A 57,671-nucleotide genomic window follows, 5' to 3' on the forward strand; every position below is an offset into this window, starting at 1 on the left:
CTATTCAGCTATTCAGCTATTCAGCTATTCAGCTATTCAGCTATTCAGCTATTCAGGACAGCATACGCTTACCTATTTCGAAAGACCAACTGATACCCAAAACCAGCCAATCTTAAAGAAACTCAAGTGACAGATATAAAAAAGCTTTGCCGAAGCAAAGCTTTTAAATTCCGTTTTAAATGCGATAATTTAGCATTATGAAACGAACTGCAAGAATAACCAGTATAAACCGCCCGATAAAGCAATCGTTGCTGGCAAAGTAAAGATCCATGCAGAAAGAATGGTTTTCACTGTTGCGAAGTTCAAACCTGATTTATTCGCAACCATAGTACCCGCAACCGCACTATTTAATACATGTGTTGTTGATACAGGCATACCTAAGCCATCCGCTGCTGCAATGGTACTCATTGCGACAAGCTCAGCCGACATCCCCTGACCGTAAGTCATGTGGTTCTTACCAATACGCTCGCCAACAGTCACCACAATACGCTTCCAACCGACCATGGTACCAAGACCCAATGCCAATGCAACTGCGACTTTCACCCAGTTCGGAATGTATTGAAGGAATGAATCCAAGCTACTACGGTATTCTTTAACTACTTTCGCTTGGTCTTTATCCATTTCAGGTAAAGCTTCTGCTTTATCTAAACGCTTGAAGGTCGTCGTACTTAAATACATGTCGTTACGGATTTCACTGACAGCGGCTTCAGGAATCACCTTAAGATCGCCATAACCGGCAACACGGTTACCCAAGTGTGCAGTCATGCTTGCAAGTGCAGGTACAACTTCATCTGTTTGTTCTTTGGTTTGGATATATTTGGTTAATACATCACGTGCCTTTTCATCCGTCAGCTCATTTTGATTAACATTCAACACGGTTGCTGTCTGTGCAGAAAGCTGTTCAAAAGACTGTAATTGCTGGGCATCTAAATTTTTATTTAACGAATAAGCCAATGGCACCAAACCGATCAAGATCAACATGATCAGGCCCATACCTTTTTGACCATCGTTTGAACCATGGGCAAAACTTACACCCGTACAGGTGAAAATAAGGATAGCACGAATGAGTGGTGGTGGTGGCTTATTGCCTTCAGGCGGCTGAAACAGCTCCATTTGGCGTTTAAAGACTTTCTTCACCAATAAGAATAAGATGGCTGCAAATGCAAAACCAATCAATGGAGAGAATAATAGCGCCTTACCAACTTTAATCACCTGATCCATATCAATACCACTGCTGGTCGCACCAACTGAAGCATTCAAGAAATGGTTCATGATACCCACACCTAAAATCGAACCGATTAAAGTGTGTGAACTTGATGCAGGAATTCCTAAGAACCACGTACCCAGATTCCAGAGAATTGCTGCGATTAACAATGCAAAAACCATCGCGAAGCCAGCGCCGCTGCCGACATTCATGATCATTTCTACAGGAAGTAATGCAATAATACCGTACGCAACTGCGCCACTCGCTACCATAACTCCAAGGAAGTTACAGAAACCAGCCCACATCACTGCTGCTGGAGCAGGTAATGCATTGGTATAAATAACCGTCGCTACAGCGTTTGCCGTATCGTGAAAACCATTTACAAATTCAAAGCCTAAAGCAATGAAAAGTGCCGTCGATAAAAGAATAACTGAATATAAACTTAAAGGCGGTACATGTGCCAAATCAGCGCTGAGCTGAAAACCGATATAAATCAGTGTTGCAACAATAACTGTTAAGAACACCGGCATAAAAAATTTCGGTGTTGGTACATGTACATTCGTCGATTTTGCCTGAGAGCTGGCAAGCGGTGAATCCGAAACAGGAGGAAGATTAGAATTCATGTAGACGGTTAGGGGATAATAAAATCCCCTGTATTGTTTAATTAAATTATGACAATTATATGACAAAGGACTGTCACATAAAGCCAAAATTTCATGTTTTCCTCACATTTTTTTGTATTTTCTTACAATAAATACGCCCTGTATTTTATTTTAGTTAATAAAAAACAATACATTATAAAAACAAAAACACCATAAGAACTGTTTGTCTGATTTTGCAACAAATGCTACGAAATATGACATCGAATTGTCACATTTCGAACAACCTGTTTTCTTTTTAAGCATTATCCAATTCAATTATGACAACTTCGTGAAGCTTTTATGACATTTTATGAATGAACTAATGGAATCATCTTGCTGACTGCTGAAAATACGCGCTTTGGCGTAGCTTCTGTTACAATGCCCCTGCTTTTTATTTTCATCAGCTCCTGGGGTTCCTGAATGTCCACGCTTACCACCCTACAATCACTTCTTGCCCAACGTATCCTGATTATTGATGGCGCAATGGGAACCATGATTCAACGCCATAAATTAGAAGAAGAAGATTATCGTGGTGAACGTTTTGCAGATTGGGCATCAGACCTAAAAGGCAATAACGACTTATTGGTATTAACCCAGCCAAAAATTATTCAAGGCATCCACGAAGCCTACTTGGATGCAGGTGCGGACATTATTGAAACCAACAGCTTTAACGGCACCCGTGTTTCAATGTCGGATTATCACATGGAAGATCTTGTTCCAGAGATCAACCGTGAAGCGGCACGTTTAGCGCGTGCAGCATGTGACAAATACTCGACCCCAGAAAAACCACGTTTTGTGGCAGGTGTACTCGGCCCGACCTCACGTACCTGTTCAATCTCGCCGAATGTCAATGATCCGGCTTTCCGTAATATTACTTTTGATGAACTCAAAGAAAACTATATTGAAGCTGCCCATGCCCTGATTGAAGGCGGTGCTGACATTCTGTTGATCGAAACTGTATTTGATACTTTGAACTGTAAGGCTGCAATCTTTGCGGTGAAAGAGGTATTCAAGCAAATTGGTCATGAACTGCCATTGATGATTTCAGGCACCATTACCGATGCATCTGGCCGTACCTTAACAGGTCAAACCGCAGAAGCCTTCTGGAACTCGGTACGTCATGGCGATTTACTCTCGATTGGTTTTAACTGTGCCTTGGGTGCAGATGCCATGCGTCCACATGTGAAAACGATTTCTGATGTTGCAGATACCTTCATTTCTGCCCATCCTAATGCGGGTTTACCGAATGCCTTCGGTGAATATGATGAAACGCCTGAACAAACGGCAGCATTCATTAAAGAATTTGCTGAAAGTGGTTTGATCAATATCACGGGCGGTTGCTGTGGTACCACACCTGACCATATCCGTGCCATTTACAATGCAGTCAAAGACATTCAGCCACGTCAAGTGCCTGAAACTGTTCCTGCCTGCCGTTTAAGTGGTTTAGAACCATTTAACATTGATGAAAATTCATTATTCGTGAATGTTGGTGAACGTACCAACGTGACGGGTTCAAAAAAATTCCTACGTCTCATCCGTGAAGAGAACTTTGCCGAAGCTTTAGAAGTGGCTCAGCAACAGGTTGAAGCTGGTGCACAGATCATCGACATCAACATGGATGAAGGCATGCTCGATTCGCAAAATGCGATGGTGCACTTCCTCAACCTCGTCGCATCTGAACCAGATATCTCTCGTGTGCCGATCATGATTGACTCATCGAAATGGGAAATCATTGAAGCGGGCTTAAAGTGTGTACAAGGTAAACCAGTCGTCAACTCAATTTCCTTAAAAGAAGGTTATGACGAGTTTGTCGAAAAAGCACGTTTATGTCGTCAATACGGTGCTGCGATTATTGTCATGGCCTTTGATGAAGCAGGTCAGGCTGATACCGCTGCACGGAAGCGTGAAATCTGTAAACGTTCTTATGATGTTTTAGTCAATGATGTCGGCTTCCCTGCTGAAGATATTATTTTTGACCCGAACGTATTTGCAGTGGCAACAGGGATTGAAGAACATAACAATTACGGCGTCGACTTTATTGAGGCTACAGGTTGGATTAAACAAAACTTGCCGCATGCCATGATCTCAGGCGGTGTCTCTAACGTATCGTTCTCTTTCCGTGGTAATGAACCAGTGCGTGAAGCGATTCACTCGGTATTCCTTTACCATGCCATTAAACAAGGCATGACCATGGGGATCGTGAACGCTGGTCAAATGGCGATTTACGACGATATTCCAAAAGAACTAAAAGATGCGGTTGAAGATGTGGTTCTGAATCAGAACCAAGGTGAATCGGGTCAAAACGCGACAGAAAAACTGCTTGAAGTGGCTGAAAAATACCGTGGTCATAGTGGCGCACAACGTGAAGCTGAAAACCTTGAATGGCGCAATGAATCGGTTGAAAAACGTCTTGAATATGCTTTAGTCAAAGGTATTACCACGTATATCGATGAAGATACCGAAGAAGCTCGTTTAAAAGCTAAACGTCCACTCGATGTGATTGAAGGTGCATTGATGGATGGCATGAACGTGGTTGGTGACTTGTTTGGTTCAGGTAAAATGTTCCTACCACAAGTGGTGAAATCTGCACGTGTAATGAAACAAGCCGTGGCATGGCTGAACCCGTACATCGAAGCTGAAAAAACAGGAAGCCAGTCTAAAGGTAAAGTGTTGATGGCAACTGTAAAAGGTGACGTACACGATATTGGTAAAAATATCGTGGGCGTGGTCTTGGGTTGTAATGGTTATGACATCGTTGACCTTGGCGTGATGGTCCCTGCGGAAAAAATCCTGCAAACTGCGATTGATGAGAAATGCGACATCATCGGTTTGTCTGGTTTAATCACCCCATCTTTGGATGAAATGGTGTTTGTTGCCAAAGAAATGCAACGTAAAGGCTTTGACATTCCACTGTTGATTGGTGGTGCAACCACATCGAAAGCACATACCGCAGTCAAGATTGATCCACAGTATCAAAATGATGCAGTGATCTATGTGGCTGATGCTTCGCGTGCGGTCGGTGTAGCAACGACCCTATTATCAAAAGAAATGCGTGGCAATTTTATTGCTGAGCATCGCGCTGAATATGCCAAGATTCGTGAACGCCTAGCCAATAAGCAACCGAAAGCAGCCAAACTCAGTTATGCCGAATCGATTGAAAATGGTTTCAAAGTAGATGACAACTATGTGCCACCGATTCCAAATCGTTTAGGCACGCAAGTCATTACCAATTATCCATTGTCGACCTTGGTTGAATATTTTGACTGGACGCCATTCTTTATCTCTTGGAGTTTGGCGGGTAAATTCCCGAAAATCCTGACAGATGAAGTTGTGGGTGAAGCGGCAACTGATTTGTATAACCAAGCACAAGCGATGTTGAAAGACATTATCGAGAATCATCGTTTTGATGCACGTGCTGTATTTGGTTTATACCCTGCACAACGTACAGGCGCAGATACAGTGAGCGTGTTTGATGAATCCGGTCAGAATGTTACGCATACCTTTGAGCATATTCGTCAGCAATCTGACAAAGTCACAGGCAAACCGAATTTATCTCTCGCGGACTTTATTAGTACTTCTAAAGACAATACTGATTATCTTGGTGGTTTCACCGTGTCGATCTTTGGTGCTGAAGAATTAGCAAATGAATATAAAGCCAAAGGTGATGATTACTCAGCAATCTTGGTTCAGTCTTTGGCCGATCGTTTTGCCGAAGCCTTTGCCGAGCATTTGCATGAGCGTATCCGTAAAGAGTTCTGGGGCTATAAAGCCGATGAGACTCTGGACAATGAAGCGCTGATCAAAGAAAAGTATGTCGGCATTCGTCCTGCACCAGGTTACCCTGCTTGCCCAGAGCATTCTGAAAAAGCGGTGTTATTTGATTGGTTAGGTTCGGAAGCGAAAATTGGTACTAAATTGACTGAACACTTTGCGATGATGCCGCCTTCTTCGGTCAGTGGTTTCTATTATTCGCACCCTGAAAGTGAATATTTTAACGTGGGCAAGATTTCTCAAGATCAGCTTGAGGATTATGCCAAACGTAAAGGCTGGACACTGGATGAAGCGAAGCGTTGGTTAGCGCCGAATTTAGATGATTCGATTGGTTAATTGAATCCCCCTCTTGCGAAACGTAGTTTCTCACCTTTAGTCAAGGGGGACTTGCACGTATCTAATAAATTACGTGACAGCTCCTCCCTTTTCAAAGGGAGGTTGGGAGGGATTGAATTGATAATTGTATAAAAAATAATTTTCTGAATAGCCAAGAGAAAGAAATTTGACTGGCAAATGTATAATCTAGAAACTAAAAAGTATGAAGCAAGATTCTAATCGGCCAACCCTCCTTTAAAAAGGAGGGAACGGCGGGAATCCACGACATAGATCCAATTCACAGCAAAGCTTCCCTCTTATAAAGCAGGATTAGAAGGTTTCTAACCTTTGCCGAACCATAGAATAAATCTGCTCTACCACAGCATCCATCTCAGTCAAAATCTGATGATTAGTAAATCTTAAAGTGATCAGTCCTAATTCACTTAAAGCATGATCACGATTTTGATCAGCCTCTAACCCCAATTTGGTGTAATGCTGCCCACCATCACATTCAATGACCAAATTCACTGCTGGACTATAGAAATCCACAATAAAATTTAGAAGAGGTTTTTGTCGATAAAACTGTGATCCTAAAATCTGTTTACGTCTGATCCTTTGCCATAGCAGTTGCTCAGCATCTGTCATATTGCTTCTTAAATTTCGAGATACTTGCTTTAGATTTTTATTATAAGGCTTCATCTGATCAATTCAGCGTTAGAGTGGAATTAAGAAATAAAAGACAGCTAAATCTTTAGCTTACCAATCCTATATACTTAATCTTCCAAAATTAACAATTATCAAAGAACAACTTATATTTTAAAAGTTTTCCATTTTTAAAAACAAATTCTATTGAATCATTTCCACTTTCAGCCAGCCCACTATAAACAGCATTCTTATTTTCAGCGTCCATCCACAATTCATATTTTTTAAATTGTTGCATAAAACTCTTTTGATCTATCCCACTACCAATCTTTTGTCCATGAAACACTAGTGCATTGTTCTGACTAAAATAAACCTCTTTAATGACACCTGTATCTAAAAGTTTAAAGCTGCCATAATCATATTCATCTGGGAAATAGCCACCGTTACATTCATCAGGTTTTCCTTTAACAACGCTTTTCGGTTTACCCAATGAACGTATAGGCACCTCCCAATTATTGTACGTTTTACCCTGAATCACAGGTTGAACAAATGGAGCTGCAAACAGTGGCTGTGAAACCAGACACATCAATGCTAAACCCAATATTTTATTTTTCATTCTAGATATTCTTCAAAAACTAATCGGCTCAGTATAAATAAAATTTGAAGTAAATACGCCCCACAAGCGACAATTCATCCAACGATATTATTTAATACGATGTTTAAACCTCACATCGGAAAAACATCGCACTAATTTAGAACCTATATCACTTCAATATAGGCTCTTTGCACTTACAGCTCTTTATGCTTCTCAATCAAATCCTCTAGATTCTGATAAACATGCAACACCCGATCTTTATGCGTTCGCGCATGATCCAAACGCTGCTCAGGATCAACCAACAGCAAGCTGTGACCATCATCAATCAAACGATCAATGCCTTCCAAAAACATCCGTTTTCCGACCTCATGAATCAGTGAAATCTGAGTTAAATCAATCACAATAGAACTTTTATCGACAGGCTCACATTGCAAGGTTCGTAACAACATTTCCGCTTCAGTAAATTTCAATACACCGCGAAGCACATACACACTCAAAGATGCATCTTTTCCAGTTCGATAATGACTCTGCACAATCGTTTGTGCGGAAGGTGTCCCTTCCATCAAATGCAAGCCCATATCACGAGAGAGCCGTTCCAAGATATCAATGCCGCGTATACTATTACCGTGCTCATCGAGTCGAGGAGAAAAAGCCGCAATGCTCACCTGACCGGGTAACACGCCCAAGATTCCACCTGCGACACCACTTTTGGCAGGAATACCGACTGTGGTGAGCCAATCCCCCGCGGCATCATACATCCCACAACTCATCATCACACTCAGAACTTGGCGTACCACGGCACGATTCAATAAGCGTTTTCCAGTTTTAGGATCAACCCCGCCATTGGCAAAAACACTGCCCATCCGCACCAGATCTTTAACCGTCACCAAGATCGCACACTGGCGAATATAGCCATTCACAATTTCTTCAGGATCGGATTCCAAAATCCCTACGGTTCGCAACATATAACCGATCGAGAGATTGCGGTAAGCCGTTTTCACCTCAGATTCATATACTGCATCATCAAATTGCAGCTCACGTCCTGCCAGCTCACTCATAAATCGACGTAAAATTTCTGCGCCTGATACATCTTCTTTTGCTGGTATTAATGAATGCGTGGTGATTGCACCCGAATTAATCATCGGATTTTTAGGACGGCGGTCTTTACCCAATGAAATTTCATTAAAGGCTTCGCCTGAAGGTTCAACTCCAACTTTCTCTAATACCGCGTCTATACCAAGCTGTTGTAGCACGTAGGCATACGTAAATGGTTTAGACATCGACTGAATGGTGAATTCAATCTCATCATCCCCAACGGAATAGATTTCACCATCAACTGTAGATAAGGCCAGTGCCAGTCGATTCGGATTGGCATTGGCTAACTCAGGGATATAATCGGCCAGATGCCCACTGTTATCGATATCGCAGGCATCTATCACATGTGCCAAATAATCAGGAAGTGGAGTTTTCATGGTCATCTAGCCTTTAAATATTTCAAGTTTTAATTTAGATGAAAGTTATAATACAGATCACTGATCATATAAAAATTATAGCTTTTGTAATGATTTTATGAGCTTACAAAAACAACTAACTCAAACGCTCAACAAATAAAATACCATCCAAATGATCCACCTCATGCTGAACAATACGCGCAGGAAAACCTTCAAAAGTGGTTTCAATCACTTCACCCTGTAAGGTGTAATAACGTACTTTGACCGCTTGTGCCCGTTCTACCTGCCCACGTTCATCTGGCACACTGAGACAGCCTTCCTCACCCAAACAAGACTCTTGAGAAAACGCCAGAATCTCAGGATTGACCATCACCATGGCATCCATTTCAGGCGCATCGGGATAGCGCGGATTGGGACGCGATGCCACAATAATTAATCGTTTAGAAATATAAACTTGTGGTGCCGCAATCCCGACACCATTCCGCTCCAGCATGGTCGCATGCATGGCAGAAGCCAATTGCAATAACCATTCACTGTTAAATTCCCCGCTCGCGACCGTTGCCGCTTTAATTTTTAGAACTTCTTCACCACGTTGTGCTACAGGTAGAATTACACTCATCCCACGCCCTTATAATTGTTTTGACCAAATAGTGAATAATATCGTATTGGATATTTTATCGGGTTACCATAATTTTCATTTAAGAATCTTGTCATAATATATGCGCGATAAAAATAACCGATGGCAAACCACAATGAATGCAACCCAACTCTTTCTTGGTGTGATCTTTAGCTCAATTGGCTTAGGCTATTTTATGTATGGTAAAAAACAGAAAATGACCGTGCCCTTGGTTTGTGGTTTAGTTCTAATGCTCTTTACCTACTTTATCGATAGCAACACCGTAATTGGCATCATTGGTGTGATTCTTTCAATTATTCCCTATTTCTTGCGTTTCTAAAAACAAAAAAACTCTCCGCTTGGAGAGTTTCCTGTTGATGGAAAATTAAAGATGCTGCTTTAACTCATCAGCAACAATCTCGATTTCAAGCGTGCTGAATCTACGGATTTCGCCTTCAGCATGCTTTTCCAACATCCCGCCAATCAAGGGAACTTTGACTTTGACAGTCCACGTTAAAGCGATATGCACTTTATCACTATCCCCAGTCACGCTACGCTCGCCTTTTGCTTCCAGAGGCAGATTTGCACCAAGCTCAACCGTAGAAGTTAAATTTTTTAAATGGGTAATGTCTGCACGTTTTAGACGAAATGCATTTTTTAATAATTTTTTGGCGACCTCTGGAATATTCACATCCAGATTATATTCACGGCGTAGCGTATAAATATCGCCCTTGATATTCGATTCAATAATGTCCAAGTTTTCACCCGGAATACGTTTGCATACCGCTTCATGCAATGAAGTATCTGCCACCAGTCTTGAAAAATCTTCAATTGAAACACCATGAATTGTTTCATTCACCGTAAATTGATGTGCCATTTTTAAATGTCCATTTTGTTTTATTAGGATTTCATGATTGCGCAAAAGTATAGCACTCGGACTTAGATCTCAAAATCTGGGGGCTCAAAAATAGATGACTGTTCGGATTAGTTATTTTGATTGTAATGATGTCGTATACCTAATTTAACCGTCACCCGCTGCAAGCGACTGATATATAGATAATGGTCGCCATATTCAATTACCGCATAAAATTGTTCAGCGCCATCATCCAAACCTGTTGCTGACCATGTCGTTCCTTGCGGGAACTCATCTAACCATGCGGCTTTATAAAAGTCTGAAACGGACTCAAAGTCTAGATAAAAGGATGGATTTGCCATAATTTTGGCCGCCATCTGGTCAAATTTTTGTTGCTTAAATGCGTCTAAACTAAGTAACACGAACCTTCCTTCTCGTTTCAAATCAAGCTTAAATTTTATTGTTCAATCTAAAGTTAATCTTAAGCAAAATTACAAAAATACAGTGATTTTCTGATCGCTCTATTTTGCGCGGGAATACGCTGTTTTTCTAGATTATTTTCAGTTTTATCATACATTTTTTGCTACTGCTGATTTGCTCACGCGGACTCAATATGTTATCAACATATTATGCTTTATTATTTTTTATAACCATAAAGGAGCAATATAAAATGTCATATCAGAATATATTAGTCCCTGTTGACGATTCTCCAATTTCTTATGCAGCGGTTGAACATGCACTGTCTTTAGCAAAATTATCAGGGGCAAAAGTCACGATCTTGAGTGTCGTTGTCGTTGATCCTTTTGTGGGTGTGGATTTCTATCAGTTTGCGCCTGCGGTAACAGATTATTTTATGCAAGCCGAAGCGCATGCCAAAACCCAGCTACAAGATATTTCCCAATCCTTTATCCGTGACGGTATTGAAGTTAATACCAAGATTCATCATGGTTCAGCCAGTGAAGGGATTATTTTTGTGGCCGATGAAGTCGGTGCAGATTTGATTGTGATGGGGTCTCATGGCCGTACAGGAGTAAAACGTTTACTGCTCGGTAGCGTAGCACGTGCCGTTTTAACCGAATCACATATTCCTGTGCTGATCGTTAAGCAATAAGCGCCTGCTTTAACTGAAAAAACCCTGTGTCTCGATACGGGGTTTTTTATTGCCTGAAATCTCCCAACCAGACCGATTAGCCCCCCATGTTGATCATTTACAACCCTATGCCATGATCTAAAAAGATGCTTCACTTGTAGCTGGATATTCATTTTAAAATCAAAATAGTGTGTGGAATCAGCTCGCTATCATTCAAAAATGACTGTTCATCAAGAACACTTTTAATAATAAGACATAATATTGCAAGGATGATCAATATGAAACTCAATCCAATGGTGATTGCCCTCTGTGGGATGTGTATCACAACATTAAACCACGCTGCAGCACTGGATCAATCAGCACAATCCATTCTCCCTTTTCTGGAAAATGGCAATTATGTCGAGGTCAATGCCACTGCAGTAGATCCAAGTATTTCGGGGAAAATTCGTAATCGCCCAGAACTGGTCAATGATCCTCAGAATCTTAACTCAGGCAATATGGGCAATAGTTTTCAATATTATAGTGCCGCACTCAAATTACAGCTAACAAATCAAATCAGCTTTGGCCTGCTTTACGATCAACCGTTTGGTGCTAATATTACTTATCCTATGCAATCGAATAATACCTTTTCGGATAATGAGTTTACCCAACAAGGGACATCGGTCAATGTCGATACCGAAAGCATCAGCATGATTTTAGGTGTGAATCCTTTTCGCAATTTTCAACTCTATGGCGGTGCCGTCTATCAATCTGTCAAAGGTGATGTAGCTCTGCGTGGTAATTCATACGGCGAAGCCTTTAATGGCTATGATGCCAAATTTAAAGCCAATCATGCGGTCGGTTGGTTGGCAGGTCTAGGTTATCAAATTCCAGAGATTGCCTTAAAAGCAGCGGTGACCTATCGTTCTAAAATCGACCATGATATGCAAGCAACTGAAACCATGTTGGGTCAACCTTTGGAAGTCACCACAGCAAGTAAAACCAGAATTTCCACTCCACAATCCGTCAATATTGATTTTCAAACAGGCATATATAAAGACACGCTACTCTATACCAATCTACGTTGGGTCAACTGGAAAGATTTTCACATTCGCCCCACTCAATTTGGCGCAGTGACTGAATACCTAACAGGCTTGATCAGCGAAGGAACCTATACAGGCGGTTTTGATCTGGACAGCTACCAAAAAGATCAATGGACGGTAAATGTCGGACTTGGGCATCAGTTTACTGAAAAATGGAGTGCATCGACGGAAGTCAGTTGGGACTCAGGTACAGGCGACCCTGCATCTACCTTAAATCCAACCAAAGGCTCTTGGGGGCTTGGCTTAGGTGTTCAGTTCAACCCTGCTCAGAACTACTTTATTGCGGCTGGAGTTAAATACTTCTGGTTAGGCGATGTCGTTGCCGAAGATGGTACTTATTACATCCCAGTGCCTGGCATTAAACCGATTGCAGAACAGGCCGATTTTAACAATAACAGCGCCATCGCTTATGGTCTAAAAATTGGCTATCATTTTTAGCAAATCATTTCAATCAGCTATTCAGCCACGTAGGAACATGATCCGCTTCAAATCCTGTTCCTACTTCATGATTTCCTATGCTTGAGGAAAACAGTTAGATTAGAATCTCGGCAATATTATTCTGATAATGAACCTAATCACGAGCAAAAATCCAATGCAAAAAATGTCCTTTGTCTTTTTTATATTTAGCTTACTTTTTCCTTTCACTACTTTTGCCAATTCAACTGAACCGCAAGAAAGTATGGATATTTTTATGGGCACCTTAACCATAAAGGATAAAAAAGCCACTTTGACGCGATGTGATAGTGTAGAAAATGAATATGTGCTAAAAGATGCAGATTGGTCTAAGGAAAAGGCGGTATCAAGTTTTATCTCCAAAGCCTCAAAACTCAAACAGCCGATTTATGCAGAAGTGATTGCAGCCTATAAAAGCGAAAAAGATACCAATGTTTTACTGGTCGATTCCATTGAAAATCTGACTGAAGCGAAAAGCTGTCATTTGGCAGATTTCTTTTAAGGCTCAAAATCGTTAACAAACTTTTAGGTCGGCTATTGGCAATCGCAATGCCGTTACTCACTAAACGTTTGCCATGTCTCAAAAGCATGTGTGCGATACAGCTTTAACTTGGAAAACTGAGGAATAATTGCTTCACTTTGTGTCGGTCTTAAAAACACAAAATCATCGACTTGAATATCACAATCCTTCGGTACATTGACCAACTCCTGATTACTGCTACGACCATACAATGCATGGGTATGCGCTTGGTCAGGATAGACATAATCAGCCAGCCAATAGCCACCATAAATAAACAGCGCCTTACACTTATGTGGCAATTTATCCAACAATGACATCGATGGCAGTTGAGTAAATGGCAAGATTTTTAATACCGGTGCAGCAATCCATAAGGCGGGTTGCAAGGCCCTTAAAAAATCACTGTCAAAATCACTCGGTTTGAGCAGCATTGAACCAAAAGACAAATCATTGCAGACACTTTCAGTCGTATGAAAACTAAAGGTTGGACTGCCTCCGCCATTAAAGCAAAGCTCATGCTTCCACAGCGTTGGGAACTGCTCTTTAATTAGCTTTTGGTAATCGGCATAGGTCTGCTGCGAGCTTTGATAGGCCAATTCAGGCTTTTTAATAATGGCTGGGATCTTGCTGACATGCGCATCATAGCCCATCAAACCAGAAAGTTTTAAATACTGCGGATACTGTTGAATTAACTTTAATATTTCGACCATTTGCGCTGTCGACTGCACGCCACCACGATGTAAACCGACATCAATCTCAATATTTACATCCAAGCATAGCGAATAGAGCTGAGCAATCTCTAGGTATTGCTGTAAACGTTGCTTGCTATCAATCAGCCACTGGATATTGGCATTTGACCATTCTGGATGCTGTTCAAAGAAGTGACGTACGGCTTGAGCGGGCATCGGCTTACCCAACAAGATATCGGCTTCAGCAAAATTTTCTAAGATTAAAACGATATGTGGTTGATGAAACACCATAAAGCGCTGTGTATCAATCTGTTCAGATAACAATTTGAGTAAGTCTAGGCTCGCTAATGACTTCACCACCAAGCGCGCTTTTAAATGTGGTGCATGAGACAATCGTACTTGCACATGCTGGATATTCTGTTTTAAAGCCGCTTCATCGATGATCAGTTGCGGAGTGGCAATCCCCTGTTTTTTTAGATCGAGATTGAGTTGTTTAAAATAATGATCCAACATGGCGATACCTTTTTTATTTAATCGTGATCCTAAAAAACCATCTTATACGAGGGAATGTCATCTACAACCTGAGCAAGCCAAAGCGACCAAAGCTTTGGCAAAACGCAAGAGTTTAAATACATCTTGCGAAGCTTGAAATGCTTCTCAGGACGAAACCAAAGTAAATCTAGCCGAAAGCTTCACCCTTAATTGGATGGGAATTCGATATGATTCCGTTAAGTACTTTCAACTCATAAAAATTCGATTTAACCTAAAAACAGCTTTTCCAGATAGGGGTTTAAAAATTTGGCTTCTGGGTCAAGCTGCTGACGCAAAGCCATAAAATCATCCCACTTTGGATATAAAGCCCGAAGCTGTGTCTTGTTCATTTGATGCATTTTACCCCAATGCGGACGCCCCTTATATTTTTGCAAGATTGGCTCGACCACATCAAAAATCAAACGCGGGTCTTGCTTATGATATTGATGCACCGAGATCGAAATGGAATCCTGCTGATAAAAAGGACTGAGCCAAATATCATCGCCTTTGACAAAGCGAAATTCGAGCGGAAAAAAGGTCGCAACTTTATACGTTCTTAAGGCATGCAACACTTCATCTAGACACTCAATTCCACGATCAACAGGGATCTGATACTCCATTTCATTGAACTTGGTATTGCGCGGTGTTGGAAATATCTTGCTCGACCAATCGACATAAGTGGTTGGTTTGACAAAGATCCCTAATAGCTTCTGTAAATAAGGATTCAGCGAAGGAAAGTTTTTGGTCAGCTCTGAACAAAAGGTTAATAAAGTATCATCCGATGGGAAATTTTCCTTACGAGGCAAAACAGCTTCATCGGTCTCATCCAAGGTTTTCAACATCAACTGCTTTTCATGGGAAAACACAAAGCACTCAATATGTCGATGCTGATGTTTCCATTGCTGAATGTGTTGCATCATGTCCTCTACAGGACAAAGTTCAATGTGTTCTTTGAGTTTATAGCGTGGGCGATTTTGCATGGTGATCCGGGTCAAGATGCCTAAACTACCTAAAGAAACTCGCCCTGCGGCAAAAACTTCAGGATGTTCTGTACGACTGCATTTCAGGATTTCACCCGAAGCCGTCAACAACTCAAATGCCTCAACATAGGCCGAAATACAATGTAAATCTGCGCCTGTGCCATGTGTGCCTGTAGAGACCGCACCCGCCAGACTTTGTTGATCAATATCGCCCTGATTCATTAAAGCCTGATTGATCGATTGTTGTTGTAAATGTTGGTCTAGGTCATATAAACGTGTGCCTGCATAAATGCTGCTTTGGCAGCGTTCGAAATCGGTAGAGGCTATTCCGGCAATATGATCCAAAGACAATAAGGTTGCATCAGTACAGACCAACGGCGTAAAAGAATGCCCTGCACCCACTACCCGTATTTTTTGCTGCGCCTGAACAATAGCCTGTAGTTCTTGAATATTGGCAGGTTGCAAAATCTGTTGTGGCTTGGCTTTTTGAAAGCCAGACCAGTTCGACCAAATGCCTTGTGTTAAATCACTCATACTGCCTCTCCTTGGCTAACGGCAGTTTTTAAATTGCCATGATTAGTGCGTTTTGCGAGTTCCTGCACTGGAATATGCGGTGGTCGTGTCATTTCATTGTAATGACGTTTATCTTTTTCTAATAATAACTGTTCTGCTAATCCTTGGAACTTGCTCTGACAGGCTGCCAATGTCCATTGACCAAATAAGGTATGTCCACCTTCATACGCCTGCGCTTGGTATTCTTCATAGGTGGTGACATAGCCCATATAATCATTGCAGTACGATGCTAACCAAACGCTTTCAATTGAAGCCTGTGCGGCAAGTGTCTGTTTAACCGTATTAATCACACGCTGCCCTGCGATGGTCGTAAATTCTCCTGGGCAGCAAATCAAAGCCAATTGACCTAATCGCACAATTTGTAAGGGAACCACACTTGGGACTAAAGGACTGTGCTGAATCGCACCTGCTTTCACTTGTCGATTCATTTCGGCAATCAGCGGATCAAGCATACTCGGCGGAAAACCAATCGGTTGACCTAAAATCTTTTTGGCACCTGCTTCCAGTAAAATCTGTTTCGGCCCTTGAGATGCATACAGCTGTTGATAGTCTGCAAAGTCTGCTGCTTTGGGATGCTTGGTTTTTTGTTTGCGAAATTGATCGGCTAAAAATTGCATCCCCATGATTAAGGGTTTGGGTGCACCTAAACCATCCACAGGTGTGCCTACAAAAAATGCAGTACCATGACAAGGTTGGCTGGTCTTTGCATGCTTTTGCCCCGCTGCAAATGCATCGGGAATCTCAATATTGCTCAGATCAACATAGGACAAAACAGCATCGATCCTGCCTTCGACTTTTTCCAAAGTTTTAGCAATATTCTGCTGTAAGGTACTTAAAGCCAGTTCACTTTGATAACGCCCATTTTGTTGCGCGTATTGATACTCCTGCTCACCCTTAATTCGATTGCGAATCTTGAGCTGATCTTTGCCATGAAAATGTGGCGATACATCCCCTGCGGTTGCTTGAGCAAAAATCGTGACTGGATTTTGAATTCCTTGCTCAGTTAAAGCCTGCTCAGAAAATGCAGCCGCATAACCTTTATTATCGCCATCATAGGCGTTTAAAGAATTTCCCAAACAGGTTGCATGTACCCCAAAGAAAGAAATAAAGGACTGCAATTTTTGTTTACGATAAAAACCAAGCAATTGCATTTCACGGTTTAAGGCTAAATGCGTTTCAGCCTCAGTGCGCGGCTGAACCTCTGGGTTAAGATTATAAGCTTTGATTGAGCGGTTCCATGCCACAGCAGTATGTTCTGAAAAATGTTGCGTCCCCAAGAAAATCTCGGTGTCTTGTTCAGACCCGATTGCATTTTGAATACTCAGTACAATCGCCTCGACAATTGCACTGAGATGTTCAGGCACAAAACCAGGTGTCGGTAGATTATATAAGGCTTCATAACCACAGCCACCAGGCCCAGAGTGGGTATGGGTCGCCATTAACACCAATTGATTATCATCAAATTGTGAACCTAAGATCTGCGTGAGCTGCGCTATCGTTTGGCTGCGCATGGCATGGGTAATACAACCTAAATCAAGACAACAAAGTAGCAGTCGATGACCGGATGGATCGACGATGCTCACACTACGGGCATATAAAGCCGTAAGCTGTTCATAAGCACGATGCGACCATTGCCCATAACCAAACATGGCATAACCTTTCGGTGTAATTTTGATTTGCTGCTTGTCCCAACCCACCTGATACATCACGACTTCCTTTCAATTCTTTTTCTAACTGTGTTAAAGCCTGTTGAAAGTTAATCAAAATTATGCGATACCCAACAGGGTTAAAGACACTTTTCTGTGGGGGGCAAAACGGACTTATGCCTATACGTAGCAGCGATAAAAATGATCAACAGCAATTTATTCCACCCACCATTCTGGCGAGCCTGATCCATTATGCAGAGCAGCAACAGTGGGATTATGCTGCATGGTTTGAGAATTCAGGTTTAGACACTGCACAAATACAGCAAACCCAAGGTGTGGTTCGTTTTAGCCAACTCTGTGATGTTGTTCGTCAAGCCATGACCACCTATCAACAACCTAACCTAGGCTTAAAGCTTGGCAGTAGCGAAGGTCTGATTTCGATGGGGATTTTGGGCTTTGCCATGCAATCGTGTAAAACGGTTGCAGATGCTTTAGACATTGCGCTGCGCTACCATCGGATTTCTGGCAGTGTCTTGAATATCGACTTTTCTATCCACGCTGATCTTTGTGAATTGGAAGTCACCGAACCTTATCCCTGCAATGAACTGAAAGCCTTTTTCTATGATGAATTATTCAGCAGCATCATCACCTGTTTAAACGCCATGTTGGGCGATCATGATGATGTGATCAGTCTTGAGCTCAGCTATCTACCAAGCGAATATCAACAACAATATAGCGAACTCTTTGGCTGCCCGATCCAGTTTAACCGTGATAAAAATATCATGCGCTTTAGCAGCAGCCTATTACAACGCAGCTTAAAAAATTATAGCCCTGCCAACTACGCAACTGCTATCCAAATCTGTGAACAGTCCTTAAAAGAAATCGACCAGCTCAATCAAGTCGGCTATGTACATTTACTCGATCATTTGATTGAACAGCACTTACCTGAACGCTTTGAGATGCAGCACGCTGCTGAACATTTACGGATCAGCGAACGCCATTTAAGACGGCAATTATTAGCAGAGGGCTTGAGTTTTCAACAAATTCGGCAAAATGTGTTAGAACGCAAAGCCAAGCAATTACTGGAACAAAACCTGTCGATGAGTGAAATTAGCCTGCAATTGGGTTTTAGCGAATTACGTGAATTTCGACGTGCCTTTAAACGCTGGACGGGACAAGCGCCTTCGATCTATAAACAAGAGGCTCATTTTTAATTAAATAACACTTTGAAAATTTTGGATTAATTGATGCTATCTACCATTTTATATAGAACTGTTCTCAGGAATCACTGGTGCTACAGGTCATCCACAACCTGCGTGAGATTAATCAAACGCCATTTCTGCGATTAATTTAAAGAGATGATGGAAGTAAACAGGTTTTGTGGATGACAATGGTTTTGGTTACTTTTGCCGAAACAAAAGTAACTCCAGCTGAAGGCTTATCCAAAAATAAGATGAGATCTCTGTAAGATTCCACCGAAGCAAAAAATTAAAACTAAATTTTAACTCGCTGCTTGATAAAACGGCACATCACCGTTAATCGTGGCACGATGCATAATTCGATGTGCATCACCATAATCAAATAAAGCCTTATGCTGCGTACAACGATTATCCCAAATCGCGACATCGCCTGCCTGCCACTGCCAACGCAAATGGAACCGTTCATTGGTGGCATGCGCAAATAAATATTGCAACAATTCAGCACTTTCAGCCTCATCCAGCTCATTAATACGTGTAGTAAATCCTTCACTCACAAACAAGATGGGCTGGCCTGTTACAGGATGTGTTCTGACCACAGGATGAACAACGGGTGGATTACGCTTAAAGGTTTCTTCCAGTTTTTGACGCTCAACATCATTATGCGCAAAACGTTCAATCGGGAAAGACTGACGAATGTCATGTGTTGCGGTTAAGCCTTTTAACTTCTGCTGCAAGTCTTTATTCAAAGCAGCAAATGCCGCCGCGCCACTTGACCAGAGTGTATCACCACCGACAGGTGGAATCTTGATGGCTTGTAATACACAGCCCAATGGTGGCTTTTGGCTGAAAGTGACATCGGTATGCCAAAGTTCATTATCACGTAAGTCTTGTTTCCAACTGTCCAATACAATGATTTCAGGCACATCCACGATAGATGGATAGATCGGATGAATATGCAAAGAACCAAAACTACGTGCCAACTCAGCTTGCGCCTGAGGTGCGAGCTGCTGATTACGGAAGAAAATTACATGATGGTCCAGCAAGGCCTGTTGAATTTGTTGTGTAGTATTTTCATCAGCCGTGTTTAAGTCAACATCGTGAATAATGGCACCGATTGTTGGTTTAATAACTTCAATATTTAAGGTCATCTTTTACTACTCACACTTATAACTGTTGGCCATACCAAGGAGATAATTGCTTCTGTAACCAACGCAAAAACAATTCAAAACTAACCGCGACAATCGCAATCACAATAATGCCGAGAACCACTGTGTCGGTAATCAGGAACTGTGCTGCAGACTGCACCATAAAACCAATGCCTCGATCTGCTGCCACTAATTCCGAAGCCACCAATGTTGACCAGCCCACCCCCAAACCAATACGGATACCCGTCAAGATATGCGGTAAAGCGGTTGGTAAAATCACATGCCAAAACACTTGCGACTGGCTTGCGCCTAAAGACAATGCTGCACGCTCACGGTTGAGCTGATGGCTGAGTACGCCATGGGTACTGCTGATAATCACAGGTGCAAGGATCGAAAAGAAAATCAAAAGCACTTTAGTGGTTTCACCAATCCCGAACCAGATCACCAATAGTGGTAAATAGGCCAAAGGTGGAATCGGACGCAATAACTCAACCAATGGATCAAGCACTGCACGCACCCATTTGTTTAAACCCATCCATAAACCTAAAGGCACACCAATGGCTATCGCGGCAACTAAGGCCAATAAGACACGTGAAATACTTGCTGCCAAGTGTTGCCATAAAGTGGCTTTCATAAAACCTTGCTGGCTGACTTCAAGGAACTTCTGCCATACCGCTTGTGGACTGGGTAAAAACAGGCTTGGGACAATTTTTAATGCGGTAATCAAATACCAAATCACCAAGACACCGAGTACACTGGAAAGACTGAGTGCTAAACTACGATGACGAGTAAAGAAAGCTCCTATTGGACTCAAAAAAGAAGCAGACTGAGCTTGATTCGTCGATTGTAGTTGTTCTGTCTTACTCAGCTCATAAGCTGTATTTTTTGCTTGACCCGTCATACAGCCACCTCATGTCCTGTCTGTTTCTGCGCACGTAAACGTTCAAACAATTGCTCGCGTAATTGGATAAATTTCGGATCAGACTTAATCGCACGAATCGATTCGCCTTGCTTATAACGCGCTGCAAAATCCAGCTTTAAAGTTTCGACAATCTTGCCTGGGCGAGCAGTCATTAGCACCAGTTGATTACTCAGCAATAGTGCTTCCTCAATGTCATGAGTAATCAGGAAGAACGATTTATTTTGTTCAATCCATAAATCCAGCACCAACTGTTGCATGGTTTCACGGGTAAAGGCATCAAGCGCAGCAAAAGGCTCATCCAGTAAAATAAATGCCGCATGGCTGATCAAGGCACGTGCAATCCCAACCCGTTGTTTCATGCCACCGGACAATTCCCAGATATTGGCTTGAGCCACGTGACTTAAACCAACAATTTTTAGAATTGCATCGACTTGCTGCTGAATTTCTTGCGCTTTCAAACCCTTGAGCTGTAAAGCAAAACCGATATTTTCAGAGACATTTAACCAAGGTAACAGCGCATGATCCTGAAATACCACCGCACGGCGCGCATCAGGCGCAGTCACCACTTCACGATCCAGTTTAATCTGGCCTGAACTTGGCTGTTGAAAGCCAGCTAAGATGTTGAGTAATGTCGTTTTACCACAGCCAGACTCACCCAAAATCACAGTCAACGTACCTTCTTCAATCTTCAGATTGATATCTTGCAATACAGGTACAGTCTGCTTTGGAAAAGTTAAATGAAGATGCTCGGCAGCTAATACGCTCATTTAGATCTCCTATGGCTGTATGAAATTGGTGGTCACATTATTTTGATAATCAGGTTTGACTTGATCGACTTTACCTTGGCTCTTTAAAAAAGTTGCGGTATCGAAAATATTCTTGGCAAATTCACCCGATAAAGTCGCTTGCTGTTGCTGACGATCGAGGTACAGATTTCCTGAAAGAAGCAATGGAATATCTTTGCTGTCCGACCCCGTCAACTGAGCAATTTTCTGGATATTCTCCGCATTTTGCTCAAATGCTTTCGGATCTTGGTTATAGCTTTCAATCTGCTTTAAGCTGGTTTGTACAAAGGCTTTTAAGAATTCTGGATTTTTTTCAGCGAAATCTTTACGCACTACCCATAAATCATAAGTTGGTGCACCCCACTCGCCGACTTGTTTTGAGTCTGTTAAGACATGACCACTGGCTTTAACTTTACTCAATGCAGGTTCCCAAACATAAGTTGCATCAATATCACCACGCTCCCAAGCTGCTGTAATTTCAGGTGGGCGTAAGTTAATGATCTTGACTTGATTATCTGCAATATTCCAATGCTTGAGTGCTGATAACAGGCTGTAATGTGTCGTTGAAACAAAGGGAACGGCAATAGTTTTGCCAATTAAATCTTGAGGCGTCTGAATCCCAGATTTATTACTCACAACTAAAGCTTCGGAGCCGCCTAATTTTGCAGTCACCAAAAATACTTCTATCGGTAAATCACGGCTAGCTGCGGCTGCCAATGGACTAGAACCGATATTACCAATCACGACATCACCAGAAGCAAGTGCATTGACCACATCTGATCCTGCATCAAACTTACGCCATTGAATTGCTTGATTACTATCACGTTCATAATCACCATTGGCTTGTGCCACTTTGGTTGGATCCACACCCGTTTGATAGGCAATCACCACTGCCTTGTTATTTTTAGACTGAACTGGTGCAGCATCTTTTTGATTTTGATAGACAATAAAAGCAACAATCGTCACAAGGACGATCGCTGTAACAATTAGCGGCTTAGCGTTCTTGATGCCCATAATTAAATGATCTTTCAACAATATAGGCTTATGGTATTCGGCTTGCTTTATGATTAAAAATAAGAAAAAGTGAGTTGCTTATTCTTTTATGAGATAAGAATAAGGCTTAGACAATTTATGCTGCTTTTATCATCAATTTTGATATTTTTACTGTTCTTGCATTTAATTTTCCAAATCACTCTTTTAAATATTTATCCTTTATTTTAATTGAAAAGTAAAATATTTAATCCTGATAATTCTATATTTAAATTAAATAAGCACATTCACTTTAAAATTCAGTTTTAAACTATATTCCCAACAAGTTAATAAAAACCTATTATTTATCAAAAATAGATATATAAATAAATTTTGCTTATTTACCTGAATATCGAAACAGTCCTAAGATAAAAAAAACATCACGTTGATGTATATAGAGGTTATAAAAATGAATGCTCAATTTGATTCTACTCAAGCTGTGGAATCCAACTTTAGTTCTCACGGTTCTTCAAACGATCCACAACATATACTGCAGCGTGCGCAACATTATGCAGAAGAAAATGAGCTTGATTTTACAGGCAGCATTCCTCCTGCTGAAGCCTGGTTTCTTGTTCAACAAGGCCATGCTGTTTTAGTGGATGTCCGTACCAATGAAGAACGTAAATTTGTGGGTTATGTTCCAGAAAGTATCCATGTAGCCTGGGCTACTGGAACATCATTTAACCGCAATCCACGTTTTCTGAAAGAACTAGATAGCAAAGTCGGTAAAGATCAAACCATTTTATTACTCTGCCGTAGTGGAAAACGCTCAGCCTTAGCAGCGGCAGCAGCTTTTAGTGCGGGTTTTGCCCAAGTTTATAATGTGCTGGAAGGTTTTGAAGGTGATTTAAACGAGCAACAACAACGTAATCAAAGCAATGGCTGGCGTACGCATCAGTTACCTTGGTTACAAGATTAAAGCTGCTTTTTTAAGCAATTATTTTACGATTTATTTAATATCTCGTTTTGCAAGGAACTCGCGTGAGCCAATGGAAAATACAGCCTGTCGTGGAAGGCCTACAACAAGCACGACATGAATGGAGAGAACGTCAACATCGCATCAAAGAGTTTGGTGGACGTGAACTGCCATCTAAGGATGCGCTGAAGTCAATTTTAGATGATTTGTGTGGGATCTTATTTCCAATGCGACTTGGGCCGAGCGATCTACGCCAAGAAACAGAAGATTATTATATTGCCTATACCCTTGACCGTGTCTTGAATGAACTGTTTGCGCAGGTCAAGTTGGCTTTAAATTACGAAGCCAAAAGTCGGGTTAAACCCATCCCTGTTTCAAGTAATGAGCGTCTGCTGTACGAACAGCAAGTTGCTTTGGCACATACCATCGTACAAGATTTTGCCAATACCTTACCTAACATCCGTCGCTTATTGGATGCTGATGTCTGTGCTGCTTATGAAGGTGATCCCGCAGCGCATAGTGTTGATGAAGTCCTGCTTTGCTATCCAGGGATTTTAGCAATTATTCATCATCGTGTAGCGCATCAGCTCTATCACAGTGTTCCACTGCTCTCACGCATTATTTCTGAATTGGCGCATTCGGCCACAGGGATTGATATTCATCCAGGCGCCCAAATTGGAAAAGGCTTCTTTATCGATCATGGCACAGGTGTAGTGATTGGTGAAACCTCAGTGATTGGCGAGTATGTGCGCATCTATCAGGCCGTTACGCTCGGCGCAAAACGCTTCGAGCTGAATGAAGATGGGGCTCTGAAAAAAGATTATGCCCGTCACCCAATTGTTGAAGACCATGTGGTGATTTATGCAGGTGCAACCATTTTAGGCTGCATCACCATTGGTAAGGGCTCCATTATTGGCGGTAACGTTTGGCTGACACATAGTGTTGCAGCAGGCAGCCAGATTTTACAGTCGCCAAGTGAGTCATTACATAATAGTAAAGTTTAAATTAATGAGTTATTTAAATATTTTTCAGAATAAACAAACGTATATTCAACACTTATATTTATTTTTTATAAATATATTCTTATGAGTAATAAGTAAATAATTTATGATTATTTATCTCATAATAATATTTTTAAAAATACTAAATAGTCACTAGTCTAGTTGAATAAATCATTAAACATTATTGCAATAAAACCAATTTTATTAACAAAGCCAAAGACAACAGGAAAATTGATTCATGGCAAAAACCACTGATAAAGTCCAACTTGCACTTGGGGATCATGCCGCTAGACAGCTTGCCAATGCCACCAAGACCGTTCCACAACTTTCGACCATTACCCCGCGTTGGCTCACGCATTTATTGCAATGGATTCCTGTTGAAGCAGGTATTTATCGCGTTAACCGTGTCAGCAATACCGATGACATCCAAGTTGCATGCACACAACGTGATGAGGCTACATTGCCCCAAACTTTTGTTGATTATGATGCGCAACCGCGGGAATATTTCTTAAATGGTGTTTCTACCGTTTTGGATATTCATACCCGTGTTGCCGATCTTTACAGCAGCCCACACGATCAAATTAAAGAACAATTACGTTTAACCATTGAAACCATTAAAGAACGCCAAGAAAGCGAGCTGATCAATAATCCTGAATATGGTTTATTGGCCAGTGTCGCAGATGAACAGCGTATCTCAACTTTAAATGGCCCCCCAACGCCAGATGACTTTGATGATTTATTGCGTAAGGTCTGGAAAGAACCAGGTTTCTTCCTTGCACATCCAGATGCGATTGCTGCATTTGGCCGTGAATGTACCCGTCGTGGTGTACCGCCACCAACTGTCAGTTTATTTGGTTCACAGTTCATCACATGGCGTGGTGTCCCACTGATTCCATCCAATAAAATTCCAGTGGAAGATGGTAAAACCAAAATCCTGTTACTCCGTGTAGGTGAAAAACGCCAAGGTGTTGTGGGCTTGTTCCAGCCGGGCTTGGCTGGCGAGCAGTCCCCAGGGCTTTCCGTACGCTTTATGGGCATCAATCGCAATGCAATTGCGTCTTATCTGATCTCACTATACTGTTCATTGGCAGTATTGACTGAGGATGCTTTGGCTGTGCTCGAAGATGTGGAGGTGGACAAATATCATGACTACCCAGTTAACTACAAATAATTTGCAAGGTAGTCCAACGGGTTCTGAAGTGGTCGGTGTTAGCCCACCGTCCAACTTCCCAGATGAAGCAACACTTTCAAGACTCGCCTCTGAATTTTTTGCTGCACTGCCAAGCTCAGGCAGTGGTCACCCTTCTGGTTTGAATTTGGACTTGCCCAATGTCGGTACACCGCCACATCAACCTCAGCCTGCTGAACCTTTAGCAGCGTTAAGTGGTCGTGCGCCCAATATTGCTTATGAAAAAAGTTTGAACCCTGAATATCCCGAGCATATCCCAAACTATCCCGATTATCCTGAACGTCGTGCGATTGCATCTGCGCCAGTAGTCGGTGGGGCGAACTTGCCTCGTCCACCAATTGAACCAAATTTTCCACAAGCTATTCATAGCTCACCGAATGTGCCTTTGGTTGAACCTTCTCGCCCATCGGCAAGCGAGGCATCACCATTTTATTTTTTAAATGATTTTGCAGCACCCAGCACATCAAATTCTGAATTTGATGCTGCCAGTTTTGCAACAGCACAATCATTTCAATTACCACACGGCGATGCGCTAAAAAGTTTATTGCAGCAAGACCAGCCACGTTCAGCCCAACCCCAAAGTACTGCGTCCTCAGGTTTCTACTTTCTAGATCTACCTCAGAGCAATACAGATTACGGCAATTACCAAGCCTCACAGCCGCAGTTTGTTGCCAATGCCGCTCAGCCCTTGGATATTCAGGCCATTCGTCGTGTTTTTCCAATCTTGCAAGAACGCGTCAATGGCCGTCCTCTGGTCTGGTTTGATAATGCAGCAACGACGCAGAAGCCACAAAGCGTGATTGATCGTATTGCCTATTTTTATCAGCATGAAAATTCCAATATTCATCGTGCAGCACATGAACTGGCAGCGCGTGCGACCGATGCTTATGAACATGCACGTAATGTCGTGGCCCGTTTTATTGGGGCAAAATCATCCAAAGAGATCATTTTTGTTCGTGGCACCACCGAAGGGATTAATCTGATAGCCAAGACGTGGGGTGAGCAGAATATTGCTGAAGGTGATGAGATCATTGTGTCGCATCTTGAGCATCACGCCAACATTGTACCCTGGTTCCAACTCACCAAAAAAGTCGGTGCCAAACTCCGTGTCATTCCAGTGGATGATACTGGCCAAATCATTTTGGAAGAACTGCCAAAATTGATCAATGAGCGAACCAAACTGATCTCGATTACCCAAGTCTCCAACGCCTTAGGTACGGTCACCCCTGTGGCTGAGGTGATCAAAATCGCGCATGCCAAAGGGGTGCGGGTCTTGGTTGATGGTGCTCAATCGGTTTCGCATATGCCAACCGATGTGCAGGCAATTGATGCGGATTTTTTTGTATTCTCAGGACATAAAGTCTTTGGGCCAACAGGTATTGGTGCAGTCTATGCCAAACCTGAAATTCTGGAGACCATGCCTGTGTGGGAAGGTGGCGGCAATATGATTCAGGACGTCAGCTTCGAGCAAGTTGTTTATCAACCTGCACCCAACAAGTTTGAAGCAGGTACAGGCAATATTGCCGATGCAGTTGGTTTAGGCGCTGCACTGGAATATGTGGAACGCCTCGGCATTCATAATATTGCCCGTTATGAACATGACTTGCTGGAATATGGCCAGCATGCATTAAGCAGCGTTGCAGGTTTGAGACCGATTGGCACGGCGAAAAACAAAGCCAGTGTCATGTCCTTTACCCTTGCAGGTTATTCAACCGAGCAAGTGGGTAAGGCACTGAATCAACATGGCATTGCAGTGCGTTCAGGACACCATTGTGCTCAGCCGATCTTGCGTCGTTTTGGTGTGGAACAAACGGTGCGCCCATCTTTGGCGTTTTACAACACCACGGAAGAAATTGATTTGCTGGTGTCAGTCTTACATCAACTGAGCAGAAACAAACGCAGTGCTTAACCCCTCTCCAATAAAAAAGACTGCCTCAGTGCAGTCTTTTTCTATTCAGGCAAAGGCCACACTCCAAATCAATCGTAATGCAACTGCACTCAGAATAACCCCCATTACCCGTTCAAAGTACACCCCAAACTCCAAAAAGCGTTTCCGTACAACCGGTTGTGCAAACATGATACTTACCAAAATAAACCATGACGCATTCACCAGACACATCCAGATGCCATAACCAATTTGAACCTTTAACGGTGTGGTTGGGCTAACAATCGTGGTAAAAATCGCCAAAAAGAAAACCGTCGCTTTAGGATTCAGCGCATTGGTTAAAAAACCCATATTAAAGGCTTGGATCAAGCTCGGTTTGCCCAGCGCTTCCCCTGCCAAAATATCCAGATTGGCATTCGGTTGACTACGTAAACATTGCCAGCCCAAATAAATCAAATAAGCCGCGCCTGCAACACGTAATAACGACATTAACCAGACACTTTGCTGGATCAGCACGCCAACCCCGACCAAGGTATAAAACACATGCACCGAAATGCCGACACCAATGCCGATTGCAGTGATACAGCCAATTAAATAACCATAACGAACACTCTGTCGAACCGTAATAATAAAATCAGGCCCCGGTAATACAACAGCCATAAAATGGATCAATGCCAAGGCTAAGAATTCATGCCCATATAACTCCCACATTTCATTTATCTCCACACCATGACAATAGAAAATGATTGTATTTCGATTTTCCAAACGCGATAATCCAATAAAAATCCAAATAACTTTTGCCTCATGAGCACAAATCAAAGTCTGGTTCTGTTAAATGAAATGGCTACTTTTGTCAAAGTTGTCGAAACGGAAAGCTTTTCTGAAACGGCGCGTCAGCTCGGTTCCACTCCGTCTGCCGTGAGCCGTGCCATTGCCCGTTTAGAACGCGCTTTAGGCACACGCTTATTGCACCGCACCACACGTAAACTGCGTTTAAGTGAAAGTGGTCAACAGGTGTACGAACGCTGTGTCGACATGGTCAATGCGGCACAGGCAGTAATGGAAAGCTCAGGTCAGTTTCATATTGAACCACAGGGCATTATTCGGATCAGTGTGCCCAAAGCCGTTGGGCATTTTATGCTGCACCCACATTTGCCTGAATTCCTGGCACTCTATCCTAAAATTGATATTCAATTGCTATTGGAAGACCGCTATATTGACTTGATTGATGATGGTGTCGATCTGGCGATTCGTATTACCGAACAGCCACCGGGTGGCTTAATGGGACGAAAACTGATTGATATTGATCATTTGATTTGTGCCACGCCTGAATATTTACACAAGAATGGGATACCACAACATCCTCATGATTTAAAGCAGCACCAATGTATTTATTTGGGTGAACAGCCCAATGATTCGAAGTGGAAATTCCAGCAAGAACAGAAATCGATTACGGTGCCAGTCCGTGGTCGTTATGCAGCCAATCATACCGGCGTGCGTCTCAGTGCTGCTTTACAACACTTAGGCATTGCCAGTTTGCCTTACTTCGTGGCACGCCATGCCTTAGAACAAGGCACACTGGTTCAGGTCTTACCTGATTGGCATTTTAAAACCCACTACAGTGGTGGCGCATGGTTGCTCTATCCACCTACTCGTCATGTTCCACCTAAATTAAGTGTCTTCATTCAATATCTGGCGGAAAAATTAGCCGCAGAACCAGTCTTGTTTCAGCAAAACACCCCAAGCTAAAACGATCAATTTCATTTATAAATTTAACGCTAATAGCAAACAACATAAAAATTAATATATTTTAAGATATTAATTTTTATAAATATAAAAAACAAAAAGATCCATTCATAAAACAATAAAAAGCATCTTTATTTTTATCTCTCTCAATAGACAATGCACAAAAACAGATATTTTTTGCTGCATAAGTTATTTTTCTTCATTTTGCATAATCGCTAATCTAACAACCAAGTTGTTATAACAAGTTTAAATTCAATGAACCAACCGATTGTAAATAAACTGAGTGGCGAACGCCCGTTGTATGATCAAGTCTATCAGGCCCTGCTGCAGCAGATTGTTGATGGAACTTATCAGATTCATCAGCAGTTACCATCTGAAAAAGAACTGAGTGAATTATTTAACGTCAGCCGTATCACCATTCGTCAGGCACTCAATCAACTTCAGCTCGAACACTTGGTTTACAAGATTCAGGGCAAAGGCACTTTTGTGAGCGCACCGAAAGCCTTTCAGAACATTTCCCAGTTACAAGGCTTTGCAGAAGCCATGACCAATATGGGACATGAGGTGTTTAACGTGGTCAAAGAATTTCGCTTCATTCCCGCTACACCACAAATTGCATCGAAATTAAAACTTTCGCTGAACAGCACCGTGGTGGAAATCAAACGGATTCGCCTGCTCAACCGTAAACCGGTTTCATTTGAACTGACTTATTTACCCGAAGCGATTGGACTAGCTTTGCAGGAGATCAACCTCTCCACGCGCGATGTGTTTTTAGCGATTGAAGAAGATTTATCCATTGCCTTGGGACATGCCGATCTAAACATTGATGCCACCCTTGCCGATGAAGAACTCAGTGAACTGCTGCAAGTCGATATCAATGCCCCTCTGTTAAGAGTGGAACGACTGACCCATGATCATGCTGGCCACCCAATTGACTTCGAATATCTCTACTTCTCAGGAGAGACCTTCCAATACCGTTTAAGAGTCGATCGAAAAAGAAATACCTAAGGTCACTAACCGTGTGAATTAAAACGCACTCAAAAAGGCAAAACATGAATACGATTACACTGGACTATGACATTGTCGTCATTGGTGGGGGGACGGCTGGCCCAATGGCAGCCATCAAAGCCAAAACAGCCAACCCCAACCTGAAAGTTTTACTGATTGAAAAAGCCAATGTGAAACGCAGTGGTGCAATTTCAATGGGCATGGATGGCCTGAATAATGCCATTATTCCTGGCTATGCCACGCCTGAGCAATACACTAAGGAAATTACTATTGCCAATGATGGCATTGTCAATCAAGCTACAGTCTATGCCTACGCCAAACACAGTTTCACCACCATTCAGCAACTGGATCAGTGGGGTGTGAAATTTGAAAAAGATCAAACAGGTGAATATGCCGTCAAAAAAGTCCATCACATGGGCGCTTATGTGCTGCCGATGCCTGAAGGTCATGACATTAAAAAAGTCCTGTATCGCCAACTGAAACGTGCGCAAGTCAAAATCAATAACCGCATCGTCACTACTCGCCTGCTGAAAAATGCTGAGGGAGCGATCAACGGCGTACTCGGCTTTGACTGTCGCAATGGTGATTTCTATGTGATCAAAACCAAGGCTGCGATTTTATGTTGCGGTGCAGCAGGACGTTTGGGCTTGCCTGCATCTGGCTATTTGATGGGCACCTATGAAAACCCGACCAATGCAGGTGATGGCTATGCCATGGCTTACCATGCCGGAGCTGAACTCTCCAATCTGGAATGCTTCCAGATCAATCCGCTTATTAAAGATTATAACGGCCCTGCCTGTGCCTATGTGACTGGTCCTTTAGGGGGTTATACCGCCAACAGCAAAGGCGAACGTTTTATTGAATGTGACTACTGGTCAGGCCAAATGATGTGGGAGTTCTATCAAGAACTGCAAAGTGGCAATGGCCCAGTATTCCTGAAAATGGATCATTTGGCCGAAGAGACCATTCAAACTATTGAAGAGATTTTACATACCAATGAACGCCCAAGTCGTGGACGTTTCCATGAAGGACGTGGCACCGATTATCGCCAAGATATGGTAGAAATGCAGATTTCAGAAATCGGTTTCTGTAGCGGTCACAGTGCTTCCGGGGTGTGGGTCAATGAAAAAGCAGAAACCTCGGTCAAAGGCCTGTATAGCGCGGGTGATATGGCAGCCGTTCCACATAACTACATGCTCGGTGCCTTTACCTATGGCTGGTTCGCTGGGGTCAATGCCGCTGAATATGTCATTGAACAAGCTGATTCAGAACTGAATGCCGATGAAATCGAAGCTGAAAAAGCTCGTATTTTTGCCCCTTTGCAACGTCCAGAAGGATTGTCATCCGAGCAAGTGGAATACAAGTTACGCCGTATGGTCAATGACTACCTCCAGCCGCCCAAAACCCGACAGAAAATTGAGATTGCGCTGAAACGCTTTGAGGAAATCAAAGCCGATATTGAGCAGATCAATGCCAGTCACCCACACGAATTGATGCGTGCCGCCGAAGTGGCTGTGATTCGGGACTGCGCCGAAATGGCCGCACGTGCCTCGCTCTTCCGTGAAGAAAGCCGTTGGGGACTCTATCACTACCGTGCAGATTGCCCTGAAAAAAACGATCAGGACTGGTTCTGTCATGTCCATCTGAAAAAAGATCAGCACGGCAATATGGTCTGCTTTAAAAAAATGGTAGAGCCCTATCTGATCCCGATTGAGCAAGATGAGGCCAACTCCTACAACCGATTGCGGATTAATAAAAAATTAGTGGCTGAAACAGTCAAATAAGGAACATCACATGGCTTTTATTTTTAAAGAAATTCCCCATCGTACTGCCGCCCCCGTATTGGTGGATGAAGACAAATGTATTGCGGACAAGGGTTGTACCGTCTGTGTTGATGTTTGCCCGATGGACTTATTGGCGATTCATCCAATCAGCAACAAAGCCTACATGCAGTTTGATGAATGTTGGTATTGCATGCCATGCGAAAAAGACTGCCCGACCGATGCCATTCAGGTCAACATTCCATATTTACTTAAATGAGGGGAACAACATGAGACTCAACCATTTCGCCAAAAGCCTGATTCTGAGTAGTAGTTTGCTAACGATCTTTAGCTCGGCACATGCAGAAAAGATTCGGATTGCGATTGGTACCCAAGATACCACCATTAACTGTGCTACTGGCGGCTTGCTGATTCGCGAGTTAAATCTACTGCCTAAATATTTGCCCAAAACAGGTAAATATAAAGATGCCCAATACGATATTGTCTGGAAAAACTTTACCTCTGGTGCACCATTGACCAGTGAAATGGTGGCAGGTCGTTTAGATATTGGCGCAATGGCAGACTTTCCTGCGGTTAATAACAATGTCGCTTTTAAAAAGACAGGCAAAGAAAGTATTTTCCTGAGTGTGCTATCAGGCAGCACGACAGGTAGTGGTAACGGTATTGTGGTTCCACTGGATTCGGATGTGAATTCGATTCAGGACTTAAAAGGAAAAACCATTTCTGTACCTTTTGCCTCAACCGCACATGGCCTGTTACTGCGTGCCGTTGCAGCCCAAGGTTGGGACCCAAAAAAGGATGTCAAAATTATTGCCCAAGCACCTGAGGTTGCAGGCCCAGCACTCAAAAGCAATAAGATTGATGCTCATGCTGACTTCGTTCCTTTTGCCGAATTATTTCCCTACCAAGGTTTTGCCCGCAAGATTTATGACGGTGCGCAGGCTAAAACCCCAACCTTTCATGGTTCTTTAGCCAGCAAATCCTATACACAACAATATCCAGAAATTATTCAGGCCTATTTACGCGCAACAATTGAAGCCGATCAACTGATCCGTAAACAACCTGAAAAATACAGTGAACTGATCGCAGCCAAAACAGGGATCCCAGCCGAAGTGGTGTATTTATTTCATGGACCTCTCGGCGTACAAACCCGTGACCTGACTTGGAAACCAGAATACAAACAAGCCACTCAAACCGCAGTCGATACTTTGAAATATCTGGGTCGTGATGATGTTGATATCGATGTCAATCAATTCATTGATGATCAATACATCAAAAAAGCCTTTCAAAGTGCGGGCTTGAATTACGCGCAACAACTCAAAAATTACGCTCAATCCCCTCTCGTTGCCAAAGATGCCCTGACGCAAAAACCGATTCAAAGTTTTGATCGCGTTACACAAATTTGGGTGAAAGGCGAAGCCCAAGTGCGTAGTTATGCTACACCTGAAACGGCCTTTGCAGATTTAAATAAATTAAAGCAAAGCGGTAAAAACATCCGTGTGGTCTATAACCAAGACCGTCATTTAAGAATCAAATTACTGGCGAATCTGGCATGGTATGCCACCGATAAAAGCGGTCAGATCAGTGCCTTCTTACTGCGTGGTGATGCCAACAATTGGGCCAAAACACATGGCGGCAAAGTCTATGACTTTAATAATGCCCAAAAGTTGGTGAAGTGAACAAATCCCTCCCAACCTCCCTTTAGAAAGGGAGGAGCCTCACGGAGCTTAGTCAGTCTTTAGACTCGTGAAAAGTCCCCTTTTAAAGGGGGGATTTTGAGATTCAGGAGAAAACAATATGAATAGTTTAGCGGATACCCAACCGATTCAGTCTAAGGCAATCCGCCCTGTGCTGAGATTCTCAAAAAGCCGAGTGATTTCATACAGCTTGAGTACTATGTCACTGGTGTTCAGTCTGGTATTTTGGCAACCGGCTTCACAGCATCATTTAAATTTAGGGCTAATCAATTTTTCCAATGTACCTTCGCCACGAGAGGTGATTCAGTCTCTACTGGCTTTTGCCGAATTGGATACCGCGCTTGCACATGTCAAAGCCAGTATTACTCGAGTTCTGATTGGCTTCTTACTCGCATCAGTAATTGGGGTTATTTTAGGATTATTGATTGGTTATTCCAAAACCTTGGCTGCCCTATTGATGCCACCCTTAGAAATCTTGCGTCCGATTCCGGCCGTTGCATGGATTCCTTTAGCAATTTTAATGTTTCCATCATCAGAAGCCTCGATGATTTTTATTACCTTTTTAGGTGCGTTATTTCCAATCTTGCTCAATACCATTCACGGCGTTGAGGCCGTTGATCAACGCCTCATTGCATCCGCAAAAAGTCTAGGCGCAGGTCAGTTTGCCATTTTGCGAGAAGTGATTATTCCTGGATCTTTACCTAGTATCACCACTGGTCTTGCTATTGGTATGGGAACTTGCTGGTTCTGTCTGGTCACAGCTGAAATGATTTCCGGTCAGCTCGGTATTGGCTATTTCACATGGGAGTCTTTTACTTTACAAAACTATGCCAACATTATTGTCGGCATGCTCTTGATCGGTGCCTTAGGGATGTTCAGCAGTGCTTTTCTGCGCTATCTCGGTAAAAAACTTACCCCTTGGTATCAGTTAAGGAAGGCATAACATGCATCACTACGGTCATATTCATTTAAACAATATCAATCTGCATCTGGGTCAGGATAAACAACGCTTTCAGGCACTGGATCATGTCTCTTTTGACGTTCAGGCAGGTGAATTTGTCTGTTTGCTGGGTCCTTCGGGTTGTGGTAAATCAACATTGCTTGGCGCACTGGCAGGCCATTTGCCGATTAGCTCGGGCACCATGTTACTGGATCAAAAAACTATTGAAAAACCCTCTTCCGATCGTGGTTTAGTATTTCAGCAGCACACGCTCTTTCCTTGGAAAAGTGTGCTAGAGAATGTGTGCTTTGGCTTAAAAATGAAAGGGATTTCCAAGGCCAAAAGACGAGAACAAGCAGTGCAAATGATTGAACTGGTCGGCTTAAAAGGCTTTGAACATAAGTATCCTGCCGAACTGTCTGGTGGTATGCAACAACGGGTTGAAATTGCACGCGTACTGATTAATCAGCCTCGAGTATTGCTCATGGACGAACCCTTTGGTGCATTGGATGCGCAAACCCGTTTAAAGATGCAGGAACTATTGCTTGAAATCTGGCAAAGCATTCAAACCTCGGTGCTGTTCATTACCCACGATATTGATGAAGCTTTATTTCTGGCAGATCGGGTCTTGATCATGAGCCATCGTCCGGGACGTATCATTGAAGAAATCAAACTGGATTTTGCACGTCCACGTCATGTTGATTTGGTCACTTCAAGCGAGTTTACCCAAATTAAAAAACATTGCATTCAAGTATTAAAACAGGCCACTCAAGCTGAACTCAGCCGGTTAAATCCACTCGGTTTAAATCAGAAAGTCGCTATTTAGGAACAATAAAAGATGAGTCTAAATTACCCAGTCCTGACGGATATTGATGAGGATTATGCGGATTATCTCCTTCAATTGAATCAGCACGATGAAAATATCCGCTTTGTCGCAATTATGAATATTGCCGATGAGGAACAAACCGAATTATTAAACTGGTTACAGCATGCTGTGTTACATGATCCTGCCAGCAAGGTACGTGAGTTGGCCGCCACCCGTTTAGAGGGTTGGGAGGATACAACATCTTTACATACTTTGGCCCAAGCCTTGAACGATCCACATGAAAATGTACGTATTGCAGCAGCGCAAAGCTTAAGTGAAATTAAACATGTCAAATCTGCTGATCATCTGGCAACTTATTTGCTGCATCACGATGACTTTGTGATTGCTTCGATTTTGAGAGCAATTAGGGAGTTACGGGCTGAACACTTATTTGAAGCTATCCTAGAGCATGTTCAGCATCGCAATGCCTTGGTCCGTAAAGAAGCAGTCAGTACATTGTGTTGGTTGCAGAAACAGGAAGGCTTAGCAACCTTAGCACATATCGCACAGCATGATGTTGATACTGAAATCCGCCGTACCGCCACAGGTGGCTTGGCGGCAACTCAAGTTTCAACACCTGAAATTTTATCAGCTTTACACAGTTCGCTCACAGCCGAGGCATGGCAACTCAGGGTCGAAGCTGCTTTGACCATTGGAAAATTAAAAGTCCTTGAATTAGAACAACCACTTTTGCAACAACTAGATGACCCTTATTGGCAAGTTCGCATTGCAGTTGCACGCAGTTTGGGTTTACTCAAATCCAAAGCGGCAATCGCCAAACTCCAAGAAAATTTCCAGCATGACATCAGTAACCTCCGTAAAGAAGTTGCGATTGCCTTGGGAGAAATTGGTGGGGAATCCGCTCAGCATATTTTATTACAGCATGCCGAAGATCCTGACCCAGAAGTGCGTAAATCGATTCGGATTGGACTCGCTTTGATCAAGGAGAAACAATATGTCAGTTGAACCGTATCAGCTTAGAGTCGATATCGAACAGCAACGCCTTTTTCTCTCTTGGGCAGATGGTACAGAGAAGAATTTTAGTCACGCACAGCTCAGAGCCAGTTGTCCTTGTGGATTTTGTCGTTCTAATCGTCTGCGCCAAAAGCAAATCCCAAAGACAGATCATGTCTCTATTACAGCAATCTATTCTCAAGGTTATGGGATTCAAATCTGCTTTGATGATGGGCATGAACAAGGGATTTTCCCTTGGACTTTTTTAAAAGAACTGAGTCAATAAAGAATATTCAAAATGATAAGCTCTATTATTAAAACTAATCATTTTGAATTATGAGGCAAATAGAATAGATCATCTAAATTGTGATCTTCCCTATTTTATTGCAATCAAAATATAAAGTTCATCGAGTAGATCAAAATGCCACTCGATGACGTTCTAAGTTAAATATGATGAATTTCGACTGAGGCATGCACAATTTCCTCATGAATCGCCAGCGCGGCTTTGACCTGATCAGGATTAAGATCGGTCAATGTCGTTTCCAGACCAACAATACACGAGAACTTGCCTGTCCCCACTTTCCACACATGCAGATCGGTAATGTCAACCTGTGAAAACCCGGCAATCACCTCACGTATTTTCTCAACCACAGGATGACCCATTTCGGCATCCAGTAAGGTTTTACCGGTTTCCTGCATTAGCCTCCAAGACCATTTCGCCACCAGCAATGCACCCACAGTTCCAAGCAAAGCATCGAGGAAATTCCAGCCGAAGTATTTGGCCGCAAATAAGGCAATAATGGCCAGAACAGAGGTTACCGCATCGGCAACCACATGCAGAAATGCAGCTTTTTGATTTAAATCATGATGGTCATGAGCATGATGATGTGCTTCATGATGCTGGCTATGCGAATGGTGATGGTGATCACCACCTTCATGTAATAGCCAAGCACAAATCAGATTGACCATCAGACCAATAATCGCAATTGGAATCGCCTCATTAAAATGAATGGTGACTGGATTGAATAAGCGCTCGAGTGACTGAATCCCCATCAACAGCGCGACCACCATCAATAAAATCGCACTGCTATATCCCGCCAGAATTTCAATTTTCCATGTACCAAAACTAAAGCGTTGATCCTGCGCATAATGTCGCGTCATACGATAGGCAAAATAAGCCAGTCCCAAGGCCAGCATATGCGAGCTCATATGCCAGCCATCGGCAAGTAAAGCCATCGAATTAAAAAACCAGCCACCCAGAATTTCCAAGACCATCATCACAGCGGTCAAAATGGTGGCAATTAAAATTCTTTTTTGAGCCAAGGGATTTCCTTGATCAAACTGATGAGAATGACGTCGTTCTAGGTTACTATGCTGCATTTATTTTAGTCTTCCAATATACTCCCCCTAGTATATATTTTTTAGGAAAAAAAGTATGTCTCACCTCCATCAAGATAAGAAAATTTTAAATCGTCTTAAGCGGATTCAAGGACAGTTCGCAGCAGTCGAGAAATCAATCACAAATCCTGAGAGTTCTTGCATAGAGGTTTTACAGCAGGTTGCAGCAGTCAAAGGTGCAGTGAATGGCTTAATGAATCAGTTGATTGAACAACACCTAAAAGAGCATGTATTAAAAGGGGCTGATCACGTCGAAGAGGAGGAAGTCGAAAAATTTTTCACCTTATTACAACGCTATCTATAAATACCAAATGGTGTTACTCAGTTGTTCTAGCTCGGAATGATCATGACTCACATACAACATTGGGATCTTGATTTCCTGTTTAACGCGTTGAAAAAAAGGAATGATCTCAGCTTTATGCGCGGTATCCAGTGCAGATAGCGGCTCATCTAAAAGCAGTAATTGTGGCGAGTATAATAATGCTCGTCCCAAAGCCACTCGCTGTTTTTCTCCCCCAGACAGCTTAATCGGCATACGTTCCAGCAAATGCCCCAATTTGAGTAACTCAACAATATAGTCCACTTCGAACTGACGTTGTTGTGGCGCAATATGCTTAAAACCAAACACTAAATTCTGTTTGACGTTTTTATGCGGAAACAATTGGGCATCCTGAAAGACAAGCCCTACCCGACGCTGTTGTGTAATTAAATTAATTTTTTGAGCGTGATCAAACCATGTCTGGTTCTGGATTTTGATCCATCCCGATTGTGGTCGGATTAAACCTGCAATACTGTGCAATATGGTGGTTTTTCCCGAACCTGAAGCCCCAAATAACCCAATCACAGAATGATCCGACTGAAAGCGTTGATCCAAAGAGAATTGTCCTTGTTGTAGCTGTATATAACAATCAATCATGCTGAATACCCACGCTTGTTTCTCTGGTAACGATTGAACCACTGCGCAAACCATAAGGCAAAGAACGCTACCGATAAAGACAGCATAATCAATCGCCACACCGCCGCTTCGGTATCAGGTTGCTGCATTAAACTATACATTGCCAGCGGTAAAGTGCGGGTTTCACCAGCAATATTGCCAACAAAAGTAATGGTTGCGCCAAACTCACCTAAACTTCGGCAAAAACATAGAATAGCACCGACCAAAATCCCACTACTAGCCAGTGGCAATGTCACTTGCATAAATGCCCCAAGAGAGGATGCCCCTAAGGTTTTCGCAGCAAACTCCAAGCGTTGATCCACCAGTTCAATTGCCAGTCGAATCGATTGTACCAACAAGGGAAAGCCCATCACTGCCGAAGCCAATACAGCCCCTTTCCAGTTAAAGGCAAACTCTAAACCCAGCGGCGCAAGATACTGCCCCAGCAATCCCCGATTACCAAACAATTGCAGTAACAAATAGCCCGGCACAACAGGTGGCAAAACCAAAGGCAAGAATACCAAGGTCTCAAACAGCGATTTACCCCAAAATTCTTTACGGGCCAATACCCAAGCCACTAAAGTTGCAGGAATTAAGCTAAACACCAAACACGCTGCCGCCACTTTGCATGACAGCTTCAATACTTCGATTTCTTCAGGGCTCAAGATCATCATTCAGTTACTGCAACACACTAAACCCATATTTTTTAAATATCGTTTTGGCCTGTCCGCTTTGTAGAAATTTATAGAATTTAACCGATTCCGCATTCTTTTTGGTTAAACCCACTGGATAAATAATCGGTGGATGAGTATTTTCAGGGAAGATGCCTGCCACCACCACATCTTTACTGATTGCTGCATCAGTTGCATAGACGATTCCGACCTGACACTCACCACGGGCAACAAAGTTGAGAGCTGCACGTACATCTTCGGTTTCAACCAACTTTGGGGCAACTTTGTCCCACCAACCCAATGATGTCAAAGCCTGTTTGGCATATTTTCCAACCGGTACACTTTTGGTATCCCCTGTACAGAGCTTGCCTTGAATGACCTTGGTCGGGTCAAAATTCTTATCCATTTTCAACTTAATCGGGTGATCTTTAGGCGTGATCACAACTAAACGATTGCCTAATAAATTAATCCGATCCGCTGCTGCAACCCGCTGTTTATTCTGTAAATAATCCATCCATTGCACATCAGCAGACATAAATACATCTGCTGGTGCCCCTGCTTCAATTTGCTTGGCTAAAGTTGAAGAACCTGCATATGAGGTTTTGACCTCGGTTTTATTTTTTTGCTCATAGATTCTATCAAGTTCATTCACTGCATTGGTCAGACTTGCTGCTGCATAAACAGTCACAGCATCTGCAGCAAAGGCATGTGTCTGAATCAATAAACTCGCCCCGAAAACGACAGTGTATAGGTATGTTTTTTTCATCATTGTTGGCATTATATCGTCCTCAAATTTCGATATGTTTTTAAAAATATATCGCTTAATAAAGATACACGAAAAATAACAATTCGCTAGTCTTGTTCTTCTTATTCATTCATCTGTTTATGAAACACAATGATCTAACAATTGACATCAAGATCATTATTTGCTGCAAAAAATCAGTTTCTCGCTAATTTAGTGCATCTCCATATAAATTCCGATATAAGCGATAGATCAAACATTCACTCAATCGTTATTTACCGAAAAATATAGTGATTAGCCGTATTTTGCTTTCCAAAATAAAAAGGCACCTATCCAAACACCAACTGAATGATGCTGAATAGACGCCTTCGTCTATTTCTAAAGATAACCTAGATCGCTACCCTATTTCTGTTTGAGCAAAAGGTGTGCCAAATGATTTTCAAGCTTTTACTAGATTTGAAGCTTAAATCATGCCTTACCCTCTAACAGCTAAATTCTGTTTCGGCAATAGTTTACAACCGCAAGACAATGGGTCATTGACTCTGGCCGCGGCTTTGCCCATGACTTGCATATTCGGGTCGCCTGCCACAATTGTTGCTACAGTTTTATGCTTGGGACAGGTTGCCTTATCACCCACACAGGCAATCGGAATCCCTTCGATAAGAAAACTACTGTTGCCGCTAATCACCTGCCCACCACCTGTGGTTGGACAACCGACAACAATATAAGGTGTTGCCATAATCACATCCCTCGCATTTAGATTTTTAATTTAACTAAAGCACTTCAAATTCAATTCGACGGTTTTTCCGACGACCATCAGCAGTTGCATTGTCTGCAACGGGCTGGCTAGAACCCTTACCTTCTGTACTCAAACGATCTGAAGCAATACTTTTACCGACCAGATAAGTTTGTACCGCTGCTGCACGTTGCTGACTTAACACCGTATTTTTATTGGCATCACCAGAACTATCGGTATGGCCAATAATTTTGACTTTCTTGCCGCCAACCTTGTTTAAAGCCACCGCCATTTCATCGAGAATCTGTTGCCCAGCCTTGGTCAGGATTGCACTGCCTGATTCAAATTCAATGATTCGATTCTTAAGTGCATCATCGATAATTTTTTGCTCTGCCTGATTCACTGAAAGTTGTGCATTGAAACGATACGGTTGCTGTACCAAAGCCTGAAAACTGCTGGTGGTCGGTTGAATCTGATTCGGATCAGTCATTTTACCGGTTAAATCAACCTGAGTGCCTCTCACACGCAACTGACCTTGTGAAATCTTCTTCAAATCAGGTGTAATCACACGGGTCACTGAATCACTCCAGCCACTCGGCGCAGACACTGGACGTACCTGAATTTTATCCACGACTTGATCTGCCCCATAGACAGACTGCATTTTCACCAAGATCGCCTGCTTGCTCTCCTCATTCGGAACCACGCCTTCCACCACAATCGGTGCAGCATGGAGCAGATGACTTTGACCTAAAACACATAAGCCAAACAGTAAACTTACCCAGATAGATTTCGGATTATTTCTCATATTCATTCATCTAAAAAAGTTTGTCTGAACAGCTTCAAACCTTGATTAAGGCTCAACTGACGCTGACAAAGTGATTGTTCGAGTGTGGCAAGCCCTGCATTCTGCTCGAGATAAGCATCAATCCATTGTGCCTGGATTAAAGATACCCAGTGCTCGCTCTGCATGTTTTGTGTAAAAATATCGCTGAGTGCCATAATATCGGCACCTTGGAAACCAATGAATAAAATCGGCTCATCACGATGCAAGATACCAATCAGAATTTCTGCATTATTCATGCCTAAGAAGCGTCCAACCATACCGACCCAGAATGCTGCAATTTCATAGCAATACATTGAATTATTGATTGGAAGAATCAGCACTTTGTTTAAACGACTGGTACCATTTTTTAAGATCGGTTGTAGCAAAAGCCCCAATCCGATCATGCTCTGTGCCAATTCATAGACATTGATTTTCATCAATTGGGCAAAAGAATGCATGGTATGGTTTTCATAAAAACCATGACATTCGTCAGCGCTAAAAATCTGAACCACATTGGGTAAGTTATTCAGCTTCTCCAACATAATATTGGTATCACGAATACTGCGTAATACCCGATTGCGCTGAAATAAATCGACCAATACCGATTTGTAGTAAAACGGGGCCAATAATAAATTTTGATAAGGCTGCTCAACTTCAAGCAACTGACTCAGTACCATTGGAAATGCACGCCCTGAGCTGTCTTGGCTTGCAATCAGATTGGCAGCCAAAAACATCGATTCAGCCGGATTGGCAATAAAGAAATCCAGTGCTGGCAAAGACTCATAACGCTGTTTAAAGTCAGGCGCACGCATCGCATGTTCAAGTGCTTCCGTAATCCACTGATCCAGCACCTGAATTAATGCATACTGTCCTTTTGATTTCAGAAAGTCCCCGCGAGCGGGTGTCTTTCCATAATACAAAGGTGTTGTCCTTACTTGTTGCATCCAAGTGCCTCCTGCTGTTCCCTGATTATCCCTAACATTACGGGGTTACTCCTGGTTGTGCTGGCGCTGTTGCTGGTGGTTTTACTGCGGCGGCAGCAGGCGTTGCTTGTGCAGAAACTACACGTACCGCTTTGTCAGTTACCACTTTGTCCACCAGTTGTAAGCCTGCATAACCTCGGCTAGAGCCAATACTGCCCGAGCTATTGCCACTAATCAGTCGGAAGTTTACTTTCAGCGTTAAAGAAGGTTCTGTTTTGCTGGTCCAGGTCATTTCAAAACTACCATTTTGCTCTTTGCGCTGTGCCGCATCAATCAAACGATTAATCCCGTATTCACCTGGCTCTTCAAAAATGGTATGGGTTTTGCCTTCCAAGTCCACTGCAGTAATTCGTGCACCCGGGATAGCACCTTGATTTGGCCAAACGAAGTTCACCCACTGTTGGATTCCGTTTTCAAACACCATACGCTGGCCATCAATGTCGATGGTATACGACAGATATTGTGGGTTCGGCAATGGATAGAACTGGAAGTTGGACTGATTCGATACCGGTGCAGCCGCAGGTTGATCTAGACTGCCTGTCGCCATGCCATTGATTGGTGCCACATATTGCTGGAATGCCATGACAAATTGTGGATTCAGGCTAATCCCTAAGTCCTTCCATGTTTTCGACGTTAAGACATAACCACGACGAATCACAAATGGATCTAATGCTTCTTTCACAAAGCGTGCGATGCTCCCCGTCTCACCAAAGATTTGACCAATTTCATTGCTGGTCGCTTGTAGGGTCACGCCTGCATTAAACGGATATTTTTGGCTCAAATTGGTTTTAAATGGTTGATAGGCTTGAATCCCCCACAATTTATTGAGCTCATCTTGGGTCGGTGCAATCAAGCTGGCAAAAGATTGTGTCAGTGGTGTCATTAGCAATTTTTGTAATAACTGCTGATCCGTATCCTTCAGACCTACCATCATTTTCTCATCTACATATTTCTGTGTGGCATTAAACACAGATGTCTGATCATTGATGGTCTGTTTAACCAGTGCCATAGCACTTGGGCCAATTTCACCCGCAGTTTTCAAATCATTAAACTTACTGCGTACTTGTGCCAGATTGTTCATGTACTCATCAAATAATGATTTATCTTGTAAATCATCACGCTTACGTACCAGTTGATAGAACATTTGATATTCTTGTGAAATTGCCCCTTGAGCCTTGTTTACCGCCTGAGCTGCTGCCTTATCATCTGAATTATTGAGTACCTTGCGTTTGAACCACGCCACAAAGCCTTTTTCAGGCACTGCAAGTTCAGCCTGTACGATTGGATTATCCCAGTTGGTTTCAATTGCAATACGCTGTAACAGGGTTCGAATTGGTGAGTTTTGTGGTTCACCCAGAATATCAATACTCTTCACTTGCTGAGTGAACTGATCCGCCTTGGCATAATAAATACCGTTCAGGAACTTTTTCCATTCCGTCACATATTCTTGCTTATACAAGGCCACTAATTGCTTGCGAATCTGTTCAGGACTACCTGAGAAAGTTAAGTCATCAGATTGGCGACTATTCAGCACCCAGTCTTTGAACCGTACCGGGTTTGTCGGAGACTTTTTTATTTAAGTTAGGCCACCTGACCTAACGGGTTAATCTTATCATAGTACATTGCTTCAAACTCAAAAGGCGATACATAACCCAGTGCACTGTGTACACGCTTTTTATTGAACCAATCTACCCAGTTTAGTGTCGCAAGTTGTACATCTGCTAAACCTTGCCAATCTGCTTTTAAATATTCAATCACCTCTGTTTTGTATAAGCCATTCACCGTTTCAGCCAGAGCATTATCGTATGAATCACCTGTCGTACCGACTGATGCTCGTAAATTTGCAGCATCTAAACGATTGGTATAGCGAATAGAAAGATATTGAACACCTCTATCGGAATGATGAATCACATTCTTTGGCATGCCTCGATCGTGCAATGCTTGCTCCAATGCATCGAGCACCATATCTGTATTCATCCGTGTAGATACTTTCCATCCAACAATTGCTCGTGAGAACACATCAATAATAAAGGCGGTATAGACCCAGCCTGAATGTGTTTGAATATACGTAAAGTCACTGACCCATAATTGGTCAGGTCGATCAGCACTAAAATTCCGTTTCACTAAATCATCTGCTCGTTTTTGATCATCTCGGCTACGGGTGGTTTGTTTATTCTTACCACGCCAAACACCTTGTATACCTAGCTTTTGCATCAATCGAGCAACTGTACAACGTGCAATAACATAACCCTCACGTTTCAATTTTTGCCAAACTTTACGTACACCATATCGACCTGAACTTTCTTTCCAAATACGTTTGATTTGCTCTGCATGATGTAAATCATGCAGAGCACGTTTCGCTCGATGTTCTGGGTTATCAACGAAATCTAAAGCCCGATAATAGGTCGAAGCTGCAATCGGTAAAATTCTACAAATCGCTTCAACACCATATAACGCCTTATTGTTATGGATAAAATCCACCATTATTTGTGTGGGCGGTCGAGCTCCGCCTGGGCGAAAAAAGCGGCTGCTTTACGTAGAATTTCATTGGCACGTTTTAATTCTTTAATTTCACGTTCCATTTGCTTCATTTTTTCTTGGTCAGATACCTGTTGTACTTTGGCGGGATTTTGTTGATCTAAGTATTTTTGATACCAAACACGAAGTGTTTCAGGAGTACAGCCAATTTTAGGAGCAATTGCGGAAACTGCTGCCCAATTCGATGGATAATCTTTTTCAGATTCAATTAGTAATTGAACCGCTCTTTCTCTAATTTCGGGGGTATAGTTTGGTTTTTTCATCGGAATAGTCTCTCAGAATATTGAGTCTCCGACAAACCCGGTACGGTTCAGCAATCAAAAAGTAAAGATATCCGTTTGCTGACTTGGCTTTCTGAAGCCTGGGCCAACCTGTATGGTTTTGAGGGCATTAGTAAGAGTCTGGAACTCAGCCATCGTATACTAGAACAATATTGGTTAACCCTGCACCCTGAAGTCGAAGATGATGATTTAGACCAACGTATTGGTTTATTACAAGGGCTCATTAATCAGCTCCCTTTGCTGATCAAAAAAGTAGCGTTAATTAACCATGCGCCTTTTTATCATTTACTTGATTATGATAATTTTCTTTATCATCAGAATATTCGTCGTAAGCAAAGTGATGATTTTGAAGGCTCAAATAGCCCCTCTGAGTTAGAGCAGTTTGAACAAGCCCTCTCCAATACTGATAAAAACTTTCAACGTCAAAACTACCAACGTTTTAATGAAATTTTGCAGCAATGGGCAACGCTGAAACAAGTTTTAGATGGTTTACTGGGTCTAGATTCACCAAGTTTCGCAGCGATTGATTCAAGTCTTGATACCATTCATATCACGCTAAAAAAGATTTATAAAACCGAGTTGTTTGAGCAAACACCGCAAACAGCAATTACAGAAATTGAAACATCGACAACACCGATGGTACAACACGTGACGACACAATCTTCTGCCCCCCAAAATCAGCTGTCTTTCCAGCCGCAAGTTCAATCGCATATTGAAAATCGTGAACAAGCAATGCGTGTATTGCAAGAAATTGCCACTTATTTCGAAAAGAATGAGCCACACAGCCCTGTTAGCTATATGTTGCAAAAGACCATCAAGTGGAGCCAAATGCCGCTGCATGAGTGGTTAACCCAAGTGATTAAGGATGAACATCCTTTACAAATGTTGCAGGACACCCTCGGTGTTCAGCCAAAGAATGAATACGAATAATTGTTGGTAATTGAATATGTTTAAAGCAGAAAAGATTCTTTGGGGTGAAGGTTTATTTTTACGTCCCCAGCATTTTCAGATCCAAGATACCTATCATGAACAACGTTTGAATCATACCATTCGGGCGATGATTCCACATGCTTATGGTGTCCAGAAATTAAAATTTGATGAAGTTCAACTCTCTACCCATATTCTCGCTTTACAAGAAGTCGAAATTATTTGGCAAGATGGTGAAATTTATCATGCACCAGCCCAAGATTTATTGCCAGAACCATTATTGTTAGATGACCTCAATCTACAAGGTGAAATGACGGTTTATCTCGCATTACCCATCCTGCAAGCCAATAAGAAAAATATCGCAGATGAAACACGCGCTGTGTCGAGTCGTTACCACAACTATTTGACAGAAACACACGACCTGTTTACCGATGCCAGTCCAGCTGAGCTGAATCTATTGCGTCGTCGTGCTGAATTTAAATTGTTAGAGCAACATATTCAGCCGAGTCAGAATTTAGATGGTTTCTTATATATTCCTGTGGGTAAAATTAAGCGTCAAAGCTCGGGGCACTTCGAGTTAGACAACAAGTTTATTCCACCGATTTTACATATTGCAGCTTCTGAATCTCTGATTAATAACCTAAAGCGTACGCTCAATGTCATTAAGGCCAAAATTAAAACCATTCAGAGCAATAACCGTGAAAACGAACAAAAACTGATTGAATTCCGTTCAGGAGATATCGTTTCCTTCTGGTTGATCAATGCCTTAAATACCGCCTATGCCGGATTGAACCATTTACTCCAATATCCATTGATTCACCCAGAACGTTTATTTTCAGAATTATTGCGTTTAACAGGTTCATTGCTGACCTTCTCGACCGCTTATGATGTCGATCATCTGCCTCATTATAAACATCATCAACTACAAGACAGCTTTCAGCAGCTTGACCTGATCTTAAGAGATTTATTGGATACCATTATTTCAAGCCGCTACTTCAGTATCGCCTTGAAAGAAACGCGACCATCCTATTGGGTGGGCAGTCTTGAGTCAGACAAAATTACCCGTGATACGCGTCTTTATATTGCTGTGTCGAGCAGTATGATGCAAACCCATGAACTGATTCAAATTGTACCTTTGCGTTTCAAAGTGGGTAGTACCATTGATGTAGAACAGCGTGTCATTGCTGCGCTTCCTGCTGTTCCACTCCATCATTTAATGCAAGTACCTACTGCAATTCCTGTACGTTCTGGTGTCAGCTATTTTGAAATCGAGCCGCATCACGAACTCTATCAACGTATGCTTGAGTCAGAGTCCATCTGTGTTTATGTACCTGCTGGATTCCAAGATATAAGTATTGAACTCATTGCGGTAATGAATAGTTAAGAGAACAACAATGACTCAACCCACTGGCATCCCCTCTTTATTTGATGATGGAAAAATTGGTTCAGGTTTACCTACCGCTGATCAACCACAGAATAAAGCGCAAGCAACCAACTTGATTGACCTCTTACATGATGGGTTCTATCTGGTTTTTTTACTTCGCAATCGTTATATCCCGACAAATCCAAGTGATTTTCGCGAAAAGATTGTTGACTTACTCAACCGTTTTGAGCAGCAGGCTAAGCGTTTACAATTTTCTGCTGACGATATTCATGATGCCAAATATGCTTTTTGTGCCCTGATTGATGAAACTATTGCCACACAACAAGATGCTGCTTATTTTAATTTGCAAAATTCCTGGCTGATCAGTCCACTGCAATTAAGCTTATTTGGCTCCCAATTGGCTGGTTATCGTTTTTTTGAAATCTTGGAGCAACTCCGTAGTCGCGGTAAAGAACGCTTAGCGTCACTTGAAGTATTTCACTACTGCTTGCTACTTGGATTTCAGGGAAAATATCGCCTGGAATCAGTGGAAAGTTTAAACCATTTGGTTGCACGCGTGGGCGATGAAATAGATTACCTCAAAGGGAAAAAAGCAGCATTCTCGCCATTCGCAGCGATCCCTGATCATATCAAACATATTATCCATCACGAGTTGCCATTTTTCTGGATTTTGATCTTTTTATTAATCTTTGCTGCCCTGACTTTTGCAGGCTTGAAATTCATGCTGTCCAAGCAGAATCACAATGCCCTAAACCCTTATCAAAATGTGATTTCAGCACCTGCTGAAGAAGCACATATCACCATCCATTTACCTTAGTTGATAACGTATGACTCAGGAAAGAACAACTTCTTTACGCATATTACAGACCAATAAGAAAAAAACCTTATCTCCTGTAATTTATTTACTGATTGGATTTCTTTCAGGGATTATTTTTACCTCGCTGATTTTCTTTCTATTTGTTACGGACTCAAATACAGCTGAAGCAGTACCACTGGAACAAGAACAGACCGTGGACGAAAATACAAATATCCAACCTCATGCAAAAGTGCCATCTCATAGTTCTGAAGAACCCATGCCTGTTCATCATGAAACAGCCGAATCAGCAGAAGACAATGGGTTTGCTCAGCCAGGCAGTAATGATTTAAATAAATTTTTCCAGCGCACGCCTCCACCCACTGCGCCTGTCCGTACTGGACAACAAATTTCACCTTTTGCGAATGAACCGAATAGCAAAGCAGTCCAGCCGTCAGCACCTGCAAAACCTATAGCAACTAAAAATGAACTACCGACGACCAATAAAGTTGTTAAACCCGCATCTCAGCCAGTCAAAGCAGCGTCTCCAAAAACGGTAGAACCTGAAGCCGAAGCACCTGATGCAACTGTGCAAATCAAAGTCACTCAGAAACCATTTGCTGTGAATGAACTGAAATAACACATGATCTGGTTTATCTTTTTCTGCTTCATCGCGGTTGCGATCGGATTAACACTGCTCATGTCTCATGAGTTGCGTTATAAATCCAAACAGTTCCTGCAATCCTTATTGCCAAGTAGCAAAAAGAAAATCGTAAATGCCATGCAGTTTGCGGAAAATATGCACCAAGCAGCTTCACCAGACAGACTGCAATCACATTGGCATTTGCAACAATGGTGGATTTTAGTTGCGGGTTTCTTTTTATTTGCAAGTATCCTCATTTTTGCTTTTACACGTCCGATCAACTCCACACGTATAGAGGCAGAATACCTAAAAGAAACAGATCCACAAATTTATAGCCTACTCAATGGTGAAATGTTAAGCCCGCCACCAGAAGTAGATGAAACCCTTATTCAAGATGCAATTGTGGAAGCCACTCGTCTTGAACAAGCTTATCAGGCGCAACACCCAACTGATCCAAGTATTGATGCGTCTCAGATTGAAATTCCACTGACTCATTCGCATGGCAGTTTAGATTCGTCTTTGGTTGATCGTAAATGGGATAAAATTAATCCACGTTATAAACAGCGCTTGCTCATGGTGTTCAAAATTATGAAAGAGCAGCATGGTTATGAACTGGTTTTACTTGAAGGCTATCGCAGTCCAAATCGCCAAAATTTGTTAGCGGGTAACCCGAACACAACACGTGCCAAAGGCTATCAAAGTTATCATCAATTTGGCTTAGCCGCAGATGTTGCCTTTAAACGGAATGGTAAAGTGGTTATCTCGGAACGTGATCCATGGGCAATGCGGGGTTATGAACTTTACGGACAAGTTGCTGAATCTGTTGGCTTAACATGGGGTGGTCGTTGGAAATCCATCAAAGACTATGGCCATACCGAATACCGTATGCCAGGCTTAAGAAAAACCAAAGAAATGGCCGATCAACTAACAGCTGAAGGGCAATTAACTGCTAAATCTGAGGACTCTTAATGCATCTGGTTATTATTCCACTGCTCTAAAAATAGATAAACCTGTGCATTTTTATATAGTTGCACAGGTTTTGGTGTTATATTCAATTATAAGTAATATCTAAAATCGACTCTTCAATCTCTACCTCTGCTTAAATAACTTTATTTAGCTAGGGATATAGAAACGGGTTTCCTGAATTTTAAAATAAACTCTTTGAAAACCAGATTCATAATTAATACAAGTATAAAAGCAATAACAAATGAACCTAATATATCAAAAGGAAAGTGGACACCAATATAAACTCTTGACCAGCCCACAATGACGCCCAGTAAAAGTGCCATACTGCCAATTTTTCGGTAGCCTGAGAGCAAGTATGAAAAAGCAATCGTCATGACTGTTAAGGTATGCTGACTTGGAAATGATGAAGATGAACCATGCCCTGTCAAGATATGCCCAATCCCAAGATCAAAAGGACGTGGATGGTAATACACGGCATGAATCAGTTGTGTCACCAATAAAGAAGCCAACACTGTAATCAACGTTTTTATAAACTGCCCTTTATATGCCTTATCCTTAAAAAATAAAGAGACAATTAAAAATATAAATAAAACTGCAATTAAATTATGTGAAGAAAATAATGCAATTTTATCTAAAATAGGGTTTTGTGTTGCAGTAGCGTTTATCCAGTTAAATAAACGAATATCGATAGCTTCAATTGACATCGCCAATCGTTCCATGATGATTTGACGCTAAAATATAAGAAGTCCACCTTAAACTAAAATTAAAGATTCTAAAATTTTGAATAAAATTACAATTTAAGCTTAAGCCTGAATTAATAAAAAAAGGCTAAATTTTACTCACCCTCAAATTGGAGTGAATAATGGATAAAAATACGCTCAGTCAGACATTTAGCAAAGTTCCTGAAGTTACCCTCATCTTCTGGATCATAAAAATTGCAGCAACCACGCTGGGTGAAACAGCGGGTGATGCTTTATCTATGTCGCTTAATTTTGGTTATATCTTAAGCACCTGTATTTTCTCTATTATTTTCATTGGCTTTGTTGCATTGCAAATGAAAGCCAGACAGTACAAACCTTTCTTATATTGGGCAACAATCATTTCCACCACCACACTCGGCACCACCATCGCAGATTTTGTGGATCGCTCTTTAGGAATCGGCTATTTCGGAGGCAGTACACTGCTTCTTATTTTATTAATTGCTTCTCTGGCAGTCTGGTATCAGAGTTGTGGAAATATTGCAGTTAATAGCGTTCAGTCTACAAAAAGTGAAGCTTTTTATTGGATCACCATCATGTTTTCACAAACCTTAGGCACCGCTTTGGGAGACTGGACAGCTGATACGCAAGGACTGGGTTATACCGCCTCAGCATTGATCTTTGGTTCTCTCCTCTTAATGCTAGCTGCATTTTATTACTGGACTCAAATCTCAAGAACCTTACTTTTCTGGTCCGCCTTCGTTCTCACAAGACCCTTAGGTGCTGTCCTAGGAGATTTCCTTGATAAACCACTGGATCATGGGGGCCTTGATTTAAGTCGATTCGGTGCTTCATTCGTGTTATTGGCTTTTATTGTAATGTGTCTCATGTTCTTTAAATCCAAACCAGCCTCAACAGTACATTAAGTATTGTTATGACATGACCACGTTCTTTAAAACATCTAAGAAAAAGGGATAAGCACTTGCGCTGCTTACCCCTTTCATATGTTTGGCTAGTTATAAACTTATTGATGTCTCCAAGGCACAGCAGGTGAACCAATCCAAGCCGATTTAGCTGGAATGTTCTCACCCTTCATCACCAGGGTCAGTGGACCCAATACCGCATGATGGCTCACATTGGCATTATATAAAATAATACTGCGTGCATTCACCACCACATCATTGCCCACTTTCACCTGACCAATTTTCATGATTCGGTCTTCAAATAAGTGCGTCTGTGGACCAGAGAAACTGTTAAACTCCGCTCGATCTCCAATCTCAACACAGTCAAACTCAGTGATATCTGCACTATCCATATACACATCCTTACCTATACGTACCCCTAACAGGCGCAGGAAGAACGGTAACATTGGTGTGCCTCTGAGATAGTTCAGGAAGTTCGGGATGGCAACCGCTTCATATAAACTGGTCACCCCTTCACTTAACCAGACAAACATGGTCCACATCGGTGCTGAACGTGGTTGGTAACGTCCAATTAGAATCCACTTCAATAACGCCACGATCACAAAGCAGCCCACACCATAGAGTAACCCCGCCAAAGTCAAGGCCAATAGCCCTGTCGCGATATTGTAGTTATTAATCACATCGATAATTTCCAATACGATCATATAACCCACACCAATCGCAAGCGCTGCCGGTAATACGATCCGCAGACCTTCTATCAAACCGCGCATCAGACGTCGTTTGAAACTCGGTTGAAAGGTCAGGTGATCTGGATATTGTTCTGCTGCCTCACGTGCAGGCAGAAGCAAGGGGGGAGAACCAAACCAGGTTTGGCCTGAATACAGCTCCCGATTATCTGGTGTTTTGGATTGTACCCCGATTAATACATTGTCCGGTAATACCGTCCCATCCGCGATGTAGGCACTATTCCCCACAAAGCTGCGGTTACCAATCTGGGTCGACTTTAAGGTCATCCAGCCACCCTTGATTTCCTCATCACCCAACATCACGGCATCGGCAATAAAGCTTTCCTCTCCCAAGGTCAGCATTTCAGGAATTACTCCATTTGCTGTTGAGATTTCAGTGTTCTTACCGACTTTGGCACCCAACAAACGGAACCAGGTCGGTGCGTAAATGGTGGCGAATAAACCATGCAGGGTTTGTAAACTGGTTTCCAGAATCTGTGATGCAAACCATTTACGGTAATAAGTACCACCATGAATGGCATAGCTGCCAGTCTCTAAACGCGGCAAAGCCACTTTGCGTAAGACCGAAGAGATCAGTGCGGTAATTACCATCATCATCGCACTGGCTGGAATCGCCAGAATGAAATAGTACAATGCAATCTGTAAGTGGTTGTTCGAATCAATATTAAAAATATTGACATCTAACCAGTCCACCAGCAGGAAGCTTGGAAAGATCGGGATAAAGAAGATACAGGCAATGAATAAGGCACTGATTGCATAGTAGGCATATTCTGAGATTTTGCGGATAAACGACAGTTTTGGGCGTGCAGCCAATGGCTCCAGGCTGTCAACATGGCCAATTTTCTTCGCAGGTGTACCGTCCCAGATTTCCCCTGCTGGCACTGTGGTGTCATATTCAATCGCAGTTAAGGCATTTACATGAGCACGGGGTTCTAATACGGTATTTTCTTCCAGAACGGCATAGGAACCAACATAACTGTCTTGTTTGAGCTGGATTGAGCCCAATACCAGATGACCATGTTCAACTTTGGCATTCTCCAGATTGACATTGGAACCAATACTGACCCCATCTTCAATGGTCAATAAAGATGGCATCCGGATATGTACGGAACTGATGTTGACATCATGGCCAATCTTTGCGCCCAGTGCCTTGAGGTAGAGATTCAGCAAGGTGGAACCCGATAAGAGATATACAGGTGAAATGCTGCTGATTCGGTCCGCCAGCCACCAACGGAAATAGGTCATTCCCCAGAGTGGGTAACGCCCTGCTGGTATCCCGAGTAATAACACCCGTTTTACGGTAATCGACAGCGCAAAGCTGGCAAGAATCACCGTTATATAGACCAGTAATGACAATAGAATCGCCGATGGAATGGTGTCTCGGGTACCGCCGGTAAAATAATGGTAGGTAAAGAACGGAGCCAGCCATTGTAAGATGTTGATCGAAATCAGCACTGGAATCGTCACCAATTGTGCCAGACCACACAGCCATTTATAGCGTGTATTCCGTGGATTATCCTGCCCAAGCTGGCTATCGAATAATGATGCTTCAGGTTGTTCCAGCATCAGTGCGGCAATGGCACCCACTCTGCGAGCCTGATACAGGCTTTGAATGGTTAGGTGACTGTATTCAGGGTGCTCGCGTAGGTTGGAAATCAGTACAGCAGCCAACAGTGAGTGTCCACCGAGATCGTCAAAGAAGTCTGCATCTAATTTAATCGGGATATTCGGAAATAAACGATTAAGTATGCCAAATAAGATTTCTTCGGCCTGATTCTGCGGCTGATCTGATTCGCTCCGATCGACCACACTGGTTAATGGACGAGCCTTTAATGCCTTACGGTCAATTTTTCCTGACAATAAGCGTGGTACTTCTTCAATCACTTCAAAGCGGTTCGGCACCATATAAGGTGGCAAGCGCTGACTGAGGTGATGGCGCAGCTGTTTAATTTCAATGGCCTGTTGGGCATCAATTTCAGGAGCAATGAAGGCAATCAACTGATCAATACCGTCTTCAGCACGTAGAATCACAGCTGCGGTGCCAATGCCATCCAGATCACATAACGCCGCTTCAATCTCACCGAGTTCAACCCGGAAGCCGCGGATTTTAACCTGATCGTCGGCACGGCCTAAGCAATGCACCTGACCAAATTCATCGATTTTGGCCAGATCCCCAGTGCGATACAGGTTTTCTTCATCAGGGTTACTGGCCCATGGATTCTGAATAAATTTATCTGCGGTCAGATCAGGACGTCCGAGATAGCCAGGGCCACACTCGGTCCAAAGATACATAGTTCCCCTGTTTCTCCTTGCGGCAACAGTTCGCGCTCCGCATTGATGACCAGCATGCCATAGTTGGGTAAAGGCTTGCCAATGGTCACTGGTTTGCCACGCTGCAACAGTTCCAGACTGGCAGAGACCGTGGTTTCAGTTGGTCCATAGGTGTTAAACATTTGGTGGTGAGCTAAGGCCCAGCGATCGACCAGTGAATCCGGGCACATTTCTCCACCCAGATTGATGATGCGCAGATTCGGTACATCTTCCGGGAATAAAGCCAATAATGTTGGCACCGCATGTAGAACCGTGATCTGTTGCTGTTGCAAGGTTTTACACAGGCGTTCTGGATCACTGACCAGTGATTTAGGTGCTATCCACAATGTTGCACCGACCAAATAAGACAGCCAGATTTCCTCAAAAGACATGTCAAAAGCCACTGAGAAGCCTTGATAGACCTTGTCTTGCTCCTGAATGCCCAGGATACTGTTTTCACTACGCAGGAAATGGCAAATATTCTTCTGGGTAATGACAATCCCTTTCGGTTTACCTGTCGAACCTGAGGTATAAATAATATAGGCGGGTTGATCAGGTGTGGTTCTGGCGAGTTCAACCGCCTGATCGAGTGGGCGTTGTAATTCGGTATTGGTCCACTTGCTTTGTGGGACTTCAGCCAAATGTTCATACCACTCATCGGTGGTGATCATGCCGACTGCCGCAGCATCGTCAAGACACACTGCAATCCGGTCTGCCGGGGTATCCATATCAAAAGGCAACCATGCAGCGCCACTAAGGCAGATCGCCAATTGGGATTTTAATAATTCAATTCCTCGCGGTAACCACAAGCCAACAATATCTCCCGCTTTAACCCCCTTCAGGGTTAAGTGCTGTGCCATGACCAGTGCTTGCTGGTATAAATCGGCATAACTGATCTGTTGCTCTGCTTCGATCAGGGCAGTCTTTTGAGGGAGGCGTTGCGCAGTCTGGACAAAAATATCGGTTAAAACTTCTTCCTGCAAAAACTCTGGGTGGTGCTTACCACGAATAATATTTTTTTCGTTTATCACAATTTGATTCATTCAGTTGATACGCTCGTTAAAATTATGATTTAGCAAATAACTAATTCAGTCATGATGGTTATTTAAAATTACTTATTAGAGAAAAGAATTTTTAGTTTTTTTGAATTTCACCCATAGAAAATAGATAACAACACGCCGAAGAGATTACATTTTATTATATTAAGCTGCAAGGTAAAAGACCAGATCACCTAAGCTTTAATAATAAATGGAGATATTTTATATCTTCACTCAGTTCAGTCTTTTTATAATAAAATTTATGCTAATCCAGATATAAAAATGAACAACATGTCAGAGTAATACAATGTAAATTACCTACATCAAACGAAAAAAATAATACAAAAACAAAGCACTATAAATTTAAAAACGATCTAACTGCAGTTTTTGGGCAATATAGCTTACATCTGCTCAATTTTACAGCAGGTTATAAAAAATGTTTTTTATCGATGTAACAGTCCCTTTCTCCATTTTTTATTATTTCTACTTTGCCAAGCCCCATTAATTAAGGAGTGTAACAGTTATTGATAAAAATATCCTTTACCAATATATACACCACCATCTTAAAATGATCTATCAAGCTCTCACGTTAAACACCCTTTTGTTTCAAAAAAACTAAAATAAATGTTTATAAAAAATGAATAATAACTACATCACTAAAATGAACTATGTAGCCCACTGCACAAGCTCAAACTAAATCACTTTAAGGATAATATCTGACTATTACTAAAAGGCGCTTAGAGCACTAACCATACATGAATCGCTGCTGGACCGAGCAAAACCATTAAAATACCAGCAATGACCATGGTTAAACTTGCAATCACTCCTTCCTCAGTATTGCGTTGTTGCGCTCTCACCGTACCAAAACCATGCGCTGCATTACCAAATGCAGCACCATTTGCCACATGAGAACGGATTCTGGTGATTGCTAAAATCGCGTCTCCACAAATCATTCCTACTAAACCAGTAATAACGGTAAATAAAGACACCAATGCCGCTGAACCATGAATATCTTCTGCCAAAATCATGGCAAAAGGTGTTGAGATAGAACGTGCCATCAAACTATTAGTGACTTCAGGGCTAAAATCAAATAATTGTGCCATCTCATAAGCCGACATCACACCAACGCTCATTCCCACAACAATGGCAACGGATAAAACCCCCAAATTTTTACGAATTGTCTCGCGATAACGATAAATCGGCACGGCGAATGCAACCGTTGCAGGGCCAAGTAAATTGACAATCCACTGAGTATCTTCAGCATAAGTCTGATATGAAATCCCGAAAATCATCATTAAAAGAATCGTGAGTACTGGCACACTCAGCGCTGGCGATAGCCATAATTTCGGATACTTTTGATAGAGGCGCTTTGCAATTACATAGGCCAGCAAAGTCCAGATCAAACAAAGAATTGACCAAATATTCAT

General features: G+C 42.3%; 51 protein-coding genes, 3 pseudogenes and 1 other annotated feature. Of the genes and pseudogenes, 27 read left to right on the forward strand and 27 right to left on the reverse strand.

The features are described 5' to 3' along the window. Positions 1-195: 195 nt before the first annotated feature. On the reverse strand, positions 196-1,827 hold the full coding sequence (locus F895_RS05540) for an inorganic phosphate transporter (RefSeq protein WP_010589961.1): 1,632 nt from the start codon (positions 1,825-1,827) through the stop codon (positions 196-198). A 438-nt stretch (positions 1,828-2,265) separates the two neighbouring features. Here F895_RS05540 and metH point away from each other — a divergent pair, with 438 nt between their 5' ends. Further along, the gene (gene metH, locus F895_RS05535; RefSeq protein ID WP_005242805.1) at positions 2,266-5,952 is read left to right on the forward strand and encodes a methionine synthase; all 3,687 of its coding nucleotides are present in this window, start codon (positions 2,266-2,268) and stop codon (positions 5,950-5,952) included. Positions 5,953-6,261: 309 nt separating this feature from the next. Here metH and F895_RS05530 read toward each other — a convergent pair whose 3' ends face one another. The 4 genes from F895_RS05530 to def all read right to left on the reverse strand — a co-directional run bounded on the left by F895_RS05530 (position 6,262) and on the right by def (position 9,238). Beyond that, positions 6,262-6,630, reverse strand: a complete 369-nt coding sequence (locus F895_RS05530) for an endonuclease domain-containing protein (RefSeq protein WP_026040176.1) — start codon at positions 6,628-6,630, stop codon at positions 6,262-6,264. Between the two features lie 88 nt (positions 6,631-6,718). After that, entirely contained in the window at positions 6,719-7,189 is a 471-nt protein-coding gene (locus tag F895_RS05525) for a hypothetical protein (protein ID WP_005242808.1), read from the reverse strand. Positions 7,190-7,362: 173 nt separating this feature from the next. Continuing rightward, positions 7,363-8,640: a glutaminase gene (locus tag F895_RS05520; protein ID WP_005242810.1), complete on the reverse strand. Its 1,278-nt coding sequence runs from the start codon at positions 8,638-8,640 to the stop codon at positions 7,363-7,365. Positions 8,641-8,755: 115 nt separating this feature from the next. Then, on the reverse strand, positions 8,756-9,238 hold the full coding sequence (gene def, locus F895_RS05515; RefSeq protein WP_005242820.1) for a peptide deformylase: 483 nt from the start codon (positions 9,236-9,238) through the stop codon (positions 8,756-8,758). A gap of 133 nt (positions 9,239-9,371) precedes the next feature. On the opposite strand from def, the gene F895_RS05510 reads away from it, so the two are divergent. Continuing rightward, positions 9,372-9,575: a hypothetical protein gene (locus F895_RS05510; RefSeq protein ID WP_026040175.1), complete on the forward strand. Its 204-nt coding sequence runs from the start codon at positions 9,372-9,374 to the stop codon at positions 9,573-9,575. A 45-nt stretch (positions 9,576-9,620) separates the two neighbouring features. On the opposite strand, the gene F895_RS05505 is transcribed toward F895_RS05510, so the two are convergent. Continuing rightward, the gene (locus F895_RS05505; protein ID WP_005242825.1) at positions 9,621-10,112 is read right to left on the reverse strand and encodes a DUF2505 family protein; all 492 of its coding nucleotides are present in this window, start codon (positions 10,110-10,112) and stop codon (positions 9,621-9,623) included. A 107-nt stretch (positions 10,113-10,219) separates the two neighbouring features. Then, a complete protein-coding gene (locus F895_RS05500; protein WP_005242828.1) occupies positions 10,220-10,510 on the reverse strand; it encodes a hypothetical protein in 291 nt (96 codons plus the stop codon). A 248-nt stretch (positions 10,511-10,758) separates the two neighbouring features. Here F895_RS05500 and F895_RS05495 point away from each other — a divergent pair, with 248 nt between their 5' ends. From F895_RS05495 to F895_RS05485, 3 genes are all read left to right on the forward strand, one after another. Next, positions 10,759-11,199 (forward strand): universal stress protein, encoded by a 441-nt coding sequence (locus tag F895_RS05495; protein WP_005242829.1) that lies wholly within the window; start codon positions 10,759-10,761, stop codon positions 11,197-11,199. A 257-nt stretch (positions 11,200-11,456) separates the two neighbouring features. Continuing rightward, positions 11,457-12,698 carry an OmpP1/FadL family transporter gene (locus tag F895_RS05490; protein WP_005242831.1) on the forward strand — a complete coding sequence of 414 codons (1,242 nt, stop codon included), beginning with the start codon at positions 11,457-11,459 and terminating at the stop codon, positions 12,696-12,698. A 154-nt stretch (positions 12,699-12,852) separates the two neighbouring features. Beyond that, the gene (locus F895_RS05485; RefSeq protein WP_005242833.1) at positions 12,853-13,215 is read left to right on the forward strand and encodes a hypothetical protein; all 363 of its coding nucleotides are present in this window, start codon (positions 12,853-12,855) and stop codon (positions 13,213-13,215) included. A 53-nt stretch (positions 13,216-13,268) separates the two neighbouring features. Here F895_RS05485 and F895_RS05480 read toward each other — a convergent pair whose 3' ends face one another. Beyond that, complete coding sequence (locus tag F895_RS05480) at positions 13,269-14,432, reverse strand: alanine racemase (protein ID WP_005242835.1); 1,164 nt, start codon at positions 14,430-14,432, stop codon at positions 13,269-13,271. Between F895_RS05480 and F895_RS19935 the strand changes: the two genes are divergently transcribed. After that, positions 14,431-14,568 carry a hypothetical protein gene (locus F895_RS19935; protein WP_155522863.1) on the forward strand — a complete coding sequence of 46 codons (138 nt, stop codon included), beginning with the start codon at positions 14,431-14,433 and terminating at the stop codon, positions 14,566-14,568. The two genes, F895_RS05480 and F895_RS19935, sit on opposite strands and share 2 nt — an antisense overlap. Before the next feature lie 109 nt (positions 14,569-14,677). Here F895_RS19935 and F895_RS05475 read toward each other — a convergent pair whose 3' ends face one another. Both F895_RS05475 and F895_RS05470 read right to left on the reverse strand, forming a co-directional pair. Beyond that, entirely contained in the window at positions 14,678-15,964 is a 1,287-nt protein-coding gene (locus tag F895_RS05475) for a D-arabinono-1,4-lactone oxidase (protein WP_005242838.1), read from the reverse strand. Beyond that, entirely contained in the window at positions 15,961-17,709 is a 1,749-nt protein-coding gene (locus F895_RS05470; protein ID WP_005242844.1) for a neutral/alkaline non-lysosomal ceramidase N-terminal domain-containing protein, read from the reverse strand. The genes F895_RS05475 and F895_RS05470 overlap by 4 nt, the downstream gene beginning before the upstream one ends. Before the next feature lie 62 nt (positions 17,710-17,771). Between F895_RS05470 and F895_RS05465 the strand changes: the two genes are divergently transcribed. Beyond that, on the forward strand, positions 17,772-18,863 hold the full coding sequence (locus tag F895_RS05465; RefSeq protein ID WP_005242846.1) for an AraC family transcriptional regulator: 1,092 nt from the start codon (positions 17,772-17,774) through the stop codon (positions 18,861-18,863). A 287-nt stretch (positions 18,864-19,150) separates the two neighbouring features. Here F895_RS05465 and tauD read toward each other — a convergent pair whose 3' ends face one another. Genes tauD through tauA form a run of 4 tightly spaced genes read right to left on the reverse strand, consistent with a single transcriptional unit; the run spans position 19,151 to position 22,732 of the window. Further along, entirely contained in the window at positions 19,151-19,996 is an 846-nt protein-coding gene (gene tauD / locus F895_RS05460) for a taurine dioxygenase (protein WP_005242848.1), read from the reverse strand. 16 nt (positions 19,997-20,012) lie between these two features. Beyond that, on the reverse strand, positions 20,013-20,894 hold the full coding sequence (gene tauC, locus F895_RS05455; RefSeq protein WP_005242849.1) for a taurine ABC transporter permease TauC: 882 nt from the start codon (positions 20,892-20,894) through the stop codon (positions 20,013-20,015). Then, positions 20,891-21,682, reverse strand: a complete 792-nt coding sequence (locus F895_RS05450) for a taurine ABC transporter ATP-binding protein (protein WP_005242850.1) — start codon at positions 21,680-21,682, stop codon at positions 20,891-20,893. Before F895_RS05450 ends, tauC begins: the two co-directional genes overlap by 4 nt. A gap of 9 nt (positions 21,683-21,691) precedes the next feature. Then, on the reverse strand, positions 21,692-22,732 hold the full coding sequence (gene tauA, locus F895_RS05445) for a taurine ABC transporter substrate-binding protein (RefSeq protein WP_171057855.1): 1,041 nt from the start codon (positions 22,730-22,732) through the stop codon (positions 21,692-21,694). A 406-nt stretch (positions 22,733-23,138) separates the two neighbouring features. Here tauA and F895_RS05440 point away from each other — a divergent pair, with 406 nt between their 5' ends. The 4 genes from F895_RS05440 to F895_RS05425 all read left to right on the forward strand — a co-directional run bounded on the left by F895_RS05440 (position 23,139) and on the right by F895_RS05425 (position 27,744). After that, the gene (locus F895_RS05440) at positions 23,139-23,648 is read left to right on the forward strand and encodes a rhodanese-like domain-containing protein (RefSeq protein ID WP_005242852.1); all 510 of its coding nucleotides are present in this window, start codon (positions 23,139-23,141) and stop codon (positions 23,646-23,648) included. A gap of 62 nt (positions 23,649-23,710) precedes the next feature. Continuing rightward, positions 23,711-24,649, forward strand: a complete 939-nt coding sequence (epsC, locus tag F895_RS05435; protein ID WP_005242854.1) for a serine O-acetyltransferase EpsC — start codon at positions 23,711-23,713, stop codon at positions 24,647-24,649. A gap of 235 nt (positions 24,650-24,884) precedes the next feature. Beyond that, a complete protein-coding gene (locus tag F895_RS05430; protein ID WP_004654714.1) occupies positions 24,885-25,817 on the forward strand; it encodes a family 2A encapsulin nanocompartment shell protein in 933 nt (310 codons plus the stop codon). After that, positions 25,792-27,744 carry a family 2A encapsulin nanocompartment cargo protein cysteine desulfurase gene (locus F895_RS05425; RefSeq protein ID WP_005242857.1) on the forward strand — a complete coding sequence of 651 codons (1,953 nt, stop codon included), beginning with the start codon at positions 25,792-25,794 and terminating at the stop codon, positions 27,742-27,744. Before F895_RS05430 ends, F895_RS05425 begins: the two co-directional genes overlap by 26 nt. A gap of 45 nt (positions 27,745-27,789) precedes the next feature. Here F895_RS05425 and F895_RS05420 read toward each other — a convergent pair whose 3' ends face one another. After that, entirely contained in the window at positions 27,790-28,431 is a 642-nt protein-coding gene (locus F895_RS05420) for a LysE family translocator (protein ID WP_005242860.1), read from the reverse strand. Between the two features lie 93 nt (positions 28,432-28,524). On the opposite strand from F895_RS05420, the gene F895_RS05415 reads away from it, so the two are divergent. From F895_RS05415 to F895_RS05375, 9 genes are all read left to right on the forward strand, one after another. Next, positions 28,525-29,469 carry a LysR family transcriptional regulator gene (locus F895_RS05415; protein ID WP_005242862.1) on the forward strand — a complete coding sequence of 315 codons (945 nt, stop codon included), beginning with the start codon at positions 28,525-28,527 and terminating at the stop codon, positions 29,467-29,469. 252 nt (positions 29,470-29,721) lie between these two features. Next, a complete protein-coding gene (locus tag F895_RS05410; protein WP_005242864.1) occupies positions 29,722-30,474 on the forward strand; it encodes a GntR family transcriptional regulator in 753 nt (250 codons plus the stop codon). A 44-nt stretch (positions 30,475-30,518) separates the two neighbouring features. Further along, positions 30,519-32,258 carry a fumarate reductase/succinate dehydrogenase flavoprotein subunit gene (locus tag F895_RS05405; RefSeq protein ID WP_005242868.1) on the forward strand — a complete coding sequence of 580 codons (1,740 nt, stop codon included), beginning with the start codon at positions 30,519-30,521 and terminating at the stop codon, positions 32,256-32,258. A gap of 10 nt (positions 32,259-32,268) precedes the next feature. Continuing rightward, the gene (locus tag F895_RS05400) at positions 32,269-32,514 is read left to right on the forward strand and encodes a 4Fe-4S dicluster domain-containing protein (RefSeq protein WP_005242870.1); all 246 of its coding nucleotides are present in this window, start codon (positions 32,269-32,271) and stop codon (positions 32,512-32,514) included. A gap of 10 nt (positions 32,515-32,524) precedes the next feature. Beyond that, a complete protein-coding gene (locus F895_RS05395) occupies positions 32,525-33,934 on the forward strand; it encodes an ABC transporter substrate-binding protein (protein WP_005242872.1) in 1,410 nt (469 codons plus the stop codon). A gap of 118 nt (positions 33,935-34,052) precedes the next feature. Further along, complete coding sequence (locus F895_RS05390; RefSeq protein WP_005242874.1) at positions 34,053-34,895, forward strand: ABC transporter permease; 843 nt, start codon at positions 34,053-34,055, stop codon at positions 34,893-34,895. A 1-nt stretch (position 34,896) separates the two neighbouring features. Next, entirely contained in the window at positions 34,897-35,718 is an 822-nt protein-coding gene (locus F895_RS05385) for an ABC transporter ATP-binding protein (protein ID WP_005242876.1), read from the forward strand. A gap of 12 nt (positions 35,719-35,730) precedes the next feature. Next, positions 35,731-36,723: a HEAT repeat domain-containing protein gene (locus F895_RS05380; protein ID WP_005242879.1), complete on the forward strand. Its 993-nt coding sequence runs from the start codon at positions 35,731-35,733 to the stop codon at positions 36,721-36,723. Next, positions 36,713-36,997, forward strand: coding sequence for a gamma-butyrobetaine hydroxylase-like domain-containing protein (locus F895_RS05375; RefSeq protein WP_005242881.1), 285 nt, complete (start codon positions 36,713-36,715; stop codon positions 36,995-36,997). The genes F895_RS05380 and F895_RS05375 overlap by 11 nt, the downstream gene beginning before the upstream one ends. A 158-nt stretch (positions 36,998-37,155) precedes the next feature. Here the strand turns inward: F895_RS05375 and dmeF are convergent, their stop codons facing one another. After that, a complete protein-coding gene (dmeF, locus tag F895_RS05370) occupies positions 37,156-38,091 on the reverse strand; it encodes a CDF family Co(II)/Ni(II) efflux transporter DmeF (RefSeq protein ID WP_005242883.1) in 936 nt (311 codons plus the stop codon). Positions 38,092-38,146: 55 nt separating this feature from the next. Here dmeF and F895_RS05365 point away from each other — a divergent pair, with 55 nt between their 5' ends. Next, positions 38,147-38,413 carry a metal/formaldehyde-sensitive transcriptional repressor gene (locus F895_RS05365; RefSeq protein ID WP_005242884.1) on the forward strand — a complete coding sequence of 89 codons (267 nt, stop codon included), beginning with the start codon at positions 38,147-38,149 and terminating at the stop codon, positions 38,411-38,413. On the opposite strand, the gene F895_RS05360 is transcribed toward F895_RS05365, so the two are convergent. The 8 genes and pseudogenes from F895_RS05360 to F895_RS05325 all read right to left on the reverse strand — a co-directional run bounded on the left by F895_RS05360 (position 38,408) and on the right by F895_RS05325 (position 45,799). Beyond that, entirely contained in the window at positions 38,408-39,025 is a 618-nt protein-coding gene (locus F895_RS05360; protein ID WP_005242886.1) for an ATP-binding cassette domain-containing protein, read from the reverse strand. The two genes, F895_RS05365 and F895_RS05360, sit on opposite strands and share 6 nt — an antisense overlap. After that, the gene (gene modB / locus F895_RS05355) at positions 39,022-39,717 is read right to left on the reverse strand and encodes a molybdate ABC transporter permease subunit (protein ID WP_005242888.1); all 696 of its coding nucleotides are present in this window, start codon (positions 39,715-39,717) and stop codon (positions 39,022-39,024) included. The genes F895_RS05360 and modB overlap by 4 nt, the downstream gene beginning before the upstream one ends. Before the next feature lie 4 nt (positions 39,718-39,721). Continuing rightward, positions 39,722-40,492 carry a molybdate ABC transporter substrate-binding protein gene (gene modA, locus F895_RS05350; RefSeq protein WP_005242889.1) on the reverse strand — a complete coding sequence of 257 codons (771 nt, stop codon included), beginning with the start codon at positions 40,490-40,492 and terminating at the stop codon, positions 39,722-39,724. Between the two features lie 439 nt (positions 40,493-40,931). Next, positions 40,932-41,195, reverse strand: a complete 264-nt coding sequence (locus tag F895_RS05345; RefSeq protein WP_004654745.1) for a PAAR domain-containing protein — start codon at positions 41,193-41,195, stop codon at positions 40,932-40,934. A 34-nt stretch (positions 41,196-41,229) separates the two neighbouring features. Further along, positions 41,230-42,003 (reverse strand): OmpA family protein, encoded by a 774-nt coding sequence (locus F895_RS05340; RefSeq protein ID WP_005242890.1) that lies wholly within the window; start codon positions 42,001-42,003, stop codon positions 41,230-41,232. After that, on the reverse strand, positions 42,000-42,959 hold the full coding sequence (gene tagF / locus F895_RS05335; RefSeq protein WP_005242891.1) for a type VI secretion system-associated protein TagF: 960 nt from the start codon (positions 42,957-42,959) through the stop codon (positions 42,000-42,002). The genes F895_RS05340 and tagF overlap by 4 nt, the downstream gene beginning before the upstream one ends. Before the next feature lie 37 nt (positions 42,960-42,996). Next, positions 42,997-44,547: pseudogene (locus F895_RS05330) on the reverse strand (type VI secretion IcmF C-terminal domain-containing protein); the annotation flags it as partial. A gap of 32 nt (positions 44,548-44,579) precedes the next feature. Next, positions 44,580-45,799 (reverse strand): IS3 family transposase gene (locus F895_RS05325; protein WP_107114716.1). Its coding sequence is split into 2 segments (ribosomal slippage): positions 44,580-45,523 and positions 45,523-45,799, totalling 1,221 coding nucleotides; the frame shifts between segments, so codons are not numbered across the junction. Continuing rightward, positions 45,408-45,524 (reverse strand) — a sequence feature (AL1L pseudoknot). (Overlaps the previous gene by 117 nt.) 57 nt (positions 45,800-45,856) lie before the next feature. Between F895_RS05325 and tssA the strand changes: the two are divergent. The 5 genes and pseudogenes from tssA to F895_RS05295 form a co-directional block, all read left to right on the forward strand. After that, positions 45,857-46,747, forward strand: a pseudogene (gene tssA, locus F895_RS05315) (type VI secretion system protein TssA); the annotation flags it as partial. Between the two features lie 16 nt (positions 46,748-46,763). Further along, positions 46,764-48,128: a type VI secretion system baseplate subunit TssK gene (gene tssK, locus F895_RS05310; protein WP_005242902.1), complete on the forward strand. Its 1,365-nt coding sequence runs from the start codon at positions 46,764-46,766 to the stop codon at positions 48,126-48,128. A gap of 10 nt (positions 48,129-48,138) precedes the next feature. Beyond that, on the forward strand, positions 48,139-48,945 hold the full coding sequence (gene icmH, locus F895_RS05305) for a type IVB secretion system protein IcmH/DotU (protein ID WP_005242904.1): 807 nt from the start codon (positions 48,139-48,141) through the stop codon (positions 48,943-48,945). A 10-nt stretch (positions 48,946-48,955) separates the two neighbouring features. After that, positions 48,956-49,561: a hypothetical protein gene (locus F895_RS05300; protein WP_005242905.1), complete on the forward strand. Its 606-nt coding sequence runs from the start codon at positions 48,956-48,958 to the stop codon at positions 49,559-49,561. A 3-nt stretch (positions 49,562-49,564) separates the two neighbouring features. Then, a complete protein-coding gene (locus F895_RS05295) occupies positions 49,565-50,533 on the forward strand; it encodes a M15 family metallopeptidase (protein WP_010590269.1) in 969 nt (322 codons plus the stop codon). A gap of 140 nt (positions 50,534-50,673) precedes the next feature. On the opposite strand, the gene F895_RS05290 is transcribed toward F895_RS05295, so the two are convergent. Continuing rightward, on the reverse strand, positions 50,674-51,234 hold the full coding sequence (locus F895_RS05290) for an undecaprenyl-diphosphatase (protein WP_005242908.1): 561 nt from the start codon (positions 51,232-51,234) through the stop codon (positions 50,674-50,676). 158 nt (positions 51,235-51,392) lie between these two features. Here F895_RS05290 and F895_RS05285 point away from each other — a divergent pair, with 158 nt between their 5' ends. Further along, positions 51,393-52,154 (forward strand): COG4705 family protein, encoded by a 762-nt coding sequence (locus F895_RS05285; RefSeq protein WP_005242910.1) that lies wholly within the window; start codon positions 51,393-51,395, stop codon positions 52,152-52,154. Between the two features lie 98 nt (positions 52,155-52,252). Here the strand turns inward: F895_RS05285 and posA are convergent. Both posA and F895_RS05280 read right to left on the reverse strand, forming a co-directional pair. Next, a pseudogene (posA, locus tag F895_RS0119035) lies at positions 52,253-56,250 on the reverse strand (delta-poly-L-ornithine synthetase PosA). Between the two features lie 731 nt (positions 56,251-56,981). Further along, positions 56,982-57,671 (reverse strand): LrgB family protein, encoded by a 690-nt coding sequence (locus F895_RS05280; RefSeq protein WP_005242914.1) that lies wholly within the window; start codon positions 57,669-57,671, stop codon positions 56,982-56,984.

It is taken from the genome of Acinetobacter sp. CIP 64.2 (assembly GCF_000369645.1).
Taxonomy (GTDB): Bacteria; Pseudomonadota; Gammaproteobacteria; order Pseudomonadales; family Moraxellaceae; genus Acinetobacter.

Coding starts and splice junctions, on each gene's coding strand:
- F895_RS19935 (WP_155522863.1), top strand. CDS start 14,431: ATGGCGATACCTTTTTTATTTAATCGTGATCCTAAAAAACCATCTTAT.
- tagF (WP_005242891.1), bottom strand. CDS start 42,959: ATGCAACAAGTAAGGACAACACCTTTGTATTATGGAAAGACACCCGCT.
- F895_RS05345 (WP_004654745.1), bottom strand. CDS start 41,195: ATGGCAACACCTTATATTGTTGTCGGTTGTCCAACCACAGGTGGTGGG.
- F895_RS05525 (WP_005242808.1), bottom strand. CDS start 7,189: ATGAAAAATAAAATATTGGGTTTAGCATTGATGTGTCTGGTTTCACAG.
- F895_RS05520 (WP_005242810.1), bottom strand. CDS start 8,640: ATGAAAACTCCACTTCCTGATTATTTGGCACATGTGATAGATGCCTGC.
- F895_RS05390 (WP_005242874.1), top strand. CDS start 34,053: ATGAATAGTTTAGCGGATACCCAACCGATTCAGTCTAAGGCAATCCGC.
- F895_RS05295 (WP_010590269.1), top strand. CDS start 49,565: ATGATCTGGTTTATCTTTTTCTGCTTCATCGCGGTTGCGATCGGATTA.
- F895_RS05495 (WP_005242829.1), top strand. CDS start 10,759: ATGTCATATCAGAATATATTAGTCCCTGTTGACGATTCTCCAATTTCT.
- metH (WP_005242805.1), top strand. CDS start 2,266: ATGTCCACGCTTACCACCCTACAATCACTTCTTGCCCAACGTATCCTG.
- F895_RS05510 (WP_026040175.1), top strand. CDS start 9,372: ATGAATGCAACCCAACTCTTTCTTGGTGTGATCTTTAGCTCAATTGGC.
- F895_RS05410 (WP_005242864.1), top strand. CDS start 29,722: ATGAACCAACCGATTGTAAATAAACTGAGTGGCGAACGCCCGTTGTAT.
- F895_RS05465 (WP_005242846.1), top strand. CDS start 17,772: ATGCGATACCCAACAGGGTTAAAGACACTTTTCTGTGGGGGGCAAAAC.
- F895_RS05530 (WP_026040176.1), bottom strand. CDS start 6,630: ATGAAGCCTTATAATAAAAATCTAAAGCAAGTATCTCGAAATTTAAGA.
- F895_RS05540 (WP_010589961.1), bottom strand. CDS start 1,827: ATGAATTCTAATCTTCCTCCTGTTTCGGATTCACCGCTTGCCAGCTCT.
- F895_RS05415 (WP_005242862.1), top strand. CDS start 28,525: ATGAGCACAAATCAAAGTCTGGTTCTGTTAAATGAAATGGCTACTTTT.
- tauD (WP_005242848.1), bottom strand. CDS start 19,996: ATGACCTTAAATATTGAAGTTATTAAACCAACAATCGGTGCCATTATT.
- F895_RS05395 (WP_005242872.1), top strand. CDS start 32,525: ATGAGACTCAACCATTTCGCCAAAAGCCTGATTCTGAGTAGTAGTTTG.
- modA (WP_005242889.1), bottom strand. CDS start 40,492: ATGCCAACAATGATGAAAAAAACATACCTATACACTGTCGTTTTCGGG.
- F895_RS05480 (WP_005242835.1), bottom strand. CDS start 14,432: ATGTTGGATCATTATTTTAAACAACTCAATCTCGATCTAAAAAAACAG.
- F895_RS05405 (WP_005242868.1), top strand. CDS start 30,519: ATGAATACGATTACACTGGACTATGACATTGTCGTCATTGGTGGGGGG.
- F895_RS05505 (WP_005242825.1), bottom strand. CDS start 10,112: ATGGCACATCAATTTACGGTGAATGAAACAATTCATGGTGTTTCAATT.
- F895_RS05365 (WP_005242884.1), top strand. CDS start 38,147: ATGTCTCACCTCCATCAAGATAAGAAAATTTTAAATCGTCTTAAGCGG.
- F895_RS05475 (WP_005242838.1), bottom strand. CDS start 15,964: ATGAGTGATTTAACACAAGGCATTTGGTCGAACTGGTCTGGCTTTCAA.
- icmH (WP_005242904.1), top strand. CDS start 48,139: ATGACTCAACCCACTGGCATCCCCTCTTTATTTGATGATGGAAAAATT.
- F895_RS05420 (WP_005242860.1), bottom strand. CDS start 28,431: ATGTGGGAGTTATATGGGCATGAATTCTTAGCCTTGGCATTGATCCAT.
- F895_RS05425 (WP_005242857.1), top strand. CDS start 25,792: ATGACTACCCAGTTAACTACAAATAATTTGCAAGGTAGTCCAACGGGT.
- F895_RS05290 (WP_005242908.1), bottom strand. CDS start 51,234: ATGTCAATTGAAGCTATCGATATTCGTTTATTTAACTGGATAAACGCT.
- F895_RS05360 (WP_005242886.1), bottom strand. CDS start 39,025: ATGATTGATTGTTATATACAGCTACAACAAGGACAATTCTCTTTGGAT.
- def (WP_005242820.1), bottom strand. CDS start 9,238: ATGAGTGTAATTCTACCTGTAGCACAACGTGGTGAAGAAGTTCTAAAA.
- F895_RS05340 (WP_005242890.1), bottom strand. CDS start 42,003: ATGAATATGAGAAATAATCCGAAATCTATCTGGGTAAGTTTACTGTTT.
- F895_RS05430 (WP_004654714.1), top strand. CDS start 24,885: ATGGCAAAAACCACTGATAAAGTCCAACTTGCACTTGGGGATCATGCC.
- F895_RS05385 (WP_005242876.1), top strand. CDS start 34,897: ATGCATCACTACGGTCATATTCATTTAAACAATATCAATCTGCATCTG.
- F895_RS05470 (WP_005242844.1), bottom strand. CDS start 17,709: ATGTATCAGGTGGGTTGGGACAAGCAGCAAATCAAAATTACACCGAAA.
- F895_RS05485 (WP_005242833.1), top strand. CDS start 12,853: ATGCAAAAAATGTCCTTTGTCTTTTTTATATTTAGCTTACTTTTTCCT.
- F895_RS05280 (WP_005242914.1), bottom strand. CDS start 57,671: ATGAATATTTGGTCAATTCTTTGTTTGATCTGGACTTTGCTGGCCTAT.
- F895_RS05300 (WP_005242905.1), top strand. CDS start 48,956: ATGACTCAGGAAAGAACAACTTCTTTACGCATATTACAGACCAATAAG.
- F895_RS05440 (WP_005242852.1), top strand. CDS start 23,139: ATGAATGCTCAATTTGATTCTACTCAAGCTGTGGAATCCAACTTTAGT.
- F895_RS05380 (WP_005242879.1), top strand. CDS start 35,731: ATGAGTCTAAATTACCCAGTCCTGACGGATATTGATGAGGATTATGCG.
- tssK (WP_005242902.1), top strand. CDS start 46,764: ATGTTTAAAGCAGAAAAGATTCTTTGGGGTGAAGGTTTATTTTTACGT.
- F895_RS05450 (WP_005242850.1), bottom strand. CDS start 21,682: ATGAGCGTATTAGCTGCCGAGCATCTTCATTTAACTTTTCCAAAGCAG.
- F895_RS05490 (WP_005242831.1), top strand. CDS start 11,457: ATGAAACTCAATCCAATGGTGATTGCCCTCTGTGGGATGTGTATCACA.
- F895_RS05400 (WP_005242870.1), top strand. CDS start 32,269: ATGGCTTTTATTTTTAAAGAAATTCCCCATCGTACTGCCGCCCCCGTA.
- dmeF (WP_005242883.1), bottom strand. CDS start 38,091: ATGCAGCATAGTAACCTAGAACGACGTCATTCTCATCAGTTTGATCAA.
- F895_RS05285 (WP_005242910.1), top strand. CDS start 51,393: ATGGATAAAAATACGCTCAGTCAGACATTTAGCAAAGTTCCTGAAGTT.
- tauC (WP_005242849.1), bottom strand. CDS start 20,894: ATGACGGGTCAAGCAAAAAATACAGCTTATGAGCTGAGTAAGACAGAA.
- F895_RS05375 (WP_005242881.1), top strand. CDS start 36,713: ATGTCAGTTGAACCGTATCAGCTTAGAGTCGATATCGAACAGCAACGC.
- modB (WP_005242888.1), bottom strand. CDS start 39,717: ATGATGATCTTGAGCCCTGAAGAAATCGAAGTATTGAAGCTGTCATGC.